Consider the following 41,637-nt stretch of genomic DNA (forward strand, 5'->3'; position numbering starts at 1 on the left):
TAGTCATATTACCAACATTACTCCTACCCACTTAGCTAAGTGGTGGAGCATGTCCGGGCCTTTCGGGGGCTAATTCAGTCCGAGCTTCTTCTATGCTCATTCCCGCAGGTGTCATCGTTGACGGGTGTGCAATGAGGTCTGCGCCGCTTCCCAGCGATTCTGCTACCGTAAAAATCCCGAGCGAAGCGACAAACGGCCGAACTGCTTCAATCCCGCCTTTCAATGACGGCGACATCCAACTGATCGCGATCCTTCAAAACCCCAGGAGGACGGTACGTTCCGCCACATAACAATCACGTGGTGCGGCGATGAGGCCACCAACGAGAACGCGACTGAGAAGAAGATTGGATCGCCGCAGGCCCGTGGAGTGACCGCAGCGCTTGGGCAGGATCCAGGGCTTGCTTACGGAAAGATGGGATTCATGGCTGTACTCGAGAATTGCAGGCGCAGCTGCGCAAGGCAGGCGTCGATACCAAAGCCACTGTTATTATCGACGGTGATAACAATAACTGGTTTGCAGCGTGGGGCGGTTGGGTACGCGATATCTCCGGCTTCAGCGAGCGGTGAAGCTACTCGATGGTGGCAGGAAACTTTCGGGCGCACACTGACCGTCGACCTGCCAACCTTCCCCGCCACTTCCCTCGAACTGCTGGAACGCGACAAAACCTTGCGGGCACGCCTGTCCGATGTGATGGTGATCGCTGGATCGCGAGCGCACGACAACGCCATTGACGCCTGCCGAACAGCGTAGGCCCGGAAGTTCGCGTCTGGACGCGCACGAGGTCTTTTTCATCGGAATGATCGAGGCAGGATAGAACAATGACTCTCAGCGAGACGCGGGGCGATGCAGTTTGACTGGACATTAAAAGAAAGACGGCCATGCCTTGGCAGGGACGAGCGGACCGTCTTAAGCGTCGTCAGGCATGGTTCGACGGTCAACTCGATCTCGACCCGCAACGGCTTGTCTTCATCGACGAAACAGGCCTTTCAACAAAGATGTCGCGACTGCGCGGCCGCTCGCCCGCGCGGTGAGCGGCAGAGGGTGAAACGCGGGCCATAAGATGCTCAAGGCACTCCTGAGAGCAAGGGCCGAGCGCTCCGTCGACGTCTTTGAAACACCTTCGGAGAACTCGTCGATCTGTTCGAGCCCTCAAATCTGCAAACTAGTTCGCAGCCACAGATTATGACCCGTGAAGCAGACATGCTCTAGCACGCGTAACCGAAAAGACCCAGGTAATCACCTCGGCCGCGTCCCGCGAGATGGGGTGCAAGCGCCTGGAAATCGAGCCTTATCAAATTTATCTTTTGTGAGGCCCCGGTTTCGGTCTCGATATCAATCGCCCCACCCGATCTCAAGCCGAGCAGCCCCAATCCCAAAAGTGTTTCTACGGAGACGGTGTAGATAGGAAAGTCACAGCTCTCATTCTGGACCACATTGGCTGTTCTTGGCGCGCCCGCATCGACACAGAAGGTCACGCGACTGTCGATCGTCACGACATCATCGGGAACATTCCCGGGGGAGCAAATTTCAGCTTGCGCCAGCTTTCTTCTAAGCAATCGGCTGTAGGCGTTGTCGCGAGGGCGCAGATCAAGAATTTCTCTGAGGATCGCGTGGTCTTTTGTCGTCAGGTGACACTGAAGCGACGTTGTCATGGCATAACTCCTCGGAGCGCATGAGCTCCTAAAAATTAACGGATCAATTCGATTTCCCCTGGCCGCCGGTTCACTGGCGCCAGGGCTTACGATCCTGAAATTGAGCTCCCGCATTGAGCAAGAAAGCGACGGAGTCTTTGAGAAAAGAGAATGGAAACCGGGCCTCTCGCAGCGAGTAGGCAATAGCCTGCCTGCCAGTCAGAACTCGGATATCGAGTCCGCTCCCGCAATAGCAGCAACTTGACTTCAGACAACGCAGACATTTTCAATTCGCTCTCTCATGAGGTGGAAGAGACTGCATTTGGGCACTATCAGCGGTGGACCTCACTAAGCTTCACATGAACTAGGGCCTTGACTAATTGCAGTACCATCCACCCGCTTCTCGTCATTTTCGTCCTCTTCGGTTTGCTCAAAGATTAGCCAGGCGGTGCCCTTTGCCGCGATCCGAGCCCTGCGAGCGTCTTGAATTCGCTCTGCCTGAAGTTTGGTATAAGGACCCATTGGCTGGGTCTTTTGTCCACCGCGGCAAACCTGGCAGTACCACTCGTTGTTATCATCCGAGTAGATATCAACCGACGTAGACGCCTCGTGCGGCTCATGCTTGGCAACCTCGTCGATGAACTTAATTAACCTTGAGTAGTGCTTGGCGGGCCTAACTGGATGCAGCACGCCAGAACCGACATTGTACGAGGGTAGCGTTGACATAGCTCATCTCCTTCTGCTTCACTGCTGCGGTCGCCGACCAGGTTGCTGCAGATCGGGGAAGATCGGCAGTTTCCATGCCCCGAGCCATCCAGCCACTCGTGACTGAATGTTTAGGAGCCATTTCGAAATGGCGTCCGACTTCTGCGGGCACGAAGGACGGATTCTGTTTGGTCGTCGGCCTGTCATATCGCCGACAGTTTGCTGCCGGAATGACCATTAAGCAAACGAATTATATCGTGTCTTGAGTACAATTTTATTGTTAGATGGCGATCCAAACAAGTACCGCCAACTGTTTGCTGAGAGTCGCATTAAATGGCGGTGGAGCAGCAAAATTGCATTCACAGCGCGATTAAATTCGTTTGCTTACCGCGACCAATTGCAACACACTACTGGCGGTGCTGCAGGCCACGACACTTAGACAAGTGCTGGCGGCCACGGAGTTCGGGCGATTTTCGAAGAATCGAGCCTGCAGATCTTCCGAGAATAGTCGTTGCGGAGATGCGCAGATGCTACTTGTGAGCCGCGACGTCTGGTAGACGGCGATACCGTCCGCTGGCCCTGGCAACACCCGTGTCTCGCATTGCCGCGCAGAAGAAAGGAGCTGAATTATGTCGACGTTGCCTGAGCACAATATCGGTTCGGGTGTGCAAGTCGCGCTCTTCAAACGCTACTCAAGGCCGATCAACTTCACCAGCGAGATCGCCAAGCGCGAGCCTTACGAAGCGTCTACCTCAGTCGATATTTTCTCTAATGATGATACCAAGTGGTACTGTCAGATTTGCCGTGGCGGACGGAAGACCCAGCCAATAGGCCCTTATACCAAACTACAGGCAGAGACGATTCAGGACGCTCGTAGGATACGGATCGCAGAGAAGGGCACCGCCTGGCTCCTCTTCCAGCCAACCGCCGAGGACCGAGGATCACGAAGCGGGCGATCTTAGCGAGGAGTTGCTATACAGATGCCGGTCTCCTTTTCGGGGCTGTGCAATCGCAGAGCATCGACCCAGATCCGGTCTACGTCGGTCATAGGCTCTCTGGGAGCAGCTAACATCGATTTCGCTATTTGCGCGCGACGACCATCGAAATCGCATTCCAGGCACCGGAACTCTCCGCGTCGGAAAGAGGTTTCGTAGATAATTAGCTTCGCGGTCGGAAGAAAAGGCCGCTCGCTTTGACAATTCGTCTCGGGGAAACGGGACAGTAGATTGTCTCAAAGATTAGGAATGAACGACCATGTCGAACTCTTCACCGGAAGTGGCGGGAAGTGCCATAGATCGGCGCCTCCCGAGCCATATTGTTCTAGCGACGGACTTTGGTGCCCGATGCGATCGTGCACAAGACCGCGCCGTGCAGCTTGCCATGCAATGGAACGCTAGCTTGACCGCCGTCCACGCCCTAGATGACCTCGGGCTGGCCACCGACACGTCAGCTCGAGACGCGTATCGCAGGGCGGTGATGCGTAGCGCCAAGCGCCTGCGCGAAGACCTTGCGTGCATTGAGGGACTCCGCTCGTCCGTTGTCGTTGACGAGGGCGCACCCGAGGCCGTTATCCTGGCCCTCGCAGCAAGAGAGCGAGCCGATCTGATCGTGACTGGTATAGCGGGAACAGGTCCTCTGAGCCTTATGTCAATTGGCAGCACTGTTACTGCACTGGCCCGGTCGTCTCCGATTCCGCTTCTGGTCGTGAAGAAAAAGGTCCTTGACACAAATGCGCGAACCCTGGTGGCAACTGATCTGACTGTATCGTCAAAGCTGGCGGTGCTGGTATCCTTGAACTGGTTTTCCCATCGGTACCACGCCCTGTTTCACGCATATGATGCGCCGTATCGAATTTGGGTGGATGATAAGGCTGCTTATGAACGCGAATTCGAGGGATCTGCTCTCAGAGAATGCCGCGACTTTGTCACAGAAGTGGCCGGTCAGCACGCGCTCGACTATTTTGATATCAAGGTTCGATGGGGAGATGCTGTAAACGCCCTCCGTGTCTTGGTAGATGAGGCTGATATCGATCTTGTCATAGCAGGAACGCATGGGCGGACGGGCGTAATGCATGTTCTCCTCGGCAGCGTCGCATCGCGGATCCTGCACGAAATCCAGAGCGACGTGCTGGTCGTGCCCAGTCAGTCCCGCTGATCCGGAGGTTTGCAGGTACCCTCTGCGAACCACATGCCAAGGTGATCAACAGGTGGGGGCGTTTTCGCGAGAAGCTTTCTCCTGCAGAATACGGTCGCGGTTTTCATGCTGTGGGCATAGTTGAGGAAATACGACGTCCAACCAATGCCCCAAAACGACCATCGGGAAAATGGCTCTGGAGAGCAGTTCAGGACTCGGAGCGCACCGTCTTCTACCAGCGAGGAATAAGACACTGGGTAGCAACTGCCGTCAGCGGCAGCTTGTGGTCCATAGCCGAATGGCAGCGTCGTGTAATCCGTCAATCCTTTTCGAACCTCAAGTGCCTTCGCTTTGATCCGTCAAAGAGTCCTTGTGAGTTTCCCGCCGAGGTACATCCGGATTGTTTTCGAACCGGTCGCGGTGTAGCGCCGCACGGGCCAGAAGCATGAATGTTACCGGAGTCGTCACGGTGATGAACACTCCGATGAGAACCTCGTGCGCGACGAGTTGACCACCGGCCATGCTATAGAACAGGATCGAAGCGGTCATGATGCCGCCGGTTCCCCAACTGGTAGCAAGCGTGGGAGCATGGATGCGTTCGTAAAAGGTCGGAAGCCGAAGGAATCCTATCGCACCAATCAGCGCCAACCCGGCCCCGATCAGCATGAAGCAAGCGATTATGACTGCTGCCCAAACCGGTATGTCAGCGGCCGAGTAGATCATTCGATCACCTCCCCGCGCATCAGGAACTTCGCCAGCGAGACACTCGCAACGAAGCTCAGCATCCCGATCACCAAGGAAGCCTCGAAATAGACCGTCTTTCCCATGCCGATGCCAAAGGTCGCAAGCAGTAGCATCGAGTTGACGTAGACGGTGTCGAGCCCGATGATCCGATCCTGCGCCCGTGGGCCGTAGAACATTCGCACGGAAGCTACGGCCATCGCGATCGTCAGTAGCAACTGGGCGAGGCTGACAGCGGTGAATATGATAGTCGTGCTCATGAGAAAATCTCCAGCAGCAGTCTTTCGTAGCGGTTCTTGATCAGATCGCGCCAATCGTCCTCATCGACAAGGTCGAGCACATGAATCAACACGGAACTGCGGCGCGAGTCGTATTCAAGCCAGGCGGAGCCAGGGGTGCTGGTCACGATTACGGCGAGGACGCCGAGGGCAGTGGGGTCATTTAGTTCCAGCGGAAGGTTGATGAACGAGGATCGATGACCTTTCGCTCGTCCGCGTATGATCAAAACGCACACCGCCAGGTTGGAGCGGATGATGTCCAGCATCACGATACCAACCAGCTTGGGAATGAGATACCATTTCCGCAGCTTCGGTTTGTCAGGGCGCAAGGGCGCCATCCCCCATGCAGAGAATACGGCGACCATGCTGCCAAGTAGCAGGTGCCCGAGCGTGAGACCGTTCAGCAGCAGCCACATCACCAGCAAAGCTAACGCCAGTAGAGGATAGGGAAACACTCGTCACTCTCCCCGATCCTGCCGCGCGCTGTCGCGCCATGACTGTTGAGGTGTCGCCCGTTTGACTGCCTCGGTGTAGGCGTTGGGCTTTCCGATCGCCCGCATGGTCGCATCTGTGAAAGCGAGGGCGGGCCCAGCTTTGATGCTTAGCGCTGCCGTCAAAGCCAGGATCAGCATTATCGGAACGACCTCCAGGACCAAGACACGCGGCACCGTTCCCTCAATCGAGCTCCAGAAAGTGCGGATTCCGGCACGGGTGAGCGCAATCAGCGTCGCTAAGCCGCCGAGGATGACTAGGGCGACCAGCAGCAACGCGGGTCCGGTTGGTGGAACGCCGATCGAGCCGGTTCCGACCAAAGCCGACAACATAGCGAATTTAGCTACAAAACCGGACAAAGGCGGGAGCCCGGACAAAAGGATGGTGCAGGTGGCGAAGCAGATTCCGAGCATTGCCAGCGTTGCGGGCATGGTCGTGCCTTCGACCTCTTCGGGGACTTTGTCGTCGGCGTCCCCGTAGAGCTCCATGGTTACTGCCAGAACCGACGCGCCAGCATCCTGGCTCCTTTCGACCAGCTCTACCAGCATGAAGAAGGCGCCAAGCGTCAAGGTCGAGCTGAGCAGGTAGAGAAGTGCGCCCGAGGTCGCGGCCGCATCGTTCAGTCCAATGACAGCCAGAAGCGTGCCGGACGAGACGAGAACGGAATAGGCTCCAATCCGGCCTAGAGCTTGCGATGCCAGAACGCCAATCGTACCGAAGGCGAGGGTGGCCAGGCCGCCGTAGAGCAGCACCTCCGAGCCGAAGCCAGCGGACGGCCCGTCGGAAAACAACAGCATAGTCAGCCGCAGGATGATGTAGACCCCCACCTTGCTCATCAATGTAAAAATTGCCGCAACCGGAGCCGCTGCGACACTGTAGGCGCCGGGGAGCCAAAAGCAGAGCGGCCACATTCCAGCCTTGATCAGGAAACCAACTCCGAGCACCGCGGCTCCCGCTTCCATCAGCATTCGGCGATCCGGTTCGATGGTCGGGATCCGGTCCGCGAGATCCGCCATGTTTAGCGTGCCCGCTGTACCATAGATAAGGCTGACGCCAATCAGGAACAGCAGTGCCGCCGCCAAGTTGACCACGATGTAATGCATGCCCGCCTTAACACGAAGCGGGCCGGAGCCATGCAGGATCAGGCCATACGAGGCCGCTAGCATCACCTCGAAGAAGACGAAGAGGTTGAACAGGTCGCCAGTCAGGAAGGCGCCGTTCAGTCCCATCAAAAGGAACTGGTAAAGGCTGTGGAAGTGCGCTCCCGCGGAGTGCCATCGCGCCAACGAAAAGGTGAGGACCGGCACGGCGAGGATGGCGGTCAAAGCCACCATCAGTGCAGAGAGGCGATCGAGTACGAGGACAATGCCGAAGGGTGCCGCCCAATTGCCTAGCAGGTAGACGCCGTCGAAGCTGCTCTCGCTTGAAGCATCAATCAGCAGCAGCGAGACGGCGGCGAGTGCCGTGGTGGCCGCTAAGCTTCCCATCGCTTTTGCAGACCGCTGGCGCTCGGGAATGAAAAGCAGGCCGGCTCCGGACGTGAGAGGAATCAGGATCGGCAGGATAACGAGATGCTGAGCCCAGGCGATCATCGGTGATCGCTCCTTCCATCGACGTGGTCACTGCCAGTGAGTCCGCGGGAGGCAAGCAGAACCACGAGGAACAGAGCGGTGGTGGCGAAGCCGATCACGATAGCGGTGAGGACGAGCGCCTGTGGAACCGGATCCGCCAGTGTTGCAGCCGATACGCCTTCGCCAAGCAGGGGCGGCTCATTCGACTTCACGCCTCCTACACTAAATATGAAGAGATTGATCGCGTAGGAGAGTAGCGAGAACCCGACGATCACTTGATAAGTCCGCGGACGAAGTATCAACCAGACTCCGCAGGTAGTCATCACACCGATGGCTATGGACAGGACAGGTTCCATCAGGCGGCTCCTTCTTTTGCTTCGTCCAAAGCTCGGATCCGGTTGATGCGAATGGACTGATGCGCGAGTGCAACAAGAATGAGCACAGTCGAACCAACTACGAGCAGGAAGACGCCGAGGTCGAAGATCATTGCTGTAGCGGCGGGCACCTTCCCGATCAGTGGCAGATCCAGGTAGCGTGAATGGGAGGTCAGGAACGGGTATCCGAATGGCCAGGCACCTAAACCCGTCGCAGCCGCGACGAGGAGCCCCGATCCCATCCAGCGCAGCGGCAGGATGCGGATGCGCTCCTCGGCCCAGCGCGTGCCGCCAGCCAGATATTGCAGCAGGAATGCGATGGACATCGTCAACCCGGCGGAGAATCCGCCGCCCGGCAGGTCATGGCCACGGATGAAGATGTAGACCGCTAACGTGATGACGACCGGGAACAGCCATTGCATGATTACCGACGGCACGAGCAGGTAGTCGCGCATCGTGTCGCCTACGTTCCGTTCTGGATGCTGTGCGTCGAACAAGGACTGCACCTGCTGCTGTTCGGGCGGTGCCATGCTTTCGGCCGCTGGCCGGAAGCGGCGCAACAGCGCGTAGACGGTCAGGGCCACGATGCCGAGCACCGTGATTTCGCCGAGCGTGTCGAAGCCACGGAAATCGACCAGAATGACGTTGACCACATTGCGTCCGCCGCCCTGACTATAGGCATTTTCGAGGAAGAACTTAGCGGTCGCATCTGGCACCGTCATCGTCATCACGGCGTAGGCGATGAATGCCATGCCGGCTCCGCAGATGGCAGCCAGCAGGAAGTCTCGGAAACGACGGAAGCGGGCGCGGAATGTCGTTTCATCCTTCAGGGCCTTGGCCCGTTTCGGCAGCCATCGCAGACCGAGAAGGATTAGGACCGTTGTGACGATCTCGACTAGCAACTGAGTGACGGCGAGATCCGGTGCCGAAAGCCAGAGGAAGGTGACGCAAACGACAAGTCCGACTCCACCCAGCATGACCAAAGCCGCCAGTCGGTGATATTTTGCAAAATACGCGGTTCCGATGGCCAGGCATCCTCCGATTGCCCAGATCTCCAGGAACGGAACGTCAATGTCGGAGGGAGCAATCATCCGTGAGTGAAAGCCCGCAAGATAGAGAGGGAGAAGCGCTGCCAAGAAGCCGATGAATGTAACCCACCTAAGTTGCGGTTGCAGTTTCCTTGTCCCTAGCCGACTCTCGAGGCTTCTCGCCCAGCGCCATGATACTGTAACAAGAACCCTCTCGAAGATACGCTGGCCGAGCAGGTGACGGAACCCGGGAGGCCCGTCCTCGCATTGCGAGAAGTACTTCCGAAAGCCGATGTAGATCATGCACCCACCAGCTAGTGCAACTACGCTCATCAACAGCGGTATGTTGAAGCCGTGCCAGATTGAAAGACTGTATTGCGGCGTCGACTGGCCGAGGATACTGAAAGCAGCAACCTGCAAAAACGGCCCGATCGTCAGGTTGGGCACGATTCCGACGACCAGGCAGGCGATCACCAGGAACTCGATCGGAAAGCGCATCCAGCGCGGCGGCTCGTGCGGGTTCTTGTTCGGAAGATCGGTGGGAGGGCCACCAAAAAACACCGAATGGATAAACCGCAGTGAATAGGCGACGCTGAAGGCGCTCGCAAGCACGGCCAGGTAGGGCAGCGCGGTGTCGAGCCAGGAATCGGCGTGGGTCTCAACCGACTCAGCGAAGAACATCTCCTTGGAGAGGAAGCCGTTCAGAAGGGGGACGCCCGCCATGGCGGCTGTCGCTACCATTGCCAGCGTTCCGGTAATCGGCAGGTAGCGCCACAGGCCGCTGAGGCGGCGCATGTCGCGCGTTCCGGTCTCATGGTCGATGATCCCCGCGGCCATGAACAGAGACGCCTTGAAGGTGGCGTGGTTGACCATATGGAAGATAGCGGCCACTGTGGCGAGGGGACTTCCGAGGCTGAGCAGGGTTGTGATCAATCCGAGGTGGCTGATCGTAGAATAGGCTAGCAGTCCCTTCAGGTCCTGCTGAAACATCGCGAAATAGGCCCCGAGGAGGAGGGTCGATATACCTGCGACCCCGACGAGCATGAACCATTCGTAGGTGCCGGACAGGGCGGGCGAAAGGCGCACCAGCAGGAAGACACCCGCCTTCACCATTGTAGCAGAGTGCAGGTAGGCGGACACCGGCGTGGGCGCTGCCATGGCATTCGGCAACCAGAAGTGAAATGGGAATTGGGCGCTCTTGGTGAATGCGCCAAGGAGGATCAGAACCAGGCTTGTTAGGTAGAGCGGATGGGTCGTGATCTGGTCTGCGGATACCAGGATAACGTCGAGATCATAGCTTCCGGCGATATTGCCAAGGATCACCAGGCCCGCCATCAGACAGAAGCCGCCAGCCGCTGTTACTGTCAGGGCCATGCGCGCGCCATCGCGTGCTGCAGAGTTCCTATGCCAATAGCTTATCAGCAGAAACGATGAGAGACTCGTAAGCTCCCAAAAGACGGAAAGCAGGATCACGTTGCCAGAGATGATAATCCCCAGCATTGATCCCATGAAGGCCAACAGAAAGGAAAAAAACCGAGGCACAGGATCGTCCTCGGACATGTAGTAGCGGGCATAAAGGACGACCAGGACGCCGATGATACCCACTAGCATGGCGAACATCCAGGCGAACCCGTCCAGCCGCAGGGTGAAGTTGACGCCTAGCTGAGGCAGCCATGCGATTTCGAAACGAACAACGCCGCCGTCGGCAATGAACGGATAGAGAGCAGCCGTGGCCAAAGTTATCATTGCAGCGACGAAACCGGCGATGGAAGCAGGCAGAAACCTGGAATGCGTTTGGAGCAGGAACGCCGTCAGAAGGCTTCCGACGAACGGGAGCGCGGTTATCAGTAAGAGAAAAGTTGACGCTGCATCTACCCCAATTCTCTTCTCCTAACGATGATCGAGGTGGTGGTCGGTGGAAGCCAAGTCTTGGCTCTTGGATCAGCGGTGGCTGCGCTTCATGGCAGGATGGTTCGCTCCTCTGAACCATATGGGTCGTGTCCTAGACAATTCAGCCGCTGACCCGCATTATGTCGCTCCACCCGGGCTTCCCGCATCGACGATCGGTTCGTCTTTCTCCCCACGTATTGGTCTGCTTCCTGCGTCCGCAGAGTCGCTGACGATTCGTACGTTGCCGGAGGCATTCACAGCGGTGCGTAGTTCGTCAGGCAGTGGACAACATATCGCAGGCACTTGATTTGCCGATGGAACGGTCGGTTGTCTAGCCTGACTGACTTTCGTGTGAGCTGGCTGCGGGGCGTAGTGGTCATAGGAAGGAAGATCCTCGCCTTATTGGCTTTTATGTTTGCGGGGGGCGGCGCCCAAGCGCAACAAGCAAAAGCCTATCCCTACGACATGGCCGACCGGAGCTGTCAAATTATCGAAACAGTGTCCCGGCTTCTATCTCAGGTGAACTAGCCCATAGGCGAGTGTGTTTCTCACTCCGACGCGGGATCACGCCTTGAAGATGCGGCAAATGGCTGTCGGGCGCCCGTCGTCGCCAAATCCATAATGTCATCCTCGCCTTAACTTCATTTATGGCTTCGCAATTTTCGTCGAGAGGGGCATGCCGCGGCAGAAATTCACAATCGCGTCACCGCCAGGCCGCCGTCTCCGGTTCACCAAGCGAGACCTGTAGAATAAGGATCGCCCATCCTCGACGGAGCGCTACCTTGGAGGATAGGCAACAGGAGAGCAGGTACCGCTTTAGTCTTAAGCGTCCCGTTGCGGTGTCGCCAGAGAGGTCATCCGGTTTCCAAGATCGTGGCCTGACAGTTGTTGGCTAACGTTGTTCGACTAAAGGCGTGAATTCCTACGATTGACTGGATCGGGCGCTCGACTGACTGAAAGCAGACGGCATTCCATCCTCCACGTTCTGGAAACGTTGCTGTCCAGCGGCCTGGCTTGACTATCCGGCTTGCTATGACCATCTTAAGGTCATGTTGATCTCGCGTCTCAATGTCGTCCTCAAGCGGGTGTTCCCTATCGCGGGAATCTGACCCCCCGGCCCGGTCGCGTCGCGCCCGGCCGAGGGGCGTAGGCACCGGTCAATGACCCAGGCGCAGCCTAGAGCGACATCCACCTCACGAATTTGAAGTACCGGCGGCGCATAAAGGCGACCGCTATAAATCTGCAGGAGAACTTAATGGTTCCCGAAACTAGAGAATCGCGCAAACCCGCGATTTCGATGGCCGTCTCCGATCACCAGCGGCTTGCGAGACTCGCCGAGAGCCACGCTTTGCGTATCCCCGAAGTGGCAGACGAACTGATGGCCGAGCTCGAGCGGGCGCGCGTCGTGCCCGACGAACGACTGTCGGCGGACGTCGTCCGGATGGGCTCCAAACTACGCTTCACAAGTGACCTCGGCGAAGACCGGCAGGTGACGCTCGTCTTCCCAGGCGACGCCGACATCGCCGAGGGCAAGGTATCGATCCTGACGCCTATCGGGGCCGCCCTTATCGGACTGTCGAAGGGACAGTCGATCGACTGGACGGCCCGCGACGGTCGCGTCCACAGGCTAACGGTCGCTGCGGTAGAGGCGCCGGATCGCGCGGCTGGCCGAGCCTCCTCTCAGCTTCGGCCGGCATCATGAGGGACGGGCCGCTCTCTTGCTTTTTCCCCGGAAGGCGCCTCATTGCAGGCTCGTAGCCCCTGTGCCGCCTTCCTCGGCCAGGGGAGTTTCATCCATGCCAAACGTGTACGCTTCCGTGAGGGGGCGATGGAGAACTACGATGAGAGAACACTGCATCCTCACCACCCGAGACTTCACCTTGTTGGAAGCCATGCTCGACGATCCGTTCGTCCGCGACACCCGGCTCACGCCTGTCCTGAGGCGCAAGATCACAACAGCGATCGTCATGTTCCGCCAGGACCTTCCTGAGAACGTCGCCAGCCTGAACAGCCGCGTGACCTACAGGATCGATGGTGCCCGTCGGGACACGCGCGTGCTGTCCGACGACCGTATGACGACAGCGATCGGCATGTTACTGCCAGTCACGACGCTGCGCGGGTTGGCACTTCTTGGTCTTGCCGAAGGCCAGGAGTTCGTGCTGACGAACGTCGACGGCGTTGAAGAACGCATCCTGCTGGAGACGCTCCACCATCAACCGGAAAGGGCAATGCGCAGGAAGGCTGCCGCCTCGGCACAAGCTACGGCGCAAGCCAGTGCTCAGGATTGTCAAAGGCGCGGACCACTCCCGGTTCGAAACGGCCGCGATGGACGGTTCTGACGATCACGGTCCCCCGGCGGTCATAGCCGCCGACTGGATCGCCCTGCGCCGCATTCGCTACGAGCGCTGCTGACAAGCTTCCGTCGTACTCATACGCGAGGAACGGACCGGCCAGCACTGTCGCCGGATCGACGAAGAGTTGGCCCATGATGAGGAGTTCGCTTCGTAAGCGCCGTCTGGTAATAGCGCTCACGTCGTCAATCGATGGATGAGCTCAGATGCGCCGAGCCGGAACATTGCCTTGAGACGTCCGGTACGGTTTCGCGTTGGACTAGTTGGGCCCGGAAAAACACTCGGCACCGGGCGCGGTTTTCCCGCGTCAGCGTGCCGGCTACGGCACTGCTCATATATGCATTGAAGTCCCGTGTGACCCAACTCACCGTATCGGTTGTAATAAGTTGATCGATCCGCTTTGACGACCTAAGCGGCGCTACGCTTGGCACCCCATACCGCAGATGGGTTCCGGAGTGCCCTACAGACCATGAACCGCGCTGCGTATATGAACCTGCGACCCTGTTATACGACCGACGCTGACAGAATCTGTAGTTGTTTTACGGTGGACTACGGGAAAGCGGGGCGCATTGCTGCCATCCGATGTCGATCTCATTCAACAGGCTGCCTTCTTGTATAATTCCCGGGCCAATTTTTCAGGATGGCGCTCGTAATAAGATGGGCGAGATGGTCCGCCTGTGACGCGAAAGAAGGTTGGTCAACCGCCCAACCGAGGGCCGTCATCAGGGCAAACAGATTGTCTCCATTCATGTCAGGGCGCGCCGTACCTTCAGTCTGAGCACGGCGCAGTAGCGACGCGCTCGCTGAGTGCACGGCTGCACATGAAGCATAAAGGGCGGAGTCCGGATTGGTGTGAGCGGCTGCCATCATCGCGACAACGCCCCTATGGCTTTGGGCGAATGCCACCCATTCGCGAACCCAGGACACAAGCGCTTCGTCGGGTGCACTTGACGTTCTGAGTTCGTCTGCCCTTCGCGTCAATGAGTCCAGATTGGTACACAGCAACGCCTCAAACAAGGCTTCTCGGGTCGGGAAGTGACGAAGCACCGTAGCTAACCCGACGTCGGCTCGACGGGCGATATCGCGCATCGACGCATCGGCGCCATGCTCGGCGACGACCTCTCGCGCGACCGTGAGGATGTGGCTGTAATTTTTTCTGGCGTCGGCTCGCATAGGTTCTCTTGATAAATGGATCGGCGAACCATATATGTGGATCACCGATCCAATAAGATTCGGATCAATGATCCACAACATATAGCGTATGTGTGCCAATGGAAATAGCAACGCCAAATATAAGCATTGTCAGCATCATCGGATCAGGCGGGATGGCCGCTGCCATCGGCGGCCTTGCTGCAAAGGCCGGATATACCGTCGAGGTGATGAGCCGCGCTCCCTCCAAAGCGCAGGCGCTGGCCGAGCAGATCGGAGCCCGCGCGACAACGGGAACATTCGGGGCCGCGCCGGCCGGACACATCGTCGTCCTGGCAGTTCCCTACTCAGCAGTTCTCGGCGTGGTGAAACATTACGGCGAAGGGCTGGCTGACAAGCTCCTGGTGGACATCACCAACCCCATCAAATCTGATTTCTCGGGCTTCTTGACCCATGAGGACAGTTTCGCCGTGCAGGAGATCGCCCAGGTGACCCCTGCCAATGCAGAAGTCGTCAAGGCGTTCAACACCTTGCCATCACAGGTCCTGGCTGCCGGCTCGGTCGAGGGCCGTCCATTGGACGTGTTCGTAGCCGGGGACGCCCCACAGGCGAAGACACGCGTCTCGGCCTTCATCAAGAGCTTGGGACTGCGCCCGATGGATGCCGGGCCGCTGACCATGGCGTGGACGCTGGAGCACGCCTGCATGTTGTGGCTGGGCCTTATGACCCACTCCATCAAACACGCCAACTTCTCGATCGGCGTCACGCTTCCCGGCTGAACATGCCTCATTCCATTTCTCACACTGCCCACAAGGGAGCAATAAAATGCACGTTTTCGTCACAGGTGGCACCGGCCATATCGGTCCGTACATCATCTCCGACCTCATTGAAGCCGGCCATGAAGTCACCGCCCTCGCCCGGTCGGATACGGCTGCGGCTGCGGTATCCGCCCACGGCACGAAGGTGCGTCGCGGGGATATTTCCGACCTCGGCGGGCTCAAGGCGGCGGCGGAGGAAGCCGATGGCGTCATCCACATCGCGCACCGGCAAGACCTGCTCCCCTCCGGCGGAATAGACGCCGTGGCCGCCGCGGAGCGCGAGATCATGCTCGCATATGGCGAGGCACTGGCGGGCACTGGAAAGCCGCTGGTCGTGTCGGGGAGCATTGGCTCGCCCGGCTGGGAAGACTTGGGCCGGCCAGCCACCGAGGAGGACCCGGCCCTACCCGGCGGCGATCAGTATAAGGGCACCCTGCGGATTCGTAATGTCGTAGAAACGACCGTAATCGGCCTCGCGGAGCGGGGCGTGCGGTCTTCGGTCGTGCGGATTCCTCCCATCGCGCACAGCACGACCGACGATGCCGGATTCCTCCCGCTGCTGATCGGGCTGGCGAAGGAGAAGGGTATCATCGGCTACCCCGGCGACGGCGCGAACCTGTGGCCGGCGGTGCATAGCCGCGATCTCGCCTCCTTGTTCCGCCTGGCGCTGGAAAAGGGGCCGGCTGGCAAATCCTGGCACGGGATCGAGGGCGCCGGCATCCGGTTCCGCGAGATTGCCGAGGCCATTGGCAGCCGTCTGGGCGTGCCCGCCGTGAGCATTCCCGCAGACGTGCTGATGCTGCCGGGATACTTCGGGTTCCTCGCGAATTTGGTCACGCTGGACCTACCGGCGTCCAACCTCATCACACGCCAGACCCTCGGCTGGGAACCCACGCAGCTCCGCCTGCTCGCCGATCTGGACAACGGCCATTACTTCCCCGCCGGCTGATGAGCTGACGGTAGCGCGCTGGGTCGCAACGAGCCCGGCAAATCCCACAACTCACGAGGAGACTGCACATGAGCATTATCAGCATTATCGGATCAGGGGGCATGGCTGCCGCGATCGCCGGCCGTGCCGCCAAGGCGGGATACACTGTCGAGGTGGTCGGCCGCAACGCCACCAAGGCGCAGGCGCTGGCTGACAAGCTCGCGTCCGGAGCGACGACAGGGACGTATGGCGCAGTGCCCGCCGGCGATATCGTCATCCTCGCCGTGCCGTACTCCGGCGCGGCCGCGGTAGTGGCCGACTACGGGGACGCACTCGAGGGCAAGGTGATCATCGACATCACCAACCCGGCCGCCCCCGACCTCTCGGGCCTCGTCATCCCCCACGGCAGTTCCGGCGCGCAGGGGACCGCCAAGGGTCTTCCCGCCGGCGCGCAGGTCGTGAAGGCGTTCAACACCATCTTCGGTCACGTCCTTTCCAAGGGCGGACGCCTCGACGCGTTCTTCGCAGCCGACGACGCGAAGACGAAGGAGCGCGTCTCGACCTTTCTCGAAAGTCTCGGGCTGCGTCCATTACATGTCGGTGGCCTGCACATGGCTCAAACGCTTGAGGCGGTCGGCTTGATGATGATCGGCCTGGCCAAAAACGGCGCCGGCACCTGGGACTTCGCCATGCATGTCGATATTGGCTGAATGCGGCGTCGCTCGACCCTATCCGCTCACGGCAACCGTGCGGTTATCAGCAGGCACTCGGGGCGAACTGTCGCGCTCGGCAAAAATGCCCTCCATCTCCGCCATGTTCTGGGTCCCCCAGGTGCACAGCGGGACGATGGCGATGGCCAGACTGTGGCCGAGTGGGGTCAACGTGTAATCCACACGCGGAGGGACCTCCTTGTAATCGGTCCTCGTCAACACGCGATCGGCCTCCAGTTCCTTCAATTGCTGGATCAGCACCTTGTGGCTGACGCCCTCGATCGCGCGCTTGAGCTCGCCGTACCGCTTCGGGCCGTCGAGCAGGAAGTACAGGATCAGCGGCTTCCACTTGCCCGCGATGATGCGGAGCGTGACGGCGAGTCCGTGGGAGAAGCCTATGCCGCAGTTAGGAGAAATTTCGCAGTTATCAGAAGGACTTGGCATTTATCTTCCATACTTACCAAATGGTGCATACTTGTGACTAGGTAACCATCTTCTTAGCTTCGGTGCAACTCCAACAGAGGATGCACTACATGACCAGACTGAATGGAAAGACCGCTGTAATCACCGGCGGCGCGACCGGCATCGGCCTCGCCTCGGCAAGGCGCTTTATCGAGGAAGGCGCCTTCGTCTTCATCTTCGGCCGTCGGCGGGAAGCACTCGATGCCGCCGTGGCCGACCTCGGCCCCAATGCCCGCGCGGTGAAGGGCTCGGTTTCCGACGAGGCCGATCTCGACCGACTTTACGCGGCGGTGAAGGCCGAGCGCGGAACCCTCGACATCGTTTTCGCCAATGCTGGGACGGGAAGCCCGCTTCCGCTCGGCCAGATCACTGCTGAGCACATCGCCGAAACCTTCGACACCAATGTCAAGGGTACGATCTTCACCGTGCAGAAGGCGCTGCCGCTGATGGGGCCGGGCGGTTCGATCATCCTGACCGGCTCGAGCGCCGGCACCACGGGCGCGCCGGGATTCACGGCCTACAGCGCGAGCAAGGCGGCCGTGCGCAACCTCGCGCGGATCTGGGCCGAGGACCTGAAGGGCACCGGCATCCGGGTAAACGTGCTGTCGCCCGGTGCGACGGCGACCGAGCTTGCGAAGGAAGCGTTGGGCGAAGAGGGCCAGAAGGCCTACGGCGCGATGACGCCGCTCCAGCGCATGGCCGATCCGTCGGAGATCGGGGCAGTGGCCGCCTTTCTCGCCTCTTCGGACAGCAGCTTCATGACCGCCAGCGAAGTCGCCGTTGACGGCGGCCTTGCGCAACTCTGACGCGCCGAGCCCAAAGGGGCGCTCCATTCGGTCACTTGGAGTGCCCTGGGCCATGGTAAATCGAAGGAAGACACATGAGCTACGCAATAATCGGCTTCGGCAATATCGGCCAGGCTCTGGCCAAGGCCTTTGCCCGTAACGGCATCGAAGTGTCCGTTGCAACCAAGCGCGACCAGGAAAGCATCACATCAACTGCGGCCGCGATCGGTCCCACGGTCGTTCCGAAGACACTGGCGGATGCCGTCAAGGCGGATATCATCTTTCTGGCTGTCCGTTTCGAAGTGCACCCGGAAGTCGCGCAGGCGCTCCCCACCTGGCAGGGGAAGACCATCATTGATGTGACCAATGCCTACGGCGTGCCTCCTGAGGAACTGGAAGGACAGCCTTCTTCCAGGTTCATTGCGCAGGCATTCACTGGTGCAAGACTGGTCAAGGGCTTCAACCATTTGATCGCCACCACCCTTGCCCAAGACCCCGCCGTCCATGGCGGCAGGAGAGTCGTGTTTCTGGCGAGCGACGATGAAGCTGCCGCGGCGGAGATTGGTGTGCTTGCGGAAAAACTCGGTTTTGCGCCGATCAAACTTGGCGGGCTTTCAGAAGGTGGACTGCTTGTGCAGGCGCGCGGAAATAGCTGGGGCCATCTGATCTTCAAGGACCTGGCCAAGCTTGACGAATGAATGGGTGCACGAGCACTACCGTCCGTTCTTAGCGCTCCGCTTTCATGGGTCGCGACTTTCACCTTTATTACTCAGAACGTGCACACATGCCGGCTTCAATGAGAGCCTTTGCCGAATTCATGAAGGTTACTCTCGCTGATCAAGCACATGATCTTTCCCGCTCTCGGATAAGGCAGCCTTATCACCAGACGGACGCTTCGAGCCGATGGCGGCGCATCTGACGGCAAGGCGACCTTTCGAACCCTATATGCCGGTACAAATTAAACCATCGATGCTAATCCTGTTACCCAGCTTCTATGGGTGCGCCCAAAGCACCCAGCATGCAGGAACCAGGTAGATGACCGATTGGGATGACGTCCGTTATTTCCTCGCTGTCGCGCGCGAAGGCTCGGTTCGGGCGGCAGCCGAGCGTCTTGAGGTCAATCATTCCACCGTGCTGCGGCGCATAGCCCAACTGGAAGAGCGTCTCGGCGCGCGGATGTTCGAGAAAAGGCCGTCCGGCTACCGACTGACCAATGCGGGAGAGGAAGTCCTTGAATTCGCCGAGCAGATGGAAGCGTCGTCGAACCGGCTTGCGACACGGGTGTTCGGGCGCGACCAGAGCGTGCGTGGGCTTTTGCGGGTGACGCTGTCGCCGATGCTGGCAACGCACCTGCTCATGCCTGATTTCGCGGAATTCGCTGCCCTCCACCCCGAAATCGAAATGGAGATCTTGTCATCCGACGAACCGGTCAATCTGACCAACCGGGAGGCCGATGTCGCGATTCGTGTTGTCTACGATCGCAGCAGTCTTCCGCTCAACCTTCATGGGTTGAAGGGCCCGGCGCTGTTCGGAGCCGTCTATATCGCGCGCGACCTCCTCGCCGCCTGGCGCGTGGGCACGGCCGAGCGCGTCCGATGGATCGTCAAGAAGTTCGACGGCATTCCGGACTGGGGGCGTGAGGGTGATATTCCCATCACCGAAATCCCGTTCAGGACCGTCGATGCCGGAGCGCATGTCGCAGCACTGCGGCACGGGATCGGGATGACGGCGCTGCCGTGCTTCGTCGGCGATGCCGACCCACTGCTGGCACGGGTCCCCGGCACCGGCCTGCACATGCACGGAACGCTCTGGCTGCTCACCCAAGGTGAGACGCGCAAGACGAAGCGGGTGCGGCTCTTCACCGAGTTCCTGTCCCGCCGGATTTCCGCCCATGCCCCGCTTCTCGGGGGTCTGGTTCCTAACGACTGACGAGCGGCTATCCGACCATCAGTGAATAGCGCCGTGCTCGGCGACCGAGCTTGCGTCGCGAGTGGTGCATATATGCACAAGCGATATCGAGGATTCGGGAATCCCATCCGTCTGCGCATTCCCCCACATATCCCCACGATAAGGAGCCGGCCGCGCAATATCCGTCCGCGGAAATCGTAGCGACCGTTCGCCTTGTCGCGAGTAATCGAGAATATAGAGGTCGATATGTACGAAGCAATTAAATGGCCGCAAGACATGGCTCCCAGCCGGTCGCCGATCCATTTCACGAACGAACTGGAGGTCGCAGTCTCCCCCGAAACGATCTGGTCGCTGCTGGTGGATCCCGCTGCCTGGCCGAGCTTCTATCCGGGTGTCGAGCACGTCGATCTGCTGGACGGCCACGAGTCGTTGCGGCCTGGGACGCGGTTCGAGACCAATCTGGCCGGCCAGGATGTCTACGCATCCGTGCAGGAATTCGAGCCGATGACACGCATCGCCTGGGGCGGCGGCCCCAAGGCATCTCCTGAATCCAGGGCCTATCACGCCTGGATCATCACCCCGACGGCAAATGGAACCCATGTCTGGACCGAAGAAACGATGCAGGGATCGCTGTGGATAGAACTCGCCAAGCAGGCTCCCGACATCTTCTGGCGCACGCATCAGACGCTTCTGGAAGACCTTGCGAAAGTCGCCACGCTGCGCGGCAGGCCTTTGGCGAATTGAGCTAAGCCGGGCAATGCCGGCGCAATCAACATCGACGGAGAAACAACATGAGTTATGCCATTGCAGGTTTCGGTGCGGTGGGCCAGGCACTTGCCGGCGCCTTCGCCCGCAAGAACATCGAGGTGACTGTGGCCAGCCGGCGGCCGGCCGAGGCGCTGGCGCCGCAAGCGCGGGCAATCGGGCCGACAGTCGTCCCCGTGCCGCTGCGGGAGGCCGTCAAGGCCGACATCATCATCCTGGCGATCCCGTTTTTGCAACATCGGGAATTCGCCAAGACCTTGGAGAGCTGGCAAGGCAAGATCGTCATCGACGCGACGAACGCATTCGGCGTCGCCGTCGAAGACCTGGACGGTCTTCCCTCCTCTGCCGTGATTGCTCAGACCCTGCCCGGCGCTCGACTGGTCAAGGCCTTCAACCATCTGCCGGCGGGCGTACTCGCGGAAGACCCGACGAGCAACGAAGGACGACGGGTGATCTTCCTTTCGAGCGACGATGAAGGTGCGACCACTACGGTGGCCGCGCTGGTCGAGCAGCTCGGCTATGCGCCGGTCAATCTCGGGAAGATTGCCGAAGGCGGTCAACTCGTGCAGGCGCGGAACAGGAACTGGGCGCCCCTGATCTTCCAGGACCTGTTCAAGAAGGAGAAGTGACGATGTACGATCATGTGATTTGGCCCAAGCGCTACGATCCGAAGACATCGGCCATTTACGCGCTCAACGACACCGACGTGAAGGCACCGGCCGAGGTGGTCTGGAAGTTGCTCGTCGACGCCGAAAACTGGTTGAGCTACTTTCCTGCAGAAAATCAGGTCAGGATCCTGACCGGCGAGCCGGAACTGACCCTTGGAACCAGATATCGCCGGGTGACAGTCGGCTTTCCGATGAGCCTCGTCGTGACGGAATGCGTTCCGGGCCGCAGGCTTGCCTGGGCGACGACGGTCGACGGTGACGAGAGCGGGTCGACTGCCTATCACGGCTGGGTCATCACGCCGACAGACGGTGGCTGCCATGTGCTGACCGAGGAGACCCAGCAGGGGGCCTTTTTCCTCGACGTAATCGGGCACAAGCATCCCGGTGCACTCTACCGCTACCATCAGGAATGGGTCGAAAGCCTCGCGCGCGCAGCGGAAGCAAAAGCCGCAACGAAGGCAGATTGACAACCCCGAGCCCTTGGGCGGGTCGGCCCAGGCTAACCTTCAATTGGAGATGAATGACATGAATATCGAACTCAAGGGCCGCAAGGCGATCGTCACGGGATCGACAGCAGGCATCGGCCGCGCCACGGCAGAGGGATTGGCCCGCGTCGGTGCGTCGGTGGTCATCAACGGCCGCGGGACGCCCAGGGTAGACGAGGCCGTGCGGCAGATGCGGCAGGCCTTTCCCGGAAGCGACATCTCGGGTGTCGCAGCCGACTTGGCGACCGTAGAAGGTGCTAAAGCCCTGATCGCGCAGGTACCGGGCGCCGATATCCTAGTGAACAATGTAGGTACGGCCCACATTCGCGACTACAACGGAGTCGACGACATCGCTAGGATTCCTGACGAAGACTGGCTTGGACTGTTCCAGTTGAATGTGATGAGCGGCGTGCGCGTGACACGTCACTACCTGCCGCGCATGGTGGGGAACGGCTGGGGCCGCGTCGTGTTCGTCAGCAGCGAATCCGCAATCAATATCCCCAAGGAGATGCTTGACTATGGCATGACCAAGACCGCGCAGCTCGCGGTCTCGCGCGGTCTTGCCGAGGCGGTCGCCGGCACGGGTGTCACCGTCAACGCCGTCCTGCCGGGGCCGACCCGGTCTGAAATCCTGGGGGACTTCATGGCGAAGCAGGCCGAGGCAAACGGGATCACACAAGAGGAAGCCGAGCAGGAATTCCTGAAAGCGTTGCGTCCGACTTCCCTCATCCAGCGTTTTGCAACGACCGAGGAAGTCGCCAACATGATCGTCTACGTATGTTCGGAGCAGGCTTCCGCGACAACCGGTGCGGCCCTGCGCGTGGACGGCGGCGTTGTCCGCTTCGTCGCCTAACTACGAATTCTGAGAACACTAAGGAGAAGAGCCAGCAGCGTCGCCGCGTTCTGGAAGAGCAAGGGGGACTGCTTCAGCGCCACGGCAGGATTATCTGTCCGTTTTTGGGGTGACCCTCGAGCCACGCTCATGGTCCGAATCCATGAGCGTGGGCAATATGGCAGTTGAAGGGATCCGAACCAACGACCCCGTTGTTAACTGAAGTCCTTCATCGCAAATGCACCTGTAGCTGACATCGCCCTAGTCGAGGAGAAATGACCGATTGGGGGCCGCTAACGGACCAGCTGCTTCTAGTGCCCCTTATTACTTGAGCGGACGTTCTAATCACCCGGAGCGCTTGCCTTCAAGTGGGTTGTCTCTCCGCGTTCACGTGTTTCCGAAAGTGCTTGGTCTAGCCCCAATCTGAGTAAATTGTGCTGGCTCAGCATGGCATGGTGCAATTTTGGCGAGAATCACTTTATCGTTGAGACCAAGAAGGTGCCGCAGTCGTCATTGAGGAAACTATGCCGAGCGAGATCATACACAATCCTGATCAATACATGACTGCCCTCCGTGCGATTATAGCCGGGGGCCGGAAGAGGATCGGGCTACTGCTGGGCGCCGGCGCTTCGGCAGGAATGAAGAAAGCAGACGGCACCTACCCCCTGATCCCGGCGGTCGCCGGTTTGACCAAACTTGTCCTCGATAAACTCGAGACAGAATATGCGAAGCAGATCGCAGAGCTGAAGAAGGAGCTCGCGCCCAAGGACGACATCGAAACGCTCCTGTCCAGGGTTAGATCGCTCGCGAAGGTGATAGGGCCGGCCAAGATCCATGACTTGGACGGACCTGGATATGCGCAGTTAGGCGAGCGCGTATGCGAGGAGATCGGGAAGGTCGTCGCCGTAACCTTGCCCGAGAGCGGCTCCGCCTATAGCGACATCGTTACCTGGATCACGGGCGCCGGTCGTGATCATCCCATTGAGATTTTCACGACGAACTACGATCTGCTGCTTGAGGAAGCTCTTGAGCGCGTGCGCGCGCCGTACTTCGACGGCTTTACGGGTGGTCGTGAGCCTTTCTTCGACCCGGTCACCGTCTCCAACAACGACCTACCGGCAAGATGGACGCGTCTCTGGAAGCTGCACGGGTCGCTGGGATGGTGTTCTAACGGCAAAGACGAGGTGATCCGTTCCGGCAAAGACAACGCCCGGCATCTCGTCTTCCCCGAGCACCTCAAGTACGAGCAGACTCAAAAGGCTCCTTACGCAGCACTCCTCGACAGGCTGCGCGCCTTCCTCGCTACGCCGGACACGCTGCTGATCTCGATCGGGTTCTCGTTCGCTGACGCTCATATCTCGGCGCGTATCGATGAGGGGCTCGCGGCGAACCCATCCGCTAGCGTGTTCGCGTTCCAGTTCCAGAAGCTCGCCAACGAGATCTGTGCTAGAGAGCTCGGTCGCCGACTGCCAAACTTCAGCGTCTACGCGCGTGACGCCGCGCTGGTGAATGGTTCGGAGGGCCCGTGGCGTGTGCCGTCGGAGCTTCCTTCAAAGGACTGGGGACCAATCCGGTCCTCGTACTGGTCGGAACCCCAAGGGGGCGGCCAGCAGGAGTTTACGCTCGGGGCAATAGAGCCATTCGCTCGTTTCTTCTCCGCGTCGCGTTCCACGCAGGTCTTCGTGACACCTTCCGCATCCGCTGCAGCCGCCTCGCCGCCCGCCCCCGCCCCCACGGTGGCGTAGTGAGCGCACCAACCCTTCTCGGTCACGTCGGAGCTGTGGCGGGCGCGACGATCAACGTGCGACAGTTCGAAGGAACCGCCTCGGGTATCGCTATCATTGGCGGTCGCAGTTACCGCATTGGCCAGGTCGGCAGCTTCGTCCGCATCCCGCAGGGCTATCACGATCTGTACGGAATCATCTCCGACGTCGGTGCTACTGCCACGCCTGAGACACTGGTCGACAGCGGGGCCAGAGGGGACCGCTGGCTCAAGGTGCAGCTCGTCGGCGAGGTCTTAGAAGCGACCTTCGAACGCGGGATCAGCCAGTATCCCGCGATTAACGACCAGGTGCATCTCGTCGTCGAGGAGGATCTCGCCCGCATCTACGGGACCGCTGACACAGGTCAGGTGACCATCGGTAGACTGTCGGGAGCCGAAAGCATCCCCGTCCGTGTCGATCTGGACAAGCTCGTGACGCGCCACTCTGCGGTGTTGGGGTCGACGGGCGCTGGCAAGTCGACGACGGTCACAAGCCTGCTGCGCTCCCTTTCGGTTGGCCAGGGTGACCACTCCAGCTTCCCAAATGCACGGGTGCTCCTGATGGACATCCACGGTGAGTACGGCCGCGCGCTTGGCGAGGTCGCCAAAGTCTTCCGCGTGAATCCGCGCGAGAATGAGGAACGCCTTTACGTTCCCTATTGGGCACTCGATCTGGACGACCTGTTGACGTTCCTGCTCGGCAAGACCGAGGAGAAGGCGCTAACGGCGATTCAGGACCGCATTCTCAGAGCGAAAACTGCAGTCTTAGCCCAGATGAACTATCCCGGTGTCGATGCCAACTCACTGAGCGCCGGGAGCCCTCTGCCGTTCAGCCTGAAATCGCTTTGGCTCCATCTGATCGACCCCGAAATTAAGACGTGGGTGGAGAACACTCAGCAGAACTCGGCTCAGACCGCTCCGGGCGATGCTGAAAGGCTAACGGCGCCTACCTATCCACTGCCTGGCCAAGGTAATACGTCGCCGTTCGCAAACAAGACGAACGTGCTGTCGATCCGGCGACAGCTCGAACAGCTCCGGTCACGGCTACTGGATCGACAGTATGACTTCATGCTCCATCCTGGACCTTGGGAACCGAGCCTCAATGGGGTTACGCAGAACGACCTGCCGCAACTGCTCGAGAGCTGGCTTGGACACGATCGACCAATCACGGTGCTAGATCTGTCGGGCGTGCCGAGTTCGATCCTTATGCGACTCATTGGAGGCATCCTAAACATCATTTACGAGGCCCTCTTCTGGAGCCGCGAGATGCCCGAAGGCGGGCGGGCGCGCCCCCTGCTCGTGGTTATGGAGGAGGCACATCGCTACTTGGGCCGGGACGACGCCAACCTTGCACGGGATGCCGTCCAGCGCATCGTAAAGGAGGGCCGCAAGTTCGGCCTCGGCGCGATGATTGTGAGCCAGCGCCCATCCGAGATCGACGAAACCATTCTCTCCCAGTGCGGCACGTTCTTTTCGCTGCGCCTCTCCAACTCGTCGGATCGCAGCAAGGTTCAGGCTGCCCTGCCTGACAGTCTGAGCGGAATCGTGGACAGCTTGCCTGTGCTTCGTACGGGCGAGGCTGTGATCACCGGCGAGGCTGCCAAGCTTCCTGTGCGATGCAGGATTACGCTTCCCGAGGAAGGCAAGCGGCCCGCCAGCGAGGATCCGCGCGTTGCCCACAACTGGAGTAAGGAACGCGGCAACGAGAATTACGTGAACGTCACGGCTGCGTGGCGATCCCAAAACCCAAGATGGACAGAGGAATGAATGGAACGACAGTCAGTAAGTTCGTCGAGTTTGGCTTCGGTGGGCTATGACCCCGGTTCGGAGACACTTGAAGTTGAGTTCGTTGCCACCGGCAAGGTCTATGAATACTACAATGTCCCGCAGTTCATGTACGACCGGCTGGTGGAGGCCTCCTCTATTGGACAGTTCTTCAATGCTGAGATCAGGAACGCTTATCCCGGCAACCCGATCTGATCGGCCAGTTCTGGTCGATGCCGTTGAATGAACTGAATTGTCGATGTCCGCAATCGGGCAGGCGTAATGCAGCTCGAACGACTGACTTGGGGCGCAAAGCAGCCAAAGCGTTCACTGCTGCCAGGACCTCCGCTCGAGGGCATAGACACGATTTATGAGCGCAAAAGCTCTTGAACGGAATCGAGCCGCCGACACGGCGATCATCTGTCTGGCGCGGCGGCAAGCTGCTGACAAGGCGTTGTTCCCATGAACATCGTGCTCCGATATGTTTGGCGTCGTCCCTCCTATGTTACGTGCGCGAAGCTTTCGCACGGAAACGCTGATTGCGCCGCGTCCACCAGATCTTCGACGTCGTGGATCAGCATATAATCGATACCCGACATCAGGTGGGCAAGGCGGGCGCCGTAAGCATTGTCTTTCTCATGACCTCCGCCGGACACGATCGATTTGATCAGGAAGTGGCGTGCCTCCTTGTCCTCGGGTTGGACGAGATATTGAAGGTCGCGTATAACACACTCAACCATATACATGGCAAAGGTATCGCCGATGCGCTCCGAACGCAGAATGTGATGTAAGCTGATCCCCAGGCTGCGTGCGGCGTTGGCAGGTATACTTGGCGATCCGACGTGAAGCGACTTTGGAAAGGTACGATGGGGAGAATTCGGGGGAGCTTCGCGAGTGAACTCGATCCATCTCCCCAAAGTATTGACGATTTCATAAATCAAGCGGGACGCCCATATTGGAAATTCGGCGGTATTATCGATACCGCTCCCACTCGTGTCATATACCTGCTCCAACTCGTCAACGAAGTGGTCCAGGTAGGCCAACCACATAGGGTCCTCGACGTCTTGACTGAACGCCGAACGGATCATCAAATCGAAGTATGCTATCCCGACTGCTACCGGATCATGCCAGCGGCCTTTGTCGAAGTCGTCACTTTTTCCCTTCAATTTCGAAACGTTTTTTTGGTCAGGGTTCTGAATGGAGCTGATGACATAGTCGCCAACGGGTTTCCACGCGTGAAGGGTTTCAGCTACGCGCGCATCGCTGAAATAGGCGCGAAGGATGAAATTGTGGCCGACGACGAGGTTATCACCGATGCCTTCGTAGTTGGCATTTCTCTCGAGTTCCTCGTAGAGGCGGCTCCCACGAGCAGACATCAGGGTCTCAAGCAAGCGATTTGAGAAGTCGAATCGTTGATGAACATCCAGATTGACCAACACGGCGGTGACACTCGGCCGCTGCGACGAGACGTAGTCCATGAACTGTCGGGAGAGATACATCAAGTTCAAAATGCGCTCAGCGTTTTCCTGCGCCGCATGGCCGCTCGGAAACAGACTAGCCAAGGGGCGGAGATACCTTCGTATGGGGAGCGGCTTGTCAGATCCATCACGCTTTGCCAGCAGGTCTTCGACGTCTAGTACCCGATCGCTAGCCAGCCAGTCCCGAACGCGTTGGCTCCATAGCCGCCGGTTTTGAGCCCTTTCGACGAAGGCCAGATGAGGGAGTATGAAGTCAACCGCCTTGCCATAGCTTGCCTGATGAAAGAGTTGCTCCAGCAAATCGGCCATAGGTCGCAACGACCGCTGGCTTGGCGGAAGTGACGTGGCAACCAAGAACGCCAATATCATCCATACAAGGACGACAAAGAAGGCCGCCATCTGGGGAGTGAACCGGCCATTTGCCGACATTTGCATAGAGCCGCAAACAGCGTGCAACGTGGACGGGCACGGAAGTGCGACAAACTGAAAGAATTCGAAGTAGAGTGTAAGTAGCAGCGCCAGAACTGCAATTACAATCTGCCCCCCGAGCTGCAGTCGAATACGTAGACGCGCAACGGGCGGTATGATTGCGTAAACGGCTACAGCCAAGCCGAGAAAAGTCAAGAAGCCGTCAAGTGTCATCACGGTCGGATCTTTTGCCTAGAGAGAATGCCTTCATAGGCCAGCTTCTGGTTAGCGCGAAGGGTGGATGCAACGATAACGGTAGTAAGCTAATGGACTAGCAGAGAAAAGAGGTGTCGCCGGCTCGGAAAATGCTAAACATGTTGCGCTGAGCGGGTCTCCAGCTATCGACATGCACTCTATCGACGTTCTCATTGACTCTAAGGCCCGTACGATGTGCACTAGACCTCATCCAATAGTCCCTAGGGGTACCAAACTGCGGAACTGTGCCTCGAAGCCTCCACCCCCAACCTCGTCGAAACGATCGACGGCGGGTCCCACTTGCTTACTTGTCAAAGAAGGCAGGATAGAACCGATTTCCTCGAGGTTGTGGATGACCCCCCAATGGCTCCCGTTGTTGTTTCCGTCGATCAAGACGGCGGCGGCGAGACTTCGACTCGAAAAGAGATGATTTTCTGAGAAGACTAGAAGATCAGGGTTGTCGGCCGCTATCAGAACGCCTTGAGCTATAAGTTCATCGCGCTTGGCTGTGTCCCGCTTTCCGACCGGCGATCCCTCGCACACGGTGGTCGAGCCAGACCGTATCAAGAACTTCGAGCCAACCGTCTTGCCGAACGCGACTGTCTTCTCTTTTCTGATCTCAACCCATTCTTCGGGAGAAGAGTCGTCCATTACCTGCATCATCAGTGGTTCCCAATTGAACTTGGATTTACATCGGAAGCGGTGATTCGCCGATATCACAATACTCACTGGCGCACTCGTTTTCTCTCTCATAGGATGAGTTCATGAAAGCGATTCTCAACCAAATACAACTGAGCGCCTCAGATCTGGTCGGCCATCTCAACTGCGACCATCTCACGGGTCTCGACCTCAGATCCATGACGGGTGAGCTTGCCAAGCCGACACAATGGGATCCGCTTCTCGAAGTTCTACGTGAACGAGGTTTCCGGCACGAGGCGGCTTTCATCGAGCATCTGGGTAGCTTGGGCCTGATGGTTGAAGAAATCGAAGGCGTTGGCATCGAGGACACTTGTGTCTCAGCGACGATCGCGGCGATGAAGCGCGGCGTGGATGTCATCGTGCAAGGAGCGCTGCGAAACGGAAACTGGGCCGGCCGTGTCGACGTGCTGCGGAAAGTTGCCAGACCGAGCAAGCTCGGTGACTGGTCATATGAGGTCTATGACACCAAACTGGCCCGCGAGACACGCGCCGGAACCGTCCTGCAGCTCTGTCTTTACTCTGATCTTCTGACAGCGGCTCAGGGCTCCGAGCCGGAGTTCACCTATGTCGTGGTACCTTGGACGGAGTTCGAACCCGAGCGGCTGCGCGTCGCTGACTACGGCGCATATTATCGGAAGGCCAAGAGCGCAACGGAATCTGCCGTCGCCAATGGCGTTGCGGACACCTATCCAGAGCCAACGGCCCATTGCGACATCTGTCGGTGGTTCGACACCTGCGACAAACGCCGGCGCGACGACGACCACCTGTCGTTCGTGGCAGGTATCAGCCATAATCAGATAGCGGAACTTACGTCGCGCGGTATCAACACTTTGGATGCGCTTGCGCAAATGCCATTGCCGATGCCTTGGAAACCCGAGCGCGGGGCGGCTCAATCCTATGAGCGCGTGCGTGAGCAGGCGCGCATCCAGGCGGAAGCCCGCCAGACCGGTACCCCGAGCTTCGAGCTTCTTCGCGTCGAACCCGGCCTGGGGCTATCGGGACTGCCGGAACCTAGTGAGGGAGATATCTTCTTCGATCTCGAAGGCGATCCCTTCGTCGGTGAACATGGGCTGGAGTACCTGTTCGGATATCAATACCAAGACAATGGTGGGCAGCCCGCCTACGTCTGCGATTGGTCTTTCGACCGCGAGGGTGAGAAAGCAGCGTTCGAGCGGTTCGTAGACCTCGTTGTCGAGCGAAGGAAGACGTATCCTGGTCTACACGTCTACCACTTCGCACCCTATGAGCCGGCGGCGTTGAAGAGGCTGATGGGTCGCTACGCGACACGCGAAGACGAAATCGATCAGTTCCTTCGAAATCTAGTGTTCGTCGATCTTTATAGCGTCGTGAGAAACGGCGTCCGGGCGAGCGTGGAGAGCTACTCGATCAAACGGCTTGAGGCTTTCTATGGCTACGAGCGCAAGGTGGCGCTTTGGGATGCGAACATCGCCCTCTCCTCTTTTCAAGCGGGGCTTGAACTCGATGATGTTTCGTCGATCACCGATGCTGAACGGGATATTGTCAAAGGCTACAACGAGGACGATTGCGTTTCGACGCGGTATTTGAGGGACTGGCTGGAAGGGCTGCGATTGCAGCTTGTCGCCGACGGCGTCGATGTGCCCCGCCGTCCCCTGATGGACGAAGTGCCAAGCGAGGAGCTTTCGGAGCGGCAGAAACATGTCGCCGAACTGACCGAAAAGCTGCTCATGGGCATTCCCGTCGATGAATTGGAACGGTCTCCCGAGCAACATGCCCAGTGGATACTCGCCAATATTCTCGATTGGCACCGGCGCGAAGACAAGGCTGTCTGGTGGGAGTATTACCGCCTCAAGGACCTTAGCGCGGACGAGCTTATCGACGAGGGAGCTGCGGTAGCTGGCCTCTCGTTCGTCGGTGAGGTTCCGGGAAGTAAAGGAAGGACGCCCACGCACCGGTATGCCTTTGTGGCCCAGGACACGGATGTCCGCCCCGGCAGGTCGCTTTGCCAGATTGGTGGCAACAAATTCGGTAGCGTGGTCGAAATCTCCAGCGAGAGCGGAACGATCGACATCAAAAAGAGGACTGACAGCGTCTCCATTCACCCCCAAGCGGTTTTTGTGCACGAACATATCCGCGCGGACGAGCAGGCAGGCGCTTTGTTGCGGATCGGCGAGTTTGTGGCCGACAACGGCATCACCGGCATCGGGCGATTTCAAGCCGCTCGCGAACTTCTGATGCGCCTTCCGCCGCATATTGATGGAGGCAAGCTTCAGCAGGCAGGCGAGAGCACCTTGGCGGCCGCGCAAAGGATCGCAAACAAGCTCGAGCAAGGCGTTCTTCCGATCCAGGGGCCGCCGGGAACCGGTAAGTCTCACACCGGAGCGCGGATGATCTGCCAGTTCGTGGCGGATGGCAGGAAGGTCGGAATAACGGCGAACAGTCACAAGGTGATCCGTAGTCTGCTGGATAAGGTCATCGAGGCGGCGCAGGAGCTGGATCTAAACATCCGTTGCATCCAGAAACCCGAAGCCGACAACTCGGAGGTCGGGACGGATCGCCTTGGCTTTGCAAAGAAGAACGAGGATCTGATCGAGGCTATGACGTCCGGCGACTGCCATGTTGCCGGCGCGACGAGCTTTCTTTGGGCACGTGCTAATGCCGAGGACGTTCTGGATGTACTGTTTGTCGACGAAGCCGCACAGATGTCGTTGGCCAACGTACTTGCGGTATCGCAAGCTGCAAAGCGTCTTGTGCTTCTTGGAGACCCGCAACAGCTCGACCAACCGACGCAGGGCACACATCCGGATGGCGTTGGCGTCTCCTCGCTCGAACACGTTCTTGGTGGCCAGCAAACGATCGGTTCTGCGCAAGGTCTTTTCCTTGCGGAGACCTGGCGGATGCATCCCGACGTCTGTGACTTTATTTCGGAGCTATTCTACGAGAGCAAGCTGGCCCCGGTCGCCGCTTGCAGAAAACAACGGATCATCTCCACCGGAGCGATAAACGGCTCCGGACTGCGATATTTGCCCGTGGAGCATTCAGGAAATGCCAGTTCCTCGATCGAGGAAGCCGAGGCGATCACGGCGATCGTCACCAAGATTGTGAAAGAGAAACCTCAATGGGTCGATCGTGACGGCGAGGTCCGCCCGATCTCGCTCGACGACATAGTCATCATCACGCCCTATAACGCCCAGGTGCTGGAGATCCAAAAGCGATTGCCGTCCGCGAGGGTTGGCACGGTCGATAAATTCCAGGGACAGGAAGCGCCGATCGCGATCTATTCGATGGCGACGTCAAGTTACGCTGAAGCCCCACGAGGCATGGAGTTTCTTTACAGCTCCAATCGGTTCAACGTTGCGATCTCCCGGGCGAAATGTCTGGCAATACTGGTAGCATCGCCGGCAATCTTCGACGTCGACTGCAAAACGCCTCGGCAAATGCAGCTAGCCAACGCCCTCTGCAGGTATCTCGAGTTGGCCGGTACCGTTCAGTAGCCACGACTTAGACTAATATTGCTTATTACCGCTCGTAAGCCGGCGCGACATCTCCAAGTTCTCGAGGCAAGCAGTCGTTCATCGATGCCCAGAGCAAAGCGCGAGCGCGGCTAAAAAGGGGGGACTCCTGTTCTGGCTTTCCAAAAAGGGAACCCGCAACCAAGCAAGATTAACCCAGCCAACCGGACAGCAATCAAATTCAAAGAATTCACCGCTAAGGGTTTTGTCCTGATGCGAAACGAGGGGCGGTCGTTTGACGCCTATTAAGCTTTTGGGGGAAAGATGAAGGTCGCACTACTCAACGCCGGAACAATGCACACCACATTGAATCGCCTTATCAGCGACCATGATGAAATCCAGATTGCGGTGGCATGGGGATATAATGGCAAGCTGGCCGACGTACTCATGGAGAACAGGGCAAAATTTCGCTCCGTCACATTCGGCTTAAACGGCTTTGCGACGTCACCGGATCTTGTAGAGCGCCTAATCGGCACGAAGAATGCCTTTATCGCTAAAGCGGACAAGGGCATCTTCCATCCCAAGCTCTATCTGTTCCGAACTGGAAGCAAAGCTGAGGCCGTCGTTGGAAGTGCCAACTTCACTAATGGCGGTCTCGGCCTGAATCGCGAGGCTTGTCTGCACATCGAAGGCGCGTGCAACAGCGAAATTTTTGACCAGATTCAGAGCGAGCTTTCCGGCTACGACTTACTGAAACAGCTCGTCACCCAAACGCTTGCGGACAGCTATCGTCGACAATTTGACGCCGCGCGTAAGAGGCTCGGCCAGCGCGATCCGATCCTTCCTGACGACAAGAAGGGCGGGAAGGGCCTCACTTCTCCCTTGGCTAGGATGAGCTGGGACGAATTTGCGGAAACGGCGAAGAGAGACCCGCATCATAATTTCACGCGCCGCATGAAGCTCCTTCGCGAGATGCAGCGCCTTTTCGCGAGCGCCGGGCGGCTCTCAGATCTTTCAGCAGCCGAATGGAAGGGGATCGCTGGCACGCTGGGCAACGCCGAGAAGGAAACCGCGGGCCTTGGCGACCACGATTGGGGGTGGTTCGGCTCAATGGGAGGAAATGGCGACTTTGCCGGTCTGGTCGCGAGGCAAGACAGTCAAATTGACGCCGCCTTGGACTGCATCCCCCGGAAAGACCCTGTAACTTTGGAGGATTTCGAGGAATATTGTCGCAGATTTCGCAAAACATTTGTGGATGCCAAAGCTCATCACGTTGGCGAATATCCTACTGCGACGCGGCTTCTCGCTATGAAGCGCCCCGACACGTTCGTCTGCGCGAACGGAAAAAACAAGGCTAATCTGGCAAAAGCTCTAAATTTCGCGCCAACAACGCTTTCGTTGGAAAATTACTGGGATCGAGTTATCGTCCCGATTCAGTCGTCGCCTTGGTATAACGCACCGCGCCCCTCGCTGGACGATAGCGAGTTGTGGGACTATAGAGTCGCCATGCTCGACACGATATATTACGACGAACATGCCTGACAACACTTCCCGCCACCGTTTACCCTTGACAAACTAGGCCAACTTTCACGACCGCCGCGCCAAACGGCTGCGAAGTTTCAACTGAAGTGATTTGGACGCGCAAAGTATCAACATGGATTGAAGTGGTGGGTTGCAGGAACGCGTGCGAGGATTTCTGCGACACACGATGGTGCGTGTGGTCGACCCCATATTCTTCAATGACTGGCAGCTGCTGCCGAAAACGGTCTAAACGGCCAAAGCTCTTGAGAAAGTGGAACCGCAAACACCTCGACAGGACCTTGTCAATTCTGTGCTCTTGAAGGGAGTCGAACCGTCGACCAGGCGATTTCCGTCATGTGGCATATCGTTGATTTATGGAACCACAGCTTCTGATCTATTTAAAAAGGTCTTACGAAATTTAACTCGGCTGAAAACTTGCCTTAACTCCGATAAATGCCCTTTGCGCGCAAGAATTGAGGCGGCTGAACCCCGGGCGACAAGCCATGACCTGTCGTTCTTTCTTGACAAAGCAATCTGATGTCAACTCAACTATCAGCCTCGAGCCCAATCAAAATAGCTATCAGGCGACTGGATGCAGTAAAGGTTTACCGCACCGACAGGGAATGGCAGGAAGTAGAATCCTATTTGCAAGGGATGTGCTTTCATCACAATCACCGCATCTCCGATTTACCGCGGGTCATTTCGAGATAGGTAGCCGTTCTCCGGCTCTCACCGCGCCTTTCAGTCGATTGCCCGATGGCGCTAATGGACAGACATAGCGGGAAGAATATGCGCACGAAGGAAAATAGGAGAAGTTGAAATCGAGCACTAGTGTGCCGTCCGGACGGACAACTCCGAGATCCGCTCCCTTGATGGTGTCGAGGAGATATCGGCCACCGCCATACGTCTCGGTCCCTGAGGTCGCGTCGACAAACGGCAGGAACACGCCACCGCCGTACCCCTCAATCCAGTAAAGGGTCAATTCGCCACCCAATCTGGTCTCCAGCCCCGTTGTACGGGAGAATGCATACATCGACAGGTCGCCATCCACCCTGTTGCGACGGTTGTCCGTTCCGGCGTTACCGGGACAAGCTGTACCGTCAGGCGCAACGAGGGATCATAAGAAAATGTCGTCGGCCCTTCGAACGTCTTGCGGTCCGCCGATTCAATTGGCGACTGAGGATGGTCGCGAAACAGGGTCGAACGGGTGCCGCACCAAAGCCTCCAGGCAGCAACCGCATCCGGACTAGAACGTACCTCGTAGTAGAGATTTGCGATCTTCTCGCGCCATTCCCACAGTTGTTGAGTCTCGTTCAAATCATTTCCTCCCATGTCAGAAATTACGCGGCTTTCGTTCATCGAAACGCTCGCCCAATCATCGCGGCACAACTATATACCTGCCGGATTTGCTCTGCCTACGTCACCATGTGCGACGCACATTTGGGTGCTATGTCAACGAGGACATGACCACAGCTAAAAAGCTTCGGCAAGCCGCATCGGTTTCCGGCCATCGAACAGGCAGCCTGCGCGCTCGGCCGGCGACGATGATCATCGACGGCGAGGCCGTTGTGCTCGACGAAGAGGGGCGGCCCAATTTCGGGCCGCTGCAACAATCGCTTGGCGCATCCGGCAAAAATGCGGGTAACCGTGCCTCCGACGCAATCCTATACGCATTCGATCTCATCTATCTGGACGGACACGATCTGCGCAATGTCGAATACGGATCGCGCCGACATCTCCTCGAAGACGTGCTGAACGGCAAAGACGGCGCCTTTCGGCTATCGGAAACACTCGACGCCGAACCCGCCGTCCTGTTGGAGTATGTCTGCCGCCTCGGTCTGGAAGGGATCGTCGGCAAGCATTGTGATCAGCCCTATCGTTCCGGCCGAACCGGAGATTGGCATCTTCCTACCGTCAGCTTGAGTGCAAATGCTGCCCTGAACCCCATGAACCGTGGCTCTCAGGCGGTCACGCGAAACGCGCAATCATCCAGAAAATGCAGCGTGGGTGTAGATGTTCTACACGAGTGAAATTATTTTGCTCTTGAATGGATACGAACCAACGGCCCCTAGAGTTTCCAGAAAACTCCAGCGTAGCGTTAAGAGGGTAATGATGCAGCAGTATGGAGTCCGCTTCGCCCCTATCATTCATATGAGCGAGGATAAAGCATTCGACGGGAACGCCGTTGGTACTCGATCGATACGCCTCCATGAAGAAATTGTCGCCCCAATTTCCGTAATAGTGTGTATTCTTGGAATTCATACAGTGTACGGGCGCAAGTGAACTGCATGCTTTAGGACTGCGCCCTCGGGAGTTGCATCCTGTGCAAGTTTGCCCAGCCGCGGGGGCGGTCCGTCTGGACGTGGAGGGGTTGGCGACGTGTGGGTAAACTTCATGGTTCTACTCCAGCATGAGTGTTGCAAATGCGCTGCCGCCGACCTTTTTTGGCACTCAAGCGCTGACCATTCTTGACGAGCCAGCGCAAAAATGCCGGGGAATGGCCGGGCCGTGAGAAATTTAGTCGCTTTAAGGGCAAGGGCCTGCGGAACGGGTTGTCGGCCGAAGAAAACAGGGTGCTTGCCAATACTCCCCATATTGATCAAGCAATGGTACTGATCCTCCGAGGCCTTACGAAATCGAAGCTTGGTGCTCACAAAGGGACGAGCGCTAAACAGTATTAAGCCTACCGCTGAGGACCTGGCGACGATGGGCAAGGCGATCTGTCGAAGCCGCTCGTATCCGTTGCCAGTCCCGCCTCCCTAGACTAACACGCAGTCTCTGACCAACTGCTTCCATAATTGGCATCCACCAATTTGGTGGTCACCAAGCATCTATACGGGCATCGCTAGGAGAATGATCGCTGATGCACCAGACCGGTTGAATAGCGCCCGCGCTTCGCCCGGTGCTAGTCTACAACTATCCAGCTGTCTTAACGTTACCGACTCGGTCGATGTCTCAACCGTCACTTCGCCCGAAATCACCACGTAGATTTTTTCAACGTTCGCATCCTTCAAGGAGGTTCGCGCACTAGGAAGCAGGTGCGACAGACCAATCCAAATCGTGTCGGTGTTCGTTGCCTCCTTTCCCTGAAGGCGCAGGCATTGCATGTCATAGTGCTCGGCCGCCTCGTACGGTCGAGCTTCGTTGTACCGCGTTACTTGCATGTTTGGTCCTCACGGCTTCAACAATATGCGGTCCGGCGTTCCACGCAGAACGGATGCATATGCCTTGGCTGCATCATTGAGCCCGTAGCAGGTGGCGGAATTGATCGGAAAGGGCTTGAGCAGGCCTTCCTCGAACTTCGCTTTCAGCCGGTCGAAGATCCGTGCTCCGTCGACCGACGACAGTGCGAGCGTATCGATGCCGATGTATTTGTGGCGACCGCGGAAGAAGTTGAAGATATCAAACGGCACGGCGCGATCGAAGGTCGAGATAAAGATTTGCCGCGCCTGCTTCGCCATGGCCTTGTTGGCCAATTCGAAATACGGGCTGCCAACGGTATTGAAGACGATGTCAGCACCATGGCCGCCCGTCTGCTCGCGAACGATGGCCGCCACATCGTCCTTGCTGCTATCCAGCATTTCGACCGGGCCGTTCGTATGGCCTAACAACGGTTGGCCGTCATATTCGACTGCGAAGACCTTGGCGCCGGTCATCGTCGCAAGCTGGATTGCCGCCTGCCCCACCTTTCCGTTGCCACCGCAGACGAGCACCACATCGGTTGGCTGCACACCGCCGGCTTCGCGCAGTCCTTCATAAGCCGTGATAAAGGGAACGCCGATGGAGCCGGCCTCTTCCATTGTGAAATTGCCGGGCTTCTGGCGCACTGCCTTCTCATCGAGGACCATCCATTTGGCATGGCTGCCGTCCTGGCTGATGCCGAGCTCGCCGCCACCGCCCCAGATCTCCCAGCCGATCATGTGTCTTGGTCCTTCGCGCACGATGCCGCCGAAATCGCGCCCGGGCGTGCGTGGCCAGATGGCGTGCGGCATATGTCCGAGCGAGGCCTTGACATCGCTTGGATTAACGCCGGCTGCTACGATCTCGACCAGCACCTGCCCGGGTCCGGGTCGCGGCACGCTTACATCGGAAACCTCGATCTGCAGGTTGTCGAGATCCGGCGACGGCGTTGTGACGCGCAGCGCCTTGCCCAACTTGGCGTCGATCTGGATATTCATGGTATTGTCCTTTCTGAGACCGGGTCGGCCATCGGGATTTCAGGGCTTCAGGTTGAGAATCTCGCGGGCTTGCGACGGGCTTGCGATGCGGCCGCCCATCTTTTCGATGATGTCGCGAGCGCGCTCGACGAGTTCGCCGTTGCCCTTCGCAAGGACGCCCTTGGCGATGTATGAAGTGTCTTCCAGGCCGACACGCACGTGTCCGCCGAGCAGGTACGCCTGTGCCACCATCGGAAACGACATCCGCCCGACACCAAACCCTGTCCAGACTGCATCCTGCGGCAGCATGCGCGCTGCCGTCGCCATCGCATCGGTGGTCGACGGGAGGCCATACTTGACCCCGGTGACGATTGTGAACATCGCGGGCGATTTCAGCACGCCGGCTTTGAGCAGGTCGTGGGCGAGCTGGATGTCGCCGGTGTCGAAAACTTCCAGTTCCGATTTCGCGCCGGCGCTTTCGATGATTTCGGCCATGATCTTCACGTTACCGGGGGTGTTGATCACCACTTCGGCGCCAAAAGTCATTGTATTCAGATCAAGCGTGGCGATGTCGGGCTTCAGCGCGACGATATGCTCAACGCGATGCTCGGGCCGCATCAACGTGGTTCGCGGCCCGGCTACCGCCGGGTTTTCATCGCTTGGATGGTAACGGCCGCCCGGCCCGGTGGTGACGTTGAGGATGACTGCGTCGTTCTTCGCCCGGATCCGTTCGATGACCTCGCGGTAATGCGCGATCTCCATCGACGGTTTTCCGGTCTCCGGATGGCGGACATGGATATGCACGACAGCTGCGCCTGCATCCGCCGCCTCCAGACAGGAATTGGCGATTTCTTCGGGCGTGACCGGCAGACCGGGATGGTTTTCGCGCGTCGTGAGATTGCCGGTAATCGCGCAGGTGATGATGACGTTCTGCTGCATCAGAGATGCCTCCCCCCGTCGATGACGATACGAGTGCCCGTCGAGAATTTGAGATGGGTCGCACAGGCAAGAACGGCTTCGGCCACGTCGGTCGGCGTCGTAATGCGCTTCAACGGCGTGGCGGCGGCCGCCTTATCCTTGAACTCCTGGCCGCGACCGGGAACAAACTCGGTATCGACGACGCCGGGAGAAACAGCCATCACCCGGATCGCCGGAGCCAGGGCCCGGGCGAGCGAATTCGTCATGATATCGAGGCCCGCCTTTGCCCCGCAATAGGCGATATTCGATCCGATGCCGGTGAAAGCGGCAATCGAGGAGACATTGACGATAAGGCCGTGGCCGCTCTTTGCCAGCGCCGGCGCAAAGGCGCGAATGGTCGCAAAGACGCCCCGCCAATTGTTGACGAAGACCTGGTCGATGAGCTCGTCGGTGAGCGCCTCGAGATCGGCGTGTGCTACAGGCTTCGTGACGCCCGCCGCGTTCACGAGAATATCGGCGCGTCCGCAGGCCGAGAGCACGGCGGTGCAGAAAGTGCCGATCGACGAGGTATCCTCGATCGAAACGGGAAGTGCGATATGGCCGCTTCCCGGCAACGCCTCCGCGATCGCCCTTGCCTTCTCCTCCCCGGATCGATAGCCGACCACCACGGCCGCACCCGCTTGGGCAAGCAGGCGGCATGTCTCGCTGCCGATGCCGCCGGATCCGCCGACAACGATCGCGACCTGGCCCTTAAGGGTGTCAGACTGAACAATCTCGCTCATTGTCATGCCTTTGTTCCGGAGATGGGCGGGATGGGATAAGTCGGCTCGCCTTCGAGCAGCTTGAAAGTGTAGTCGCAGGTATAGAATGGGAGCTGCTCGCCCGGATATTCCGGATGCGGCTCGCGATGCTCGACGAAATCGCCGACAATCTGCGCCTTCGCACCGAACACGACATCGGTCACAAGGGCTTCCTGCTTATCGGAAAAGATTTGGGTTATCAGCGTCTTGTGACCGGGCGCCGACACGATGAAGTGTATGTGCGCCGGCCGCATCGGATGACGCTTCTGCGCATGGAGCAAAACGCCGACCGGACCATCCGTTGGAACAGGGTAGCCAGCGGGCTTGACCGACTTGAAGCGGAAACTGCCCGTCTCGTCGGTATGGAAGAGGCCACGTAGATTGAAATCGTCCTGCTCGCTGTCCTGGTTTTCGTAAAGGCCGACAGGCGAGGCCTGCCAAATGTCGAGTTTTGCGCCCGCAACAGGCGCTCCATCGACGCCGATCACCCGACCGGAGAAGAACAGCGCTGGTCCCGGCGTCTCCGAGCGCGCGATGCATTCGCCATCCGAACATTCCGGGGCGTGACCACGATAGAACGGGCCGAGGAGCGCCGACATCGTCTCGCCCTGCATGCCGTCATTGTTGATGAGGTCGATCAGGGTGGACGCGCCGAGAACGTCGGCGGCCAGCACGACCTCGTTGTTGGTCTCGTGCGTATGATGGCCGAGCGCTGCGATCCAGCGCAGGCCATACTCGAATTCCTCTTCGGTCGGGCGGGTCTCGACGATGAACTGATGAAGATGGTTGATCAAGGCGTCCATGATCGCCTTGAGGCGTGGATTGGTCGTCTTCGCCATGGCGGCCAGGACCGTGGGCTTGACGTCCGCGATTGTCGCAATCAGCTTGGGTTCGATGGTTACGTGTTGCATTGTCGTCTCCTCCTGTGTGCCGGCACGGCCGCTCATGCGGCGGCATGCGCCGTCCGTTTCAGGGATTGCAGGTGTGGGTATTTTTCGGTCAATAGAGACCCGTGATAGTAAGTCTGCGAGAAAGCATCGCTCGCCTTGATGTTGCGCAGCCAAAGATCGATCTGAGGTGAATCGGCCCAGAGATGACCGAGGTTGATATCGCCCATACGGACGATGACCGGCATGATGGCGATGTCAACCAATGTCAGATCGGCACCGAGCAGCCAGGGGCCGCCGCCTTCGCGCAGCCAATGCGCCATGCGGTCGATCCCTCGCTTGAGCCGGCCGATTGCTTCGTCCATCTCCGACTGGGGGAAGCCGGTCCTCCCCATCTTCAGGAGAAACTCGCGACGCAGGGGCTTGCTTTCGCAGACGGCGAGGAATTCCCCTTCCGTCATTGCCTGGTAATGCGGCAGGAAGGCCAAATTGTACGAAGGTACGCGAACGGCCGGCGTCGGCACTTCATCGATGAAGCGCATCATCGCCCGCATGCGTGCGAGATCCAAAGGCGCGCGCGGCCGCAACGGCGCCACGTCGCCAAGCGTGTCTTCGAGGTACTCCATGATGACGGCGGAATCAACGACCGGCGTGCCGTTGTGGACAAGCGTCGGGACGACGCCGTTCGGGTTGATCGCAAGATACTCGGGCTTCAGCTGGTCGCCCTTGAACAGGTCGAGCCTGTGCTCCTCGAAGGCCTTCCCCTTGGTGTGAAGCGTATAGCGAACGCGCTGACTGCAGGTCGATTGCGGTGCGTTGTACAGTACGTATTCAGACATGGCTTTCTCCTCC

Annotated in this window: 36 protein-coding genes and 3 pseudogenes; 20 read left to right on the forward strand and 19 right to left on the reverse strand. The window is 58.6% G+C overall.

Annotated elements, in window-relative coordinates:
- Positions 1 to 888: 888 nt before the first annotated feature.
- Positions 889 to 1,020 (forward strand): annotated as a pseudogene (locus ACPYOI_RS16355) (IS630 family transposase); the annotation flags it as partial.
- Positions 1,021 to 1,206: 186 nt separating this feature from the next.
- Here the strand turns inward: ACPYOI_RS16355 and ACPYOI_RS16360 are convergent.
- Both ACPYOI_RS16360 and ACPYOI_RS16365 read right to left on the reverse strand, forming a co-directional pair.
- The gene (locus ACPYOI_RS16360) at positions 1,207 to 1,653 is read right to left on the reverse strand and encodes a hypothetical protein (protein WP_481423043.1); all 447 of its coding nucleotides are present in this window, start codon (positions 1,651 to 1,653) and stop codon (positions 1,207 to 1,209) included.
- A 327-nt stretch (positions 1,654 to 1,980) separates the two neighbouring features.
- A complete protein-coding gene (locus ACPYOI_RS16365) occupies positions 1,981 to 2,358 on the reverse strand; it encodes a hypothetical protein (RefSeq protein WP_481423044.1) in 378 nt (125 codons plus the stop codon).
- Positions 2,359 to 3,591: 1,233 nt separating this feature from the next.
- Here ACPYOI_RS16365 and ACPYOI_RS16370 point away from each other — a divergent pair.
- Positions 3,592 to 4,491 (forward strand): universal stress protein, encoded by a 900-nt coding sequence (locus ACPYOI_RS16370; protein WP_481423045.1) that lies wholly within the window; start codon positions 3,592 to 3,594, stop codon positions 4,489 to 4,491.
- Between the two features lie 315 nt (positions 4,492 to 4,806).
- Here ACPYOI_RS16370 and mnhG read toward each other — a convergent pair whose 3' ends face one another.
- Genes mnhG through ACPYOI_RS16400 form a run of 6 tightly spaced genes read right to left on the reverse strand, consistent with a single transcriptional unit; the run spans position 4,807 to position 10,835 of the window.
- Positions 4,807 to 5,193: a monovalent cation/H(+) antiporter subunit G gene (gene mnhG, locus ACPYOI_RS16375; RefSeq protein ID WP_481423046.1), complete on the reverse strand. Its 387-nt coding sequence runs from the start codon at positions 5,191 to 5,193 to the stop codon at positions 4,807 to 4,809.
- Positions 5,190 to 5,471, reverse strand: a complete 282-nt coding sequence (locus ACPYOI_RS16380; protein ID WP_481423047.1) for a K+/H+ antiporter subunit F — start codon at positions 5,469 to 5,471, stop codon at positions 5,190 to 5,192. Before ACPYOI_RS16380 ends, mnhG begins: the two co-directional genes overlap by 4 nt.
- On the reverse strand, positions 5,468 to 5,944 hold the full coding sequence (locus ACPYOI_RS16385) for a Na+/H+ antiporter subunit E (RefSeq protein WP_481423048.1): 477 nt from the start codon (positions 5,942 to 5,944) through the stop codon (positions 5,468 to 5,470). Before ACPYOI_RS16385 ends, ACPYOI_RS16380 begins: the two co-directional genes overlap by 4 nt.
- Positions 5,945 to 5,947: 3 nt before the next feature.
- Positions 5,948 to 7,573: a monovalent cation/H+ antiporter subunit D gene (locus tag ACPYOI_RS16390; RefSeq protein WP_481423049.1), complete on the reverse strand. Its 1,626-nt coding sequence runs from the start codon at positions 7,571 to 7,573 to the stop codon at positions 5,948 to 5,950.
- Complete coding sequence (locus ACPYOI_RS16395; RefSeq protein WP_481423050.1) at positions 7,570 to 7,908, reverse strand: Na+/H+ antiporter subunit C; 339 nt, start codon at positions 7,906 to 7,908, stop codon at positions 7,570 to 7,572. Before ACPYOI_RS16395 ends, ACPYOI_RS16390 begins: the two co-directional genes overlap by 4 nt.
- Positions 7,908 to 10,835, reverse strand: coding sequence for a monovalent cation/H+ antiporter subunit A (locus ACPYOI_RS16400; protein WP_481423072.1), 2,928 nt, complete (start codon positions 10,833 to 10,835; stop codon positions 7,908 to 7,910). Before ACPYOI_RS16400 ends, ACPYOI_RS16395 begins: the two co-directional genes overlap by 1 nt.
- A 1,264-nt stretch (positions 10,836 to 12,099) precedes the next feature.
- On the opposite strand from ACPYOI_RS16400, the gene rnk reads away from it, so the two are divergent.
- Together rnk and ACPYOI_RS16410 are read left to right on the forward strand one after the other, a co-directional pair.
- The gene (gene rnk / locus ACPYOI_RS16405) at positions 12,100 to 12,546 is read left to right on the forward strand and encodes a nucleoside diphosphate kinase regulator (protein WP_481423051.1); all 447 of its coding nucleotides are present in this window, start codon (positions 12,100 to 12,102) and stop codon (positions 12,544 to 12,546) included.
- A 139-nt stretch (positions 12,547 to 12,685) separates the two neighbouring features.
- Positions 12,686 to 13,183 (forward strand): GreA/GreB family elongation factor, encoded by a 498-nt coding sequence (locus ACPYOI_RS16410; protein ID WP_481423052.1) that lies wholly within the window; start codon positions 12,686 to 12,688, stop codon positions 13,181 to 13,183.
- A 603-nt stretch (positions 13,184 to 13,786) separates the two neighbouring features.
- On the opposite strand, the gene ACPYOI_RS16415 is transcribed toward ACPYOI_RS16410, so the two are convergent.
- The gene (locus ACPYOI_RS16415) at positions 13,787 to 14,368 is read right to left on the reverse strand and encodes a TetR/AcrR family transcriptional regulator (RefSeq protein ID WP_481423053.1); all 582 of its coding nucleotides are present in this window, start codon (positions 14,366 to 14,368) and stop codon (positions 13,787 to 13,789) included.
- Positions 14,369 to 14,466: 98 nt separating this feature from the next.
- Between ACPYOI_RS16415 and ACPYOI_RS16420 the strand changes: the two genes are divergently transcribed.
- The 3 genes from ACPYOI_RS16420 to ACPYOI_RS16430 all read left to right on the forward strand — a co-directional run bounded on the left by ACPYOI_RS16420 (position 14,467) and on the right by ACPYOI_RS16430 (position 16,800).
- Entirely contained in the window at positions 14,467 to 15,123 is a 657-nt protein-coding gene (locus ACPYOI_RS16420) for an NADPH-dependent F420 reductase (RefSeq protein ID WP_481423054.1), read from the forward strand.
- Between the two features lie 46 nt (positions 15,124 to 15,169).
- Positions 15,170 to 16,111 carry an SDR family oxidoreductase gene (locus tag ACPYOI_RS16425; RefSeq protein ID WP_481423055.1) on the forward strand — a complete coding sequence of 314 codons (942 nt, stop codon included), beginning with the start codon at positions 15,170 to 15,172 and terminating at the stop codon, positions 16,109 to 16,111.
- Between the two features lie 68 nt (positions 16,112 to 16,179).
- On the forward strand, positions 16,180 to 16,800 hold the full coding sequence (locus ACPYOI_RS16430) for an NADPH-dependent F420 reductase (protein ID WP_481423056.1): 621 nt from the start codon (positions 16,180 to 16,182) through the stop codon (positions 16,798 to 16,800).
- 18 nt (positions 16,801 to 16,818) lie between these two features.
- On the opposite strand, the gene ACPYOI_RS16435 is transcribed toward ACPYOI_RS16430, so the two are convergent.
- Positions 16,819 to 17,244, reverse strand: coding sequence for a winged helix-turn-helix transcriptional regulator (locus ACPYOI_RS16435; protein WP_481423057.1), 426 nt, complete (start codon positions 17,242 to 17,244; stop codon positions 16,819 to 16,821).
- 89 nt (positions 17,245 to 17,333) lie between these two features.
- Between ACPYOI_RS16435 and ACPYOI_RS16440 the strand changes: the two genes are divergently transcribed.
- From ACPYOI_RS16440 to ACPYOI_RS16485, 10 genes and pseudogenes are all read left to right on the forward strand, one after another.
- Entirely contained in the window at positions 17,334 to 18,068 is a 735-nt protein-coding gene (locus ACPYOI_RS16440) for an SDR family NAD(P)-dependent oxidoreductase (protein ID WP_481423058.1), read from the forward strand.
- Positions 18,069 to 18,142: 74 nt separating this feature from the next.
- Positions 18,143 to 18,745 carry an NADPH-dependent F420 reductase gene (locus tag ACPYOI_RS16445; protein WP_481423059.1) on the forward strand — a complete coding sequence of 201 codons (603 nt, stop codon included), beginning with the start codon at positions 18,143 to 18,145 and terminating at the stop codon, positions 18,743 to 18,745.
- A 337-nt stretch (positions 18,746 to 19,082) separates the two neighbouring features.
- Positions 19,083 to 19,976, forward strand: coding sequence for a LysR family transcriptional regulator (locus ACPYOI_RS16450; RefSeq protein ID WP_481423060.1), 894 nt, complete (start codon positions 19,083 to 19,085; stop codon positions 19,974 to 19,976).
- Positions 19,977 to 20,201: 225 nt separating this feature from the next.
- Positions 20,202 to 20,699, forward strand: a complete 498-nt coding sequence (locus ACPYOI_RS16455) for an SRPBCC domain-containing protein (protein WP_481423061.1) — start codon at positions 20,202 to 20,204, stop codon at positions 20,697 to 20,699.
- Between the two features lie 35 nt (positions 20,700 to 20,734).
- Positions 20,735 to 21,349, forward strand: a pseudogene (locus ACPYOI_RS16460) (NADPH-dependent F420 reductase); the annotation flags it as partial.
- Positions 21,350 to 21,351: 2 nt separating this feature from the next.
- A complete protein-coding gene (locus ACPYOI_RS16465) occupies positions 21,352 to 21,855 on the forward strand; it encodes an SRPBCC domain-containing protein (RefSeq protein WP_481423062.1) in 504 nt (167 codons plus the stop codon).
- A gap of 58 nt (positions 21,856 to 21,913) precedes the next feature.
- On the forward strand, positions 21,914 to 22,726 hold the full coding sequence (locus tag ACPYOI_RS16470) for an SDR family NAD(P)-dependent oxidoreductase (protein WP_481423063.1): 813 nt from the start codon (positions 21,914 to 21,916) through the stop codon (positions 22,724 to 22,726).
- A gap of 617 nt (positions 22,727 to 23,343) precedes the next feature.
- A complete protein-coding gene (locus ACPYOI_RS16475; RefSeq protein ID WP_481423064.1) occupies positions 23,344 to 24,450 on the forward strand; it encodes an SIR2 family NAD-dependent protein deacylase in 1,107 nt (368 codons plus the stop codon).
- The gene (locus ACPYOI_RS16480; protein WP_481423065.1) at positions 24,450 to 26,234 is read left to right on the forward strand and encodes an ATP-binding protein; all 1,785 of its coding nucleotides are present in this window, start codon (positions 24,450 to 24,452) and stop codon (positions 26,232 to 26,234) included. Before ACPYOI_RS16475 ends, ACPYOI_RS16480 begins: the two co-directional genes overlap by 1 nt.
- Positions 26,235 to 26,447, forward strand: coding sequence for a KTSC domain-containing protein (locus tag ACPYOI_RS16485; RefSeq protein ID WP_481423066.1), 213 nt, complete (start codon positions 26,235 to 26,237; stop codon positions 26,445 to 26,447). It begins immediately after the preceding gene.
- A 284-nt stretch (positions 26,448 to 26,731) separates the two neighbouring features.
- Here ACPYOI_RS16485 and ACPYOI_RS16490 read toward each other — a convergent pair whose 3' ends face one another.
- Together ACPYOI_RS16490 and ACPYOI_RS16495 are read right to left on the reverse strand one after the other, a co-directional pair.
- Positions 26,732 to 28,354 (reverse strand): hypothetical protein, encoded by a 1,623-nt coding sequence (locus tag ACPYOI_RS16490; RefSeq protein ID WP_481423067.1) that lies wholly within the window; start codon positions 28,352 to 28,354, stop codon positions 26,732 to 26,734.
- Positions 28,355 to 28,579: 225 nt separating this feature from the next.
- Positions 28,580 to 29,035 (reverse strand): DUF4357 domain-containing protein, encoded by a 456-nt coding sequence (locus tag ACPYOI_RS16495; protein ID WP_481423068.1) that lies wholly within the window; start codon positions 29,033 to 29,035, stop codon positions 28,580 to 28,582.
- Between the two features lie 101 nt (positions 29,036 to 29,136).
- Between ACPYOI_RS16495 and ACPYOI_RS16500 the strand changes: the two genes are divergently transcribed.
- Together ACPYOI_RS16500 and ACPYOI_RS16505 are read left to right on the forward strand one after the other, a co-directional pair.
- Entirely contained in the window at positions 29,137 to 32,544 is a 3,408-nt protein-coding gene (locus ACPYOI_RS16500; RefSeq protein ID WP_481423069.1) for a TM0106 family RecB-like putative nuclease, read from the forward strand.
- A 282-nt stretch (positions 32,545 to 32,826) separates the two neighbouring features.
- On the forward strand, positions 32,827 to 34,044 hold the full coding sequence (locus ACPYOI_RS16505; RefSeq protein ID WP_481423070.1) for a phospholipase D family protein: 1,218 nt from the start codon (positions 32,827 to 32,829) through the stop codon (positions 34,042 to 34,044).
- Positions 34,045 to 34,720: 676 nt separating this feature from the next.
- Here the strand turns inward: ACPYOI_RS16505 and ACPYOI_RS16510 are convergent.
- Together ACPYOI_RS16510 and ACPYOI_RS16515 are read right to left on the reverse strand one after the other, a co-directional pair.
- Positions 34,721 to 35,056, reverse strand: a complete 336-nt coding sequence (locus tag ACPYOI_RS16510) for a DUF1684 domain-containing protein (RefSeq protein ID WP_481423071.1) — start codon at positions 35,054 to 35,056, stop codon at positions 34,721 to 34,723.
- Positions 35,002 to 35,382: a hypothetical protein gene (locus tag ACPYOI_RS16515; protein ID WP_481416283.1), complete on the reverse strand. Its 381-nt coding sequence runs from the start codon at positions 35,380 to 35,382 to the stop codon at positions 35,002 to 35,004. Before ACPYOI_RS16515 ends, ACPYOI_RS16510 begins: the two co-directional genes overlap by 55 nt.
- Before the next feature lie 135 nt (positions 35,383 to 35,517).
- Here ACPYOI_RS16515 and ACPYOI_RS16520 point away from each other — a divergent pair.
- A pseudogene (locus ACPYOI_RS16520) lies at positions 35,518 to 35,924 on the forward strand (ATP-dependent DNA ligase); the annotation flags it as partial.
- A gap of 1,272 nt (positions 35,925 to 37,196) precedes the next feature.
- Here the strand turns inward: ACPYOI_RS16520 and ACPYOI_RS16525 are convergent.
- Genes ACPYOI_RS16525 through ACPYOI_RS16545 form a run of 5 tightly spaced genes read right to left on the reverse strand, consistent with a single transcriptional unit; the run spans position 37,197 to position 41,624 of the window.
- Entirely contained in the window at positions 37,197 to 38,201 is a 1,005-nt protein-coding gene (locus tag ACPYOI_RS16525; RefSeq protein ID WP_481416282.1) for a quinone oxidoreductase family protein, read from the reverse strand.
- 39 nt (positions 38,202 to 38,240) lie between these two features.
- Positions 38,241 to 39,119, reverse strand: a complete 879-nt coding sequence (locus ACPYOI_RS16530) for a beta-keto acid cleavage family enzyme (protein ID WP_481416281.1) — start codon at positions 39,117 to 39,119, stop codon at positions 38,241 to 38,243.
- Positions 39,119 to 39,880 (reverse strand): SDR family NAD(P)-dependent oxidoreductase, encoded by a 762-nt coding sequence (locus ACPYOI_RS16535; protein ID WP_481416280.1) that lies wholly within the window; start codon positions 39,878 to 39,880, stop codon positions 39,119 to 39,121. The genes ACPYOI_RS16530 and ACPYOI_RS16535 overlap by 1 nt, the downstream gene beginning before the upstream one ends.
- Positions 39,881 to 39,882: 2 nt before the next feature.
- Positions 39,883 to 40,809, reverse strand: a complete 927-nt coding sequence (locus ACPYOI_RS16540) for a dioxygenase family protein (RefSeq protein WP_481416279.1) — start codon at positions 40,807 to 40,809, stop codon at positions 39,883 to 39,885.
- 32 nt (positions 40,810 to 40,841) lie between these two features.
- Positions 40,842 to 41,624, reverse strand: a complete 783-nt coding sequence (locus ACPYOI_RS16545) for a glutathione S-transferase family protein (RefSeq protein ID WP_481416278.1) — start codon at positions 41,622 to 41,624, stop codon at positions 40,842 to 40,844.
- Positions 41,625 to 41,637: the final 13 nt, after the last annotated feature.

Source organism: Rhizobium sp. SVR5-2C, assembly GCF_056755115.1.

Excerpts from the sequence above, each read along its gene's own strand:
- ACPYOI_RS16500 (WP_481423069.1), top strand. The coding sequence starts at position 29,137 with ATGAAAGCGATTCTCAACCAAATACAACTGAGCGCCTCAGATCTGGTC.
- ACPYOI_RS16485 (WP_481423066.1), top strand. The coding sequence starts at position 26,235 with ATGGAACGACAGTCAGTAAGTTCGTCGAGTTTGGCTTCGGTGGGCTAT.
- ACPYOI_RS16410 (WP_481423052.1), top strand. The coding sequence starts at position 12,686 with ATGAGAGAACACTGCATCCTCACCACCCGAGACTTCACCTTGTTGGAA.
- ACPYOI_RS16370 (WP_481423045.1), top strand. The coding sequence starts at position 3,592 with ATGTCGAACTCTTCACCGGAAGTGGCGGGAAGTGCCATAGATCGGCGC.
- ACPYOI_RS16510 (WP_481423071.1), bottom strand. The coding sequence starts at position 35,056 with ATGTATGCATTCTCCCGTACAACGGGGCTGGAGACCAGATTGGGTGGC.
- ACPYOI_RS16395 (WP_481423050.1), bottom strand. The coding sequence starts at position 7,908 with ATGGAACCTGTCCTGTCCATAGCCATCGGTGTGATGACTACCTGCGGA.
- ACPYOI_RS16455 (WP_481423061.1), top strand. The coding sequence starts at position 20,202 with ATGTACGAAGCAATTAAATGGCCGCAAGACATGGCTCCCAGCCGGTCG.
- ACPYOI_RS16380 (WP_481423047.1), bottom strand. The coding sequence starts at position 5,471 with ATGAGCACGACTATCATATTCACCGCTGTCAGCCTCGCCCAGTTGCTA.
- ACPYOI_RS16505 (WP_481423070.1), top strand. The coding sequence starts at position 32,827 with ATGAAGGTCGCACTACTCAACGCCGGAACAATGCACACCACATTGAAT.
- rnk (WP_481423051.1), top strand. The coding sequence starts at position 12,100 with ATGGTTCCCGAAACTAGAGAATCGCGCAAACCCGCGATTTCGATGGCC.
- ACPYOI_RS16535 (WP_481416280.1), bottom strand. The coding sequence starts at position 39,880 with ATGAGCGAGATTGTTCAGTCTGACACCCTTAAGGGCCAGGTCGCGATC.
- ACPYOI_RS16475 (WP_481423064.1), top strand. The coding sequence starts at position 23,344 with ATGAAGAAAGCAGACGGCACCTACCCCCTGATCCCGGCGGTCGCCGGT.
- ACPYOI_RS16435 (WP_481423057.1), bottom strand. The coding sequence starts at position 17,244 with ATGCCAAGTCCTTCTGATAACTGCGAAATTTCTCCTAACTGCGGCATA.
- ACPYOI_RS16390 (WP_481423049.1), bottom strand. The coding sequence starts at position 7,573 with ATGATCGCCTGGGCTCAGCATCTCGTTATCCTGCCGATCCTGATTCCT.
- ACPYOI_RS16425 (WP_481423055.1), top strand. The coding sequence starts at position 15,170 with ATGCACGTTTTCGTCACAGGTGGCACCGGCCATATCGGTCCGTACATC.
- ACPYOI_RS16360 (WP_481423043.1), bottom strand. The coding sequence starts at position 1,653 with ATGACAACGTCGCTTCAGTGTCACCTGACGACAAAAGACCACGCGATC.
- ACPYOI_RS16440 (WP_481423058.1), top strand. The coding sequence starts at position 17,334 with ATGACCAGACTGAATGGAAAGACCGCTGTAATCACCGGCGGCGCGACC.
- mnhG (WP_481423046.1), bottom strand. The coding sequence starts at position 5,193 with ATGATCTACTCGGCCGCTGACATACCGGTTTGGGCAGCAGTCATAATC.
- ACPYOI_RS16430 (WP_481423056.1), top strand. The coding sequence starts at position 16,180 with ATGAGCATTATCAGCATTATCGGATCAGGGGGCATGGCTGCCGCGATC.
- ACPYOI_RS16540 (WP_481416279.1), bottom strand. The coding sequence starts at position 40,809 with ATGCAACACGTAACCATCGAACCCAAGCTGATTGCGACAATCGCGGAC.
- ACPYOI_RS16545 (WP_481416278.1), bottom strand. The coding sequence starts at position 41,624 with ATGTCTGAATACGTACTGTACAACGCACCGCAATCGACCTGCAGTCAG.
- ACPYOI_RS16525 (WP_481416282.1), bottom strand. The coding sequence starts at position 38,201 with ATGAATATCCAGATCGACGCCAAGTTGGGCAAGGCGCTGCGCGTCACA.
- ACPYOI_RS16470 (WP_481423063.1), top strand. The coding sequence starts at position 21,914 with ATGAATATCGAACTCAAGGGCCGCAAGGCGATCGTCACGGGATCGACA.
- ACPYOI_RS16445 (WP_481423059.1), top strand. The coding sequence starts at position 18,143 with ATGAGCTACGCAATAATCGGCTTCGGCAATATCGGCCAGGCTCTGGCC.
- ACPYOI_RS16365 (WP_481423044.1), bottom strand. The coding sequence starts at position 2,358 with ATGTCAACGCTACCCTCGTACAATGTCGGTTCTGGCGTGCTGCATCCA.
- ACPYOI_RS16450 (WP_481423060.1), top strand. The coding sequence starts at position 19,083 with ATGACCGATTGGGATGACGTCCGTTATTTCCTCGCTGTCGCGCGCGAA.
- ACPYOI_RS16415 (WP_481423053.1), bottom strand. The coding sequence starts at position 14,368 with ATGCGAGCCGACGCCAGAAAAAATTACAGCCACATCCTCACGGTCGCG.
- ACPYOI_RS16465 (WP_481423062.1), top strand. The coding sequence starts at position 21,352 with ATGTACGATCATGTGATTTGGCCCAAGCGCTACGATCCGAAGACATCG.
- ACPYOI_RS16495 (WP_481423068.1), bottom strand. The coding sequence starts at position 29,035 with ATGATGCAGGTAATGGACGACTCTTCTCCCGAAGAATGGGTTGAGATC.
- ACPYOI_RS16420 (WP_481423054.1), top strand. The coding sequence starts at position 14,467 with ATGGAAATAGCAACGCCAAATATAAGCATTGTCAGCATCATCGGATCA.
- ACPYOI_RS16515 (WP_481416283.1), bottom strand. The coding sequence starts at position 35,382 with ATGAACGAAAGCCGCGTAATTTCTGACATGGGAGGAAATGATTTGAAC.
- ACPYOI_RS16530 (WP_481416281.1), bottom strand. The coding sequence starts at position 39,119 with ATGCAGCAGAACGTCATCATCACCTGCGCGATTACCGGCAATCTCACG.